This is a genomic window from Nocardia noduli (genome assembly GCF_019038455.1).
GTDB lineage: Bacteria > Actinomycetota > Actinomycetes > Mycobacteriales > Mycobacteriaceae > Nocardia > Nocardia noduli.
Map to the genome: position 1 here is coordinate 57,366 of NZ_JAFMPL010000013.1, position 56,231 is coordinate 113,596.

Consider the following 56,231-nt stretch of genomic DNA (forward strand, 5'->3'; position numbering starts at 1 on the left):
CGGCGCGGCACTCACCCAGGAGATGGGCGCGCCCGCCGCGCTCGCCAACGGCTTCCAGCTCAATCTCCTTGCCGGACATCTCGGTACCGCGATCGGCATCCTGGAGAACTTCTCCTTCGAGGAGCAGCGTGGCGCCACGCTGATCGCCAAGGAGCCGATCGGTGTCTGCGGGCTCATCACCCCGTGGAACTGGCCGCTGAGCCTGATCGCCGTCAAGGTGTTCCCGGCCCTCGCGGTCGGCTGCACCGTGGTGCTCAAGCCCTCCGAGCAGTCGCCGTTCTCCGCGCAGATCTTCGCCGAGATCCTGGACGCCGCGGGTGTTCCCGCCGGCGTGTTCAACCTGGTGCAGGGTGACGGACCGAGTGTCGGTGTGCCGCTGTCGTCGCATCCCGATGTCGACCTGATCTCGTTCACCGGTTCCACCCGCGGTGGCATCGAGGTCGCGAAGAACGCGGCGCCGAGCGTCAAGCGCGTCACCCAGGAACTGGGCGGCAAGAGCGCCAATATCGTGCTCGACGACGCGAACCTGGCGGCCAACGTCGGCGCCGCGATCGGCCCGCTCATGATGAACTCCGGCCAGACCTGTAGCGCGCTCACCCGCATGCTGGTCCCGGCGGCTCGGATGGACGAAGCCATCGCCGCGGCGAAGGAAGCGACCGAGCAGGTGACGGTCGGCGATCCGAACGGTGACGCGGTCATCGGCCCGGTCGTCTCGGGCCCGCAGTTCGAGAAGGTCCAGTCGCTGATCCAGAAGGGCATCGACGAGGGCGCGACCCTGGTCACCGGCGGCGTCGGCCGTCCGGACGGCCTCGACACCGGCTACTACGTCAAGCCGACCGTCTTCGCGAACGTCACCAACGATATGACGATCGCGCGCGAAGAGGTCTTCGGGCCGGTGCTGTCCATCCTCGGATACGACAGCGTCGACCAGGCCGTCGAGATCGCCAACGATTCCGAATACGGTCTCGCGGGCAATGTCGCGGGCGCCGATCTGGAGCAGGCACGCGCGGTGGCACGTCGTATCCGCGCCGGCTACGTCACGATCAACGACGCCTTCGACTTCGGTGCGCCCTTCGGCGGCTACCGCAAGAGCGGAAACGGCCGCGAGTGGGGCGAATTCGGATTCGACGACTACCTGGAGATCAAAGGCATCCTCGGGTACGCGCCGGATACTTCGGCATAGTTCGAGACAGAGATGAGTGTCGTGCCCGAAGAAGTGCAGGCGCTGCTCGACAAGCAGAGCATCCGCGAGCAGATCGTGCGTCTGGCCCGCGGCGAGGACCGCAGGGACGCGGTGGCCATCACCGCGTCCTTCTGGAAGGACGCCACGACCGATTTCGGTATTTTCTCCGGATCGTTCGACGATTATCTGAATTGGGTGGTGCCGGGATCGCCCGCGGTGATCCTCACCCAGCACATGCTCGGTCAGACCCTGGTCGAGCTCGATGGCGATATCGGACTGGCCGAAACCTACGTCGACGCGTACCACCGCGTCGACATGGGTGAGGGCGAGCGCGATATCTCTCTCGGCGGGCGCTATCTCGACCGTTTCGAACGGCGTGACGGTCAGTGGCGCATCGCCAAACGCACCATGCTCTACGACTGGGTTCGCGAAGGCGGCGACGCGGCGGACTGGTCGAAGGGCATCCTGGGTGCGGAACTGACCGGCCGTCGCTATATCGGCCGGACGTCGGGTGATCACAGCGTGACGTTCTTCGGCACGCGGGCTTCTTCGTGACCACGTTGTCCGGCAAGGTGGCTGTCGTCACCGGGGCCAGTCGCGGTATCGGTAAAGGTATCGCGCTGGCCCTGGCCGAACAGCACGCCACGGTCTACCTCACCGGCCGGACCGCCACGCAGGGATCGCATCCGCTCCCCGGCAGTCTGGCCGAGACGGCGAATGAATGTGATCGCCGGGGCGGCAAGGGAATCGCCGTCAAAGTCGATCACGCGAACGACGACGAGGTCGCTGCCCTGTTCGAACGCGTCGAGCGTGAACAGGGCAGTCTCGACATCCTGGTCAACAACGCGTTCGCGCTCCCGGAAGATCTCACGGCCCCCGAGCCGTTCTGGGAGAAGCCGCTGTCCAATTGGGAGATGGTCGACGTCGGGGTCCGCTCGAATTTCGTCGCCGCCCGGCACGCCGCCCGTCTCATGACACCGCGCGGCAGCGGCCTGATCGTCGCGATCTCCGGGTACACCGGCGTGGCCTACACCTACGGCGTCGTGTTCGGCACCGCGAAATCCGCGGTCGACCGGATGGCGCGGGATATGGCCGTGGAACTGAAACCGCATGGCGTGACCTCGATCTCGCTGTGGCAGGGGCTGACGCTCACCGAGCGCGCGCAACGCAATCTCGCCGCGCTGCCCGGATTGAGCGGACAGTCCGCGACGCGTCCGCAGGACAGTTGCACACCGGAATTCCCCGGCCGCGTCATCGCCGCCATGGCCTCCGATCCCGACGTGCTCGCCCGATCCGGCGGCACGTTCATCACCGCCGAACTCGCGCGGGAATACGACGTCACCGATATCGACGGGTCGGTGATCCCGTCGCTGCGCGCGACTCGCGGCGCACCGATCTGGTCGCCGGTATGACCGGGCCCGCATCCCGATTCACAGATCCACCAGGGAGAAGATCATGACCTCTACCGATACGGACCGTCAGGCCCGCCTCGAATCACTGCTCGACCGCCAGGATATCCTCGATGCCCTGACCCGATTCAGCCGCGGCATGGACCGTTTCGACAGGGAACTGTTCCTCTCCGCCTTCCACACCGACGCCACCATCGCCGCGGGCGACTACGTCGGCGGACCCACCGATCTGTACGACTGGGCCTCGGCCATGCACGAGACCGGCCAGGTCGCCACCCACCACAACCTGCTGAACCACACCTGCGACCTCGACGGCGACACCGCCCACACCGAGACCTACTACCTGTTCGTCGGACGCAATCGCGACGAGAGCAACTGGATCGCGGGCGGACGCTACATCGACCGTCTGGAGAAGCGCGACGGACAATGGCGTATCGCGCTGCGCACCAACGTGATCGAGTGGTCCGGCCTGGTGCCCACCATGCCGATCCCCTTCGCCGACGTTCCGGATATCCACCAGAACGGCGCCCCGTCGCGCAGCGGCGACGACCCGTCCTACCGCCGCCCGCTCACCAATACGCGCGCACCGCATATTCCCGCCTGAGCACACGGCGGGCATGACAGCGAGGATAACGGTAGGCATGTCCGACATCACATTCGAGAAACTGAGCGACAACGTCGGTATCGAAGTGCTCGACGTCGACGTGGACCGACTGCTGAACGACGACGAGATTCCCGCGTGGTGCCTCGACGCCCTCGACACCTACGGCGTGCTGCTGTTCCGTGAACTGAACGCCGACGACGACGCCCAGGTGGCGTTCGGCAGGCGACTGGGCGAACTGGTGAAGTTCCCGCAGTACGCCAACCCCGAAGTCATGGAGATCAGTTTCGATCCCGCCAACCCGAGCGCGAAATACTTCGGCGCCAACGATCATTGGCATCTGGACGGATCGCTGGACGAGATCCCGGCCAAGGCGTCGATCATGTCGGCGCGGGTGATCGCCGCCGTCGGCGGGGAGACCGAATTCGCCAGCACCTACGCGGCCTACGACGCGCTGACCGAAACCGAGAGGCAGCGGTTCGCCGAATTGCGGGTCGCGCACAGCATGTCGGGAGTGCAGAGCCGAGCGAACCCGAATCCGACGCCGAAACAGGCGGCGGACTGGGCGCGCTGGCCCGTGCGCGAGCATCCACTCGTGTGGAACCACGAAAACGGCCGACGCTCACTGGTTTTCGGCGCGACCGCGGCACATGTCGTGGATATGGACCTCGACGAGGGCAAGGCGCTCCTGCTCGATCTCGAGCAGCGGGCGACCGCCCCGGATCGGGTGTACCGGCACACCTGGACCGTCGGCGACATGGTCATGTGGGACAACAGGGGCCTGGTGCACCGCGCCTGCGAATTCGACCGTTCGGAACCGCGCCGCATGCATCGGACCACCCTCGCGGGCGAGGAGGCGATCGGATGAGTTCGCGCACCGCCATCGTCACCGGGGGCGCGTCGGGTATCGGCGCGGCCATCGCCTCGCGGCTGGCCGCCGACGGAAATATGGTGGCCGTCTTCGATCTCGACGGTGAGGCGGCCGCCACCATGGCCGCCGAACTCGAGCGGGCGGGCGGTAAATCCGTCGGCCTCGCCGTCGACGTCACCGATCGGGCCGCGATCGACGCGGGCATCGACGAGGTGCGCTCGCGACTCGGCAGGCCGACCATCCTGGTCACCAGCGCGGGACTGAGTCTGGAGAGCAATTTCCTCGACGTCACCGCGGAGATGTGGAACAAGTCGCTCGCGGTGAATCTCACCGGAACCTTCGACTGCTGCCAGGCTGTGCTGCCCGACATGATCGAGGAACGCTGGGGACGTATCGTCACCATCTCCTCGTCGAGCGTGCACAGCGGATCCGCCTGGCTGGCAAGCTATGTCGCGGCCAAATCCGGTGTCGTCGGCCTCACCAAATCCCTCGCCTTGGAATTCGCCAGGCACGGGATCACCGTGAACACCGTCCCACCGGGTTTCATCGACACCCCCATGTTGCAGCAGGCGGTGGAACGGGGCTTCTTCGACGTCGAGAGCCAGACCGAACGCACCCCGGTCGGTCGCATCGGCCGTCCCGAGGATATCGCTTCGGCCTGCGCCTACCTGGTCAGCGAGGAAGCCGGTTACATCACCGGCCAGATCATCGGTGTCAACGGCGGGCGCAACACCTAGAGAACGTCGTCCAGGGGGAACGTGGGCGACGCCGGTCGGGCCGGGCCCGATCCGAAACCGCTTGTACGCGCTGGGATTCGCGTGCAATGACGAACGGATCGAGCCCGCCCGATCGTCGATTCCCTGGACGAGATCGCGGCGGATTCCACGCCGCGATGCCCTGAGGGCCGGGACGCCGGCCTCGACAGCTGGGGCCGGTCCCGCCGGGCGGGCGGGACCGGCCCGAGCACGAAGGCGAAGCGCTCAAAACCCGCGCAGGCGCATCCATTTCGTCATGATCCACTTCTCCCCCGCGATCACCGGTTCGCCGCAATGGCGGGTGAGCGAATCGAGCTGGCCCACCCCGTTGCGGTATCGGAAGTAGAGCGCGTCACCCTTCTTCGGCGTGACCGACAGGCCCGCCTCCGGAAAGGCCGTCGCGCCACCGGCTTCGACCTCGTTGAGGTAGACGATCAGTGTCGAGACCCGTTGCCCGGCCGTCGCGACGTGTTGCCAACTGCCGGGATCCTCCGGCGGGAAGTAGTCGAAGTGCGGGCGATATTCGCCGCCGACGCCGTAGCGCAGAATCTGCAAACCCTCACCGTGCTCCAGCGGCGAGTTCATCAGTGCCGAGGTCCTGCGGTCCAGTCGATCGATGAACTCGTCCTCACCGCGCTGGAACACCGTGCCCTCGCTGGTGCGGTTCGCGATCGCCTCGTCCGCGCCGGTCGCGCCGTTGACGGTGGTCGAGCGCTTCAACCGGTGCCGCGACCGTTCGATCATTTGATCGCACTCCTGCGTCGAGAGCACGTCACCGAACAGAACCACCTGCGGTCGCCGGATACGCGTCAAGACCCGAACATCCCGGTCGTGCGCGTGAATGACGTTGTCGCTCGACACCGGGCACTCGTCGTACACGTATTCGGGATTCGGCTCCCGCGCGATCGGCTGCGCGGTCTCGCCTCCCAGGACCCGCTTCACGGCGGAATCCGCCGCGGCTTCCTCGAAGCCTGCCCCCACCATGGCGCTAACGATCGTCTCCACCCGGCAACCGCGATCCACGTTCTCGGCCAGCCAGTTCCGCCAGTCACTGTCTAGTTTGATTGCCATTTCTTTTGTGCCCCACAAAGTCAGACGAGCCAGCTCTCACGACGGTAGTACTGGGAGTCCGGGTCGTCCCATTCGTCGTCGTCGCTGGGAGCGACATAGCCGTGAGCCTGTCGAGACGCGGCCGAGCGAGCGATCGACTCACGTTGTTCGCGGGCCTCGGCCTCCAGCCGCTCTCGCTCGGCGCGAGCTGCGGCCTCGGCCTGCGCTGCTCCGCCCGTCTCGGCGGCGGCTTCTGCCAGCTCGCGTTCCTCCCGAGCTTGCCGTTCCTCGGCCAGGACCTGTTCGATCGCACCCTGATAGGCAGCCTCGATCTCGCGTTTGCCGTGCTCCAACTCATCCAGCTGCGATTGTGATCGGCGCCGGAAATCCTCATCGGCGTACTCGATTTCCCTCGCGTAATCCATCGTGTTCACACCTCGCCCGGTTCCAGCACTTCTTCACAGATCACAGCGGGCCTGCCTCAGCCAACACGGCACCCGATCGGCCCGGCTGCTGATCGGCGACCGGCGCCGTCTCGGGCGTATGCTCGCCATCCTGCGTACCCGTCTTGTTGCCGGTCGGCGGCACAGTCACGTTCGGAGTTCCCGCAGCCGGAGCCCCCTCGGACGGCGTCCCGGAGGTGGGGGTACCGGCAGCCGGTGTCCCCGAGGTCGGGGTACCGGTAGTCGGGGAACCAGTGGTTGGAGTTCCCGAGGTCGGGGTACCGGGGGTCGAGGGCGTCTCGGATTTCTTCTCCTCGTCGGAGATGATCGGGATGCCGTTGGAATCCAATTTCACGCTGTACTCATGAGTCTTGCCGTCCGGACCGGTCTCGACCAACTTCGGCTGCCCGTCGGCGCCGATCTCGAGTTTGTACTCCTTTCCGGCAAGGGTGAATTCGGCCAACGTGCCCTTCTTGTCGTCGTCTTTCTTGTCGTCGTCCTTCTTGTCGTCGTTCTCCGTATCCTTGGTCAGGTCCTCGATGGCTTCGGAGATCGTGCTGGTCAACGTGGTCAAACCGCTCGAGGCTGCCGCAGTCAGCGCGGTGGCCGCGGAAGACAGAGTCGTGGTGAGCGTGGAAGCCAGGCCACTGAGAGCGGTATTGGTCGCCGACGGCGTTCCAGTCGTCGGGGTTCCGGTGGTCGGTGTTCCCGTCGTCGGTGTCCCGGTGGTCGGCGTTCCCGTCGTCGGCGTTCCCGTCGTCGGTGTCCCGGTGGTCGGCACACCTGATGTCGGACTCGGCGACGGCCCGGACGACGGACTGGGAGGCGGCGTTGTGGCCGTCTCCTCAGCCGGTCGCGAGTACGAGTCTTGATCGAGTTGGTCGAGCGCTGCCTGAACCGTCTGATACTGCGCCTTGATGTGGTCGTCTACCGACTTGCACTTGTTGACGAATCCATCCAGTTTCGCCGTGAAGTCGGGTTTGAATTTCTTCTCCAACCAAGTGTCGACCGTCTTCTGAGCGAGCTCACCATTCGGGGTGACCCGTTCGAATCCGAGCGTGTGACTGCCATCGTCGACATAATTCTTCTTCGAGGTGTCATTCCCGTCCATCTCGCTTCGGACTTCAGGAAAATTGTCGTACACCCAGCAGACCTGGTCGTAACTGATCCAGTCCGTGGCAGTGTGGATATCGACCATCTTCGCCACATCATCCGGCGTCCGACCATCGATTTTCACCGGGAGCTCGCCGACCACCCCTCGAGCCGACTTACCATCGATCTCTACCGCGATATTTCCGACCGGCGTGAGGAGTGCGAGCGTATATTCCGCTTTGCTCTCGACAGCGCCCCGCGCGCTGTTGATGAATGCTTCGATCGCAACGATCGATGCCTTGAATTTCTTCCGATCGGTTTCCGCGGCACTGGTCTGCTCGCCGACCATTCTCAACGCCAGGCCGGCCGCGGTAGTCCCACTCCACACGTTCGGCAGCCGATTCGCGATGGCGCGCTGGTTCTCCGACTCCGTGTCGGCAACGCCGAGAATCGTATTCAGCGCGCCTGCGGTGGTCGCGAGCTTAGCCAGGTTCATTCCACGCTGCTCGTCATACTTCGCCTCGAGGTCTTTGACGCTGTACTTACAATCATCAGGCCACGCTTTGATAAAATGTGGATGAAACTGTTCCCAGTACTGCAAGCCCCAAGAACCGATGTCGAGAATTTCATCGACGTTGGCCGTGCCCATATTACCGCCCCTGCCGGTTATTGTTTATCGGTCTTATGGGCGTTGAGCGCGTCGGTGTTTCCATAGGCGATGGAACTCTTTCCGAACGCGGCGCCGGTTGCCTTCGTCGCCGTACTCCAGTGCAACAACCACATACCGACCTTCTCCAAAGCCGTGTTCATGGCAGCACCTTGTTGCTCATAATTCCGCCCGGCCTCGCACTCTCCGTTGTTGGTGCCACTGCCCCACAGGTTGTCGGTCGCCGTCTTGACCATGGCTTCCACAGCCCCACCCGACTGCTGCATCCCGGCACCGAGCGTCGCCAGGTTCGCTGTGTCGACGTTGAGCGTAGTCATTGGTCTCCTCCCTGCTGATCCCCGCCTGGTGACGAGCCCGCGCAGAACTTCGGTTACTCGTTTGGACGCGACCGGGGCCTGATCGGTTCCCTCGAATCCGAGGCCGCCGACTCGGGGCGCACGCTGGGAAATCTACTGGGCGGGATCGGAAGGTTCAATCGCGGCCGTGGCGGTCAGCGACGCGGGACTGTGACGAACGGGCGGCTCGGGCTCTGATTCAGCCGCCCGAGGTCGTCCCCGACTCGACAGGAGGCTGGCTACGATCGGCGTGTGTCGGAGAACCCCGCGCAGGCGGCGCGCAATCGATTCCTGATCTGTTCGACAGTGCTGGATCCCGTTGCCGGGCATCGGTTCTGGCTCGACTTCCACCTGCGGCAGGCCGAGTCGATCATGCTCTTTCTGGACGACCCGGGCAAGCGGGCGGAGTTCGAGGAGTTGGTCGGGGATCGGCCGGTGCTGGTGCTGGACGGGGCCGGGGATCGCACGGACAACACTCCGTCGGCGGTGGTTCGGCGAATCATCGCGAATACGCAGGCCGCGGTGACCCATGCGGTGGAGCACGGGTTCGATTGGGTGGCAGCGGTGGACAGCGATGAACTGCTCTACGACGAGAGCGGTGGGGCTTGGCGGGATCAGGAGCGGGTGGGGCAGGTGACGTTCGCGAACCACGAGGCAGTGCCGGTGGACCACCGGCCGGAGAACTGCTTCGCCGAGTGCACGCTGTTCCGGGTCAACGGGCGGACCGATTTCATGGCATACGGCAACGGCAAGAGCGCGGTGCGCGTATCGCCCGGGGTCCGCGCCGGTATTCACGAATTCCACGACTACGCGGGTGAGCATCACGTGGCGATCGGGCCGGTGATCCTGCACTATCCGAATCCGTCGTTCGAGAGCTGGGTGGCGAAATTCGGCAACCACGGGGAGTTCTCGAATTTCTGGTGGGACGATCCGAATTTGCCGATCCAGTTGCAGTTCATGTTGCGGTCGCGGGATCTGGTGCACCGAGCCTCGGCGAGCGCGGATTGGGTGGAGGCGCGCGCGTATTTCCGGTCATGGATTCCGGATGACGCGAGTCGGGAGCGGATGCTGGCGGCCGACGAGTTGCGGGTGTACAGCCCGGTGACGCAGTTGCTGCGGGCGGATCCGGAGCGTTTGAAGAACGCGTTGCTGGCGACGCTGGCTCAGCGTTCGGAGTGACGGGGCTGCGCGACACACCCTAATATCGACATGCTCGCGGGATGGGGAGGAGACGGAATTGACTGTCGGTGGACGGGTGCTCGGCGACCGGAAGGTCGCGTTGATCACCGGGGCGGGCGGAGTGCTGGGCAATGCGTTCTGCCAGGCGCTGTACACCGAGTACGACATCGTGGCCGTACATCGGACGCGGACACCGGCGGTACCGACGCAATACGAGTGGTTCGTCGACCCGTTCGACCCCGAAGCCGAACTGCCGGAGAACGATTCGCGCGTCTACCTGCTCGAGTCCGACCTGAACGAGCCGGGCGAGGTGGAGCGGGTCGTCGATCTGGCGCTGGCACGGTTCGGCACGGTGGATCTGCTGATCAACAATGCCGCGCACACGACGTTCCACGGGCGGGGCGTGGTCGACGGCGATACGGCGCTGGACGATTTCGACAACCACTTCCACACGAATGTCGCTGTGCCACTGCGCTTGGCGACGCGGCTGGCGCAGCGCCGCTGGCTGCACGATCGCGAGACGAACCTGGCGCGCAATCGCAATGTGGTCAACGTGTCGAGCATGTCCGGCACCGAGGTCCATGAAGGCGGGCAGGCGCTGTACGGCGCGTCCAAGGCGGCGCTCAACCATCTGGGCAGGCACCTGGCCGTCGAGTTCGAGGAATTCGGGGTTCGCGTGAATACCATCGCGCCCCGAGCGTTTCCGACATCGGTGCCCACCGAGAAGGTGCTGCTGTCGATCCTGGAATTGGACCGCGGCCGCATGACCGGCGGGGTGTACGCGATCGAAGGTCCGCTCGAAACCGAGGAACCGACCGGGCGACATACCCTGACCGCGACACCCGCACCGCTGACCACCACCGCCACACCGAACTGACGCGAGAGAAGCCGACCGGGTTCGATCGGACGTATTCCCCAGGTGCCCTGGTCGGTGCGGGCGGTCTCCCGGCCGCGTCATCGCGTTCTCGACGCCTCCAAGTCGAAGGTCCACGGCAGATCCAGCCACCGACGTGAAAGGTTCGACCATGGACACAGCACGCACGGAAATCATTGCCAGAGCGGTTGTCCGGCGAGACGGCGACATCCTTCTCGTCAAGCAACGAGCGAAGAACTGGTCGTTCCTGCCCGGAGGGCACGTCGAACCCGGCGAACGCGTAGAAGTGGCGCTGATTCGCGAAATCGCCGAAGAACTGGGCACGGACGCGAAGATCACCGGATTCGTCGGCGTGGTCGAACACGGCTACGTCGAGGACGGCACCCCGCATCACGAACTGAACCTCGTCTTCGAGGTCACCATCGCAGACCCGGAGCCGACGAGCCGGGAAGACCACATCGAATTCCATTGGCTCCCGATAACCCGACTCATCGACACCGATATCCGTCCCGCCGCACTGAAGAACGCGCTACTGGTCGCCGATCGCGACTCGGCGCAATGCTGGCACGCCTGGAACGGGTAACCACCCGACGAGGCTGCACACCTGCGGACATCGAAGGCGCCGAGTCGGGCGGGACTTCGACGATGACGGATTTCACCCCAATCCGCGACCCAGGCCGCACAGAATGTCAAGAGTTCGCCCGGTGTCTTGTCGCAGGCTGGTGGGCGCCGACGGGGCCATCGTCGGTCACCAGGAGAGAGGCAACGACATGACCGAGCACCGGATCGATGAGCGTGAGACATGGGAGGCCTACGTCGCGTCGTGGAAGGCGGGGACCGAGACGGAGAAGAAGGCGCTCTTCGCCGAGGCCCTGGCACCCGACTGCGTCTACACCGACCCGATATCCAGGACACAGGGGTGGGACGAGCTGATCGCCTACATGATCGACTTCGACCGGCAGGTTCCCGGCGGCCATTTCGTCACCCGACGCTTCCAGGTCCACCACCGAGCCTGCCTGGCACTGTGGGACATGGTCGCCGGCGACGGGACAGTACTCAGCGATGGGATCAGCCACGGGCAGTTCGGAGACGATGGCAGGCTGGTCGCCATGACCGGCTTCTTCGACACCCCCGAGCAGTGATCCGGTGAACTACCTCGACCGGCTTCAGCTCGGAGTCGACCACATCGAAGCCGAGCTGGACTTCGAGCTGTCGCCGGCCGAGGTGGCCCGGGCCGCGGGGGTGAGTCGCTGGCATTTCCAGCGGATCTTCTCAGCGGTCACCGGCGAGACGCTCAAGTCCTACATCCGCTCCCGTCGCCTTGCCCGATCGCTGGAGCGCTTGGCGTGCACCGACACGCGGATCATCGATATCGCCATCATGGCGGGTTTCGAGTCCCAGGAGACCTTCACCCGAGCCTTCCGCAAGGCGTTCGACATGACCCCCTACCAGTTCCGCAAACTCGGGCGACGCAACCTGTTCCTCCGCAAAGCCCGGTTCGACGCCGACTACCTCCACCACATCACCACCAACCTCACCATGGAACCGGAGATCATCGAGCAGAAGCCGATGACCCTGGTCGGGATGCGCACACATTTCTTCAGCGTCGACAGCGAGAAGAACAACATCGCCGACCAACTCCCACCCCTGTGGGCCGCCTTCCTCGCACGGCTGGACGAGGTGGAGCACCGCAGCGGCCCCGAGGCCTACGGCGTCGTCCGTTCGGAGAACCCCGACAGCGACCGCCTCGTGTACGACGCCGCCGTCGAGGTCTCGAGGATCGTCACGTTGCCCGAGCACATGCTCCGCTTCGACGTGCCCGCCGCCACCTACGCACGCTTCACCCACCGTGGTCCGGCCACCGACCTGAACCTCACGGTGAACTACGTCTACTCGACGTGGTTGACCAGCTCCGACCATCACCACACCTACGGCCCGGATTTGGAGATCTACGGCGCGGGATACCAGCCCGACAGCCCCGACTCGGTCATGGGCTACGCCATCCCCATCGGCTCGGGACCATAACTCGGCCGCCGATGTGGCAACCCACCTCGAGTCCACCGGCTCGATACCGTCCGATCTGCGGCGGTTCGCTTCCGAACAGGCGACAGAAAGCCGGGGCCGGTCCCTCCGCGTGGAGTGGACCGGCCCCGATCATCCGATTCTTCGAACCGACGATATATCAGGAAACCCCGAGATCGCGCGCGATGATCATCTTCATGACCTCACTGGTGCCCGCGTAGATCCGCGCCACCCTGGCGTCGGTGTAGAGCCGGGCGATCGGATATTCCATCATGTAGCCGTAGCCGCCGAACAGTTGCAGGCAGCGGTCGACCACCCTGGCCTGCACCTCGGTGCAGAACAGTTTGGTCCGGGCCGCGTCCGCACCGGACAGCTCGCCGTCGACCAGGTCGGCGACCGCCCGATCGATCATGGTCTGGGCGGCCTCGACCTCGGCCGACATGGCGGCCAACTCGAATTTGGTGTTCTGGAACGAGGACACCGGTGTGCCGAAAGCCTTACGCTCCCTGGTGTATTCGATGGTCGCGTTGATCGCGGCGCGGGCCTGGGCCACCGAGCCGACGGCGACCGTCATGCGCTCCTGCGGCAGGTTGTGCCCCAGGTAGCCGAAGGCCGCGCCTTCCTCGCCGAGCCGGTTCTCGACCGGAACACGCACATCCTCGAAGGACAGCTCCATGGTGTCCTGCACCTTGCAGCCCATCTTCTCCAGCATGCGGCCGCGGGTGAAACCGGGCATTCCGCCTTCGACGACGAGCAGGGTGAGCCCGGCGCGACGGTTGTCCGGATCGGTGGACGTGCGCGCGACCACGATCACCAGGTCCGCGAGCAAGCCGCCGGTGATGAAGGTCTTGGCGCCGTTGAGGATGTAGTGGTCGCCGTCGCGGACCGCGGTCGAGCGCATACCCGCCAGATCCGAGCCGGTGCCGGGTTCGGTCATGGCGACGGCGGTGAGCAGGTCACCGTTCACCATGCCGGGGAACCAGCGTTCGCGCTGCGCGGCGTCGGCGTACTCCAGGAAGTACGGCAGGATGACGTCGAGCTGGGTGCGCACGGTGCCGAGGGTGACCAGCGCACGCGCGGCCTCCTCCTGCAGGATCACGTTGTAGCGGTAGTCACGCGATCCCCCGCCGCCGTATTCCTCCGGCAGCGCGAAGCCGAGAATGCCGAGACCGCCCATCTCGCGGAAGATCTCGCGGGGCATCTGCCCGTCCTTCTCCCACTGGGCGTAGTTCGGGGCGATCTGCTTTTCGATGAAGCCCCGGACAAGTTGCCGGAACGCCTCGTGGTCTTCGGTGAAAAGGTCGCGGCGCACGCCGGTTCCTCCGTTCGGGAGAGAGGTTCAGGAAATCAGTTCGATCACGGTGGCGTTGGCGGTGCCGCCACCCTCGCACATGGTCTGCAACCCGTACCTGATCCCGTTGTCGCGCATGTGGTGGATCAATCTGGTCATCAGCACCGCGCCGGAACCACCGAGCGGGTGGCCGAGTGCGATGGCACCGCCGAGCGGATTGGTCAGCGCGGGGTCGGCGCCGGTTTCGGCCAGCCACGCCAGCGGGACGGGCGCGAACGCCTCGTTCACCTCGAAGGCGCCGATATCGCCGATCGACAGACCGGTTTTCGCCAGCACCTTCTCGGTCGCGGGGATGGGTCCGGTGAGCATGAGGACCGGATCCGAACCGGCCACCGCGCCACCGACATAACGCGCCAGCGGCGTCAGGCCGAGTTCGCGCGCCTTCTCCGGGGTGGTCAGCACCAGCGCGGCCGCGCCGTCGGAGATCTGCGAGGAGTTACCGGCGTGGATGACCCCGTCCTCCTGGAAGGCGGGCTTGAGATTGGCGAGTTTCTCCACGGTGGTGCCGCGGCGGATGCCCTCGTCCTGGTTCACCACACCGGCTTCGGTTTCCACCGCGACGATCTGGTCGGCGAAAGCGCCCGCGTCCTGCGCGGCGGCGGCCCGCTCGTGCGACAGCGCCGAGTACTCGTCGACCCGGGTGCGATCGAAACCCCACTTCTGGGCGATCAATTCGGCGCCGATGCCCTGGTTGAAGACGAAGCCGTCGTAGCGGGCCAACGCCTTCGGGCCGTACGGCGCGCCGTCACCCTTGGCCGCGCCCAGCGGCACCCGGCTCATCGATTCGACACCGCCCGCGACGACCACGTCCTGCTGACCCGACATCACGGCCTGGGCCGCGAAATCCAGGGCCTGCTGGCTCGATCCGCACGCGCGGTTCACGGTGGTGCCGGGAATGCTCTCCGGCCAGCCCGCGGCGAGTACGGAGTAGCGGCCGATATTGCTGGACTGGTCGCCGACCTGGGAGACGCAGCCCCAGATGACGTCGTCGACGACGGCCGGGTCCAGCCCGGTGCGCGCGGCGAGCGCCTGCAACACGTAGGCGGACAGATCCGCCGGATGCACGGCCGCCAGGCCGCCGTTACGTTTACCGACAGCGGTGCGAACCGCCCCGGCGATGACTACTTCACGCATCAGTTCTCCCGTTCTCGGATTTCATGGCGCCGTCGGCGGTCCGGATCGGCGGACGTTCGATCAGCCAGCGCCCGGTGTAACTGGGTTCACGCCGCCCGGCGAAGGCCGCGAAGGCCTCCTGGGCATCGGCGGTCGCGAAATTGAGTCCCTGCGCCCGTGCCTCGGCGGCGAGCGCGTCGCGATGAGTCGACGACGCGCCCTCGTTCAGTAATGCTTTGATCTGGGCGAGCGCGACCGGAGGTCCCGCGGCCAGACGTGCGCCGAGATCTGCGACGTGAGCGTCGATCTCGGTCGCGGGCACCACCCACGTCACCAGACCGAGTTCGCGCGCCTGCTCGGCGTCGATGTCCTCGGCGAGCAACGCCAGCCGCTTGGCCTGCTGCAAGCCGACCAGTTTCGGCAGCAGCCAGGATCCGCCGAGATCCATCGAAAGCCCACGCCGCGCGAAGATCTGCGAGAACTTCGCCTCGGGGGTGGCGACCACGAGGTCACATCCGAGGGCGAGGTTCCAGCCCGCGCCGACCGCGACGCCGGTGACCTTGGCGACGGTCGGCAGCGGCAGTTCGTAGAGCAGCGCCGCCACGTCGGTGAGCGCGCGCATCCGATAGATCGGATGCGCGTTGTCCGGCACCGAGATGTCAGCGCCGGAACAGAAGGCGTCGCCCGCGCCGGTGATGACCAGTGCCCGCACCGAACGGTCGGCGGCGACCGCGCGCAACGCGTCGGCCAGCGCCGTCCACAGCGCGGCGTCGATGGCGTTCTTGCGGTGCGGCCGGTTCAGGGTGAGGGTGCGGACACCCTCGTGATCGGCGCTCAGTAGGACGGGTTCGGCGGTCATCGCCGCTCCTCGGCAGAACCCAGCCCCTCGGCAGAACCCAGCCCCTCGGCAGAACTCGGCGCGTCGGCAGAACTCGGCGCATCGGCAGAGCCCCGCCCGTTGGCGGAACCCTGTACCTTCGCCGACTCCCGCACTCCGGCCGGGCCGATCGCGCCCGCATCCCGCAGTCCAGCGATATCGGCCGCACTGCAACCGATTTCGCCGAGCACCGTGTCGGTATGCGCACCGAGACCCGGCACCGCGCCCATCGGCGGTTCGAAACCGTCGATCACGGCGGGCGGCAACAGCGACGGGATGGGCCCGTTCGGGGTGTCGATGGTGCGCCAGCGATTCCGCTCGACCAACTGCGGGTGGTCGACGACCTCGCTCGGCTTGTTGTAGCAGGAGTTGCCGATGCCCGCGTCGTCGGCGATCTTCTGGATCTGGGCCAGGTCGTGGCGCAGACACCAGGCCCCGATGGCCTCGTCGAGTTCTTCGCGATGGCGCGTCCGGTCGGAATTGGTGCGGTATCGCTCGTCGGCGGCCAGATCCGGGCGGCCGATGATATCGGTCGCCAGTCGCCGCCACTCCCGGTCGTTGGTGGTGCCGAGGACGACGGTGCGGCCGTCGGCGGTCGCGAACGCGCCGTAGGGGGCGACCGCGGGCGAACTCATGCCGAGCGGCAGCAGGTCGATGCCCGAATGCCGCGCGTAGGTCAGGTGATAACCCATCATCTCGGCCATCGTGTCGAACAGGCTGACCGCGATGGTGTTGCCGGTCCCGGGGCCGGAACCCACCGCACCGCGGCCGCGACCGGCCAGCTGCGCCAGAATCGACAGTGCCGCATACAGTCCCGTGGTCACGTCGGCCACCGGCGGTCCCGGCTTGGCCGGAGCGTCGGCGGTGCCGGTCACCGCGCACACCCCGGATTCGGCCTGGACCAGCAGATCGTAGGCGCGTTTGTGCGACAGCGGTCCGCCCGCGCCGAATCCGTCGATCTCCACCGAGATCAGATCGGGATGCCGCTGCGCCAGGTCCGTCGGCGACAGGCCGAGCCTGGCCGTCGCGCCCGGCGCGAGGTTGGAGACCAGCACATCGGCGCGATCGAGCAGACGGTGCAGGATCTCCACGCCCGCTTCGGATTTCAGGTCGAGGGTGACCGATTCCTTACCCCGGTTGACCCAGACGAAATGCGCGGCCTGGCCGTTGACGACATCGTCGTAGTACCGCGCGAAATCACCGCCGTCCGGATTCTCCACCTTGATCACCCGCGCGCCGAAATCGGCGAGGGTGCGGGTACACATCGGCGCCGACACCGCCTGCTCCAGCGCGACGACGGTGATACCGGCCAGCGGGCCCGGATTACCGGACCCGCTCGGGGGGATGTCCTGCGGGGAGGCAGTCATCAGATGACCGTGCCGCCGTCCACCGGCAGCACCTGGCCGGTGATGAAGGACGCGGCGTCGGAGGCGAGGAATACGAACGCGCCCGCGACCTCTTCGGGTTCGGCCCAGCGGCGCAGCAGGATTCGGTTGAGCATCTGCTCGGAGAACTTCTCGTTGGTGCGGATGGTCTCGGTCATCGGCGTGGCCGCCAGCGGCGCGAGGGCGTTGACGAGAATCTGCTTGCGCGCCAATTCCTTGGCAAGCGATTTGGTGATGCCGATGATCGCGGCCTTGGCGGCCGAGTAGTTCACTTGACCGAGGGTGCCGACCAGGCCCGCGGCGGAGGTCACGTTGATGACGCGGCCGGTGCCGTCGGTCGGCAGGAATTCCAGCGCGGCCTGGGTGCAGTTGATGGTGCCCATCACGTGGATGTCGAACATCTTCTGCACCGATTCGGCGGTGGTGTCCTTGAACATCGCGGGCGCGGTGATGCCCGCGTTGTTCACCACGATATTCAGCGTGCCACCGGTCAGCGCGGCCGCGGCCGCCGCCGCGGCGCCCGCGGCCTCACGATCGGAGACGTTCAGGGCGAAGCTGGAGGCGGTCCCGCCGTTGGCGTTGATCTTCTCGGCGACGGCGGCGGCCGCGTCACCGTTCAGATCGCTGACGAGCACCGCGGCGCCCGCGTTGGCCAGCGCCTGGGCGACGGCCGAGCCGATACCGCCCGCGGCGCCGGTGACCAGGGCGGAACGCCCGGTGAGGTCGAACAACGTCTGCTGTGTCATCAGTAGCTCCTCGGCAATCCAAGAACGTGCGAACCCAGGAAGTTCAAGATCATTTCCTGGCTGACCGGGGCGATCTTCATGACCCGCGACTCCCGGAAGTAACGCGATACGTGGTACTCCTCCGAATACCCCATACCGCCGTGGGTCTGTAGCGCCCGGTCGGCGGCGGTGAAGCCGGCGTCGGCGCACAGGTACTTGGCCGTATTCGCCTCGCGCCCACAGGATTTCCCGTTGTCGTAGCGCCAGGTGGCCTTGCGCAGCATCAATTCGGCCGCGTCGAGCCTGGCCAGCGAATCGGCCAGCGGGAACTGGATGCCCTGGTTCATGCCGATCGGACGGTCGAACACGACGCGCTCGTTGGCGTAGCGCACCGCGCGATCGAGCGCGACGCGGCCGAGACCCAGCGCTTCGGCGGCGATGAGCATACGCTCCGGGTTCAGGCCGTCGAGCAGGTATTTGAAGCCCTGACCCTCTTCACCGACGCGGTCCTCCACCGGGACGCGCAGATCGTCGATGAACACCTCGTTGGAGCTGACGGCGTTGCGGCCCATCTTCTTGATCGGCCGGATGTCGACGTGCGCGCGGTCCAGATCGGTCAGGAACAGCGTCATGCCGTCGGTCTTCTTGGTCACCTCGTCGTACGGGGTGGTGCGCGTCAGCAGCAGAATCTTCTCCGATTCCAACGCCTTCGAGATCCACACCTTGCGCCCGTTGATGACATAGTGGTCGCCGTCGCGGCGCGCGAATGTCGTGATGCGGGGGGTGTCGAGTCCCGCGGTCGGCTCGGTGACGCCGAAACATACGTGCAGATCACCGGTCGCGATGCGCGGGAGGGTGCGCTTCTTCAGTTCTTCCGAGCCGTGCACGACCACCGGATGCATACCGAAGATCGACATGTGGATCGAACTCGCGGCGTTCATGCCGCCGCCGGATCGCGAAACTTCTTCGGCCAATATTGTCGCTTCGGTGATACCGAGGCCGTGGCCGCCGTATTCTTCTGGAATGGTGATCCCGAGCCAACCGCCGCTGGCGACCGTGTTGTAGAACTCCGTGGGGAATTCGTGCGCCAGGTCTTTTTCCATCCAGTACTGGTCGTCGAATTTGCGGCACAACTCCGCCACCGACTTGCGGATCAGCTCCTGATCCTCGGACAGTTCGAAATTCATGCCCTCGCTGTTGGTCTCACCGGACACATCCGCACCTCCACTTTCCTCTGATCGGGTTCCACGGGTCGGCTGATCCGGACCCGGCCTGCCACAGCGCACACGGGTGCGTGCGGTCGATGGACCGCACGCACCGTGTCCACCCGGCGTCTGTTCGGTATCCAGCACGTAGCTCACCCGTCTCCCCAGTCGAGACGAGTTTTCCCGAACGTCTGCCGCCACTGGTGCGGCACTGCACCGGGGGCTTGTGTCCGTATCCGGCGAACGGTGTTCGCCGGATACGACATTCACGACCCGCGCGATGGCGGGTGAGTCGACTACCTCGACCCGGCGCCGACGCCGTCGTAGCGGTTGTTGTCGGCTCCGACGACCCTGTTACCGAGCGCATCGAGGTCGAACGACTGACGCGCCAGCCAGAATCGCAGGAAGTTGGTCAGCGAATAGCGCAGGAACAGCGCCGATCCGACGATCGACGCCGCGACGCCGCCCAGGGCCAGAACGATGGCGTCGCGCTGCGACAGCGGGTTGGTGGTGCCGTGTGACATGAAGTATGCCAGCACCGCGACCACCAGGCCGCCGACCATCAGGATAACGCCGGTGCGCAACCACAATCCGGAGCGGCCTGCCGACGGATCGGGGATCTTGAGAGCGTTCAGTTCTTGGACGAACCGGTCGGCACGTGTTTCGGTCATGTGGAACTTCCTAAATAGAGGGCTGCCAATTCATTTCGGATTCCGTCTTCCGGATGACCCTGCCGCACGACCCTGCCGCGCACCAGCACGGCCGCGTGATGGCAGGTGTCGAGTACCGAGGCCGCGAACTGTTCGACCACGAGTACCGCGACACCCTGCGCGGCGATCTGGGCGACCTCGTCGTAGAGCCGCCCGACCACCAGGGGCGCCAGGCCCATGGAGAGTTCGTCGAGCAACAGCACAGCCGGATCGGTGGCCAGACCGCGTGCCAGCGCCAGCATCTGCTGCTCGCCGCCGGACATGGTGCCCGCGACCTGGTTCGCTCGCTTGCCCAGGATCGGGAAGCGACTGAACGCGATCTCCTCGATTTCGGCCTTCGACCGTCCGGTGAAGGTCATCATCAGCAGGTTGTCGCGCACGGTGAGGTTCGGGAAGACGCCGCGTCCCTCGGGGATGAGGCAGACGCCCGCCCGAGCCAGGTCGCGCGGATCGACGCCGGTGACATCGCGTCCGCCGAGCACGAGACGGCCGGAGGCCACGGGATGATTACCCGCGATCACCTGCAGTGTCGTGGTCTTGCCCGCGCCGTTGGGACCGAGCAGTGCGACGACCTGCCCCGGTGCGACCGCGAGGTCGACACCGTGCAATACCGAGATCGCGCCGTAGGCGGCACGAACCTCTTGCAGTTCCAGCAGGTTTCCTTCGGCGGCCGCGGTGCTCGTCGGTGCTTTCTCGAGGTCGGTGGCCGTCATGTTTCGGGCTGTCATACGTCCCCCAGATAGGCGGCGAGTACGGTTTCGTCGGCACGGATGACCTCGGGCGGACCCGAGGCGATCATCTTGCCCAGATCCAGCACGAACAGCTGATCACAGACGTTCATCACCAGACCCATGTCGTGTTCGACGAGCAGCACCGCGGCGCCGTCGTCGGCCAGCGAGCGGAGCAGTTCACCGAAACGCTCGGTCTCGGTGTGGTCCTGACCCGCCGCGGGCTCGTCGAGCAGGATCAGGCTCGGGCGCGCCGCGATGGCGCGTCCGACCTCGACCAGTCGGCCGGTGCCGGTCGGCAGCTCGTCCGCGGACGAATCCGCGATGTGGTGCAGGTCGAGCCGTTCGATGATCTCGTCGACGGCGCGGCTCGCGCGCCTGCGCTCGGGACCGAGTTCGGCGGCGACCAGCAGGTTGTCGCGGACACTGAGGCGTCCGAACAGTTCCAGTCGCTGGAATGTCCTGGCCAGTCCGTGCTTGGCGCGCTTGGCCGGACCGTGCTTGGTGACATCGACACCGCCGATGGACACCCGCCCGGTCGTCGGCTTGCGCAGACCGCCGATCACGTCGAACAGCGTGGACTTGCCCGCGCCGTTCGGCCCGATCAGACCGGTCACCTGACCGCGCTCGGCCCGCAGGCCCGCGCTGTCCAGAGCCTTGTTACCGCCGAATACGACGGTGACATCGTCAACTTCCAGCAGTGACACCACGTTCGAGCACCTCCTCGTCCTCCGATGTCCACGGTCGCTTGACGCCGACCCACTCCACCGGGATCTCCAGCGTCTCCGGATCGGGCTTGACCCGCTCCGAATGCCAGAAGCGTGCGGCGATCACCGCGGCGACGACACCGAAGAAGAAACCCCAGCCGTCGATCGCGTCGATCAGGCGCAGACCCCACAGGCCGAGGATCACCACGACCAGCAGCGGCGCGATGATCTTGTCGCGCAGCATCGGGAACCAGTCCCGGCGCAACGGACCGATGGCGCCTTCCTTGAGCGCACCGCCACCCGCGGCGATACCACCCAGAGCGGGCAATACCTGTGCGAGGTTGGACAGTCCCGGCCACAGCACCGGGATCACCTTCAGCGGACCCGCGAGAGCGAGACCGGTGAACATGCCCGCGCCGACAGCGCCGAGACCGGCGATGGTGACGACCAGGAAGATCGGCAGACCCGACACCAGACCGAACTGCTCCGGCGCGACGGCTTGGGACTGCATGCCGTACAGCGCGCCGCCCAGTCCGGCGATGGCCGCCGAGAAGGCGAACACCAGGACCCGGGCGATGAGCAGGCTGCCACCGAGGGTCGCGTAGGCCGCCTCGCTGTCACGCAGGGCGATGAGCCTGCGGCCGTACTTGCTGCGCCGCAGCACCGCGATGGCGAGTCCGACGATCGCGACGCAGACGGCCGCGAAGACGGTGATCTCCTCGATGCTCTCGAGTTTCCATCCGAACAGATCCGGCCCGACGAGCGAGATCGAACCCTGATCGAACAGCGAGATCTTGATGCCGAGGATCTCGAAGGACGGCAGGGTGAAGATCCACCGGTCCAGGATGACCGCGAACGCCGCCGTCGCCAATGCCATGTAGACACCGGACAAGCGCAGGGCAGGGATCGCGATCACCACCCCGACCACCGCGGCGATTCCCATCGCCGCCAGTATCGCCCACCACTGACCGTCCGGCCCGAGATGGGAGTAGGCGACCGCGCCGACACCGGCCAGACTCAACTGGCACAGCGATATCTGCCCGGCGAAACCCAGGAGCGGGACATACGACAACGCGATCATGGCCCAGGCGAACATCGCACCGTAGGTGATCAGATCCGACTCGGTCAGCATCGTCGCCAACATCAGGCCGAGCACGATCACCGTCGCCGCGAACGCCACCGAACCGGATCTGGTCGGCAACGGCACCGGATTGAGTTTGCGATCACGCCCGCGCAGCCTGCCGTGCGGGAACACCAGCAATGCCACGAAGAGCAGCAGTGCCGGGGCCGCCAGGCGCAGGCCGGGCAGGTACTCGTTCTGCGGAAGGTATCCGGTCAGATAACTTTCCATAAGCCCGACGACCACCGCGCCGAGGAATGTCATCGGCAGACTCTTGAGCCTGCCGAAGATGGCGGCGGTATAGGCGCTGACGATCAGCAGTGAGAGCTGAGCGGCATCCAGCGCCACGGTGGGCGCGATGAGGATGCCACCGATCGCGGCCAGTTCGATGCCGAGGATCCAGGCGACCCGGTTGGCCCGCTTGGGATCGGCGCCGGTGAGACCCACCAGCGCGCGATCATCGACGGTCGCCCGCATCTCGGCGCCGGTCCTGGTGCGGAACAACAGGATCCGGAGCGCGATGGCCACCACGATGGCAACCACCATGGTGAGTGCCTGGTGCCAGGTAATGGTCACCACGCCGAGGTCGATCGACTTCTTGTCAGCGAAGAACCGGGAAAGCGAACGGGATTCGTTCGGATTCCAGATCCACCGAGCGAGGACGATCAGGCCGCTGAGCAGCGCGATCGTCATCACGAGTTTTTCCGCGTCACCGAGCCCCTGGGTGGGCGCGAGCGCCCTTCCGAAGGCCAGGCCGAACAATGGCGCGAATACCAGTAGTACGGCGACGATCGCCGTCGGGGTCGGCCAGCCCCAGCCGATCGTGAGCTGCCAGTACACGAATGCCGAGATCATGCCCGCGGCACCGTGCGCGAAATTGAACACACCGGTGGTGGTGTAGGTCAGCACCAGGCCACTGCCGATGATTGCGTAGATCGCGGCGGTGCTGAGACCGACGATCCCGAAAGCGATGAATTGCTCCATCAGTGCGATTGCTCCGTCACTTCAGATCGTTCATGCTCAAACCCACGTCGGCGAGCGTCAGCGGCTTGCCGAAATCCTGGGTGTACTTGTAAGGGGTGAATCCACAACGGAACTGACCGTTGTTCGGCTTGAAATCGGCGGCCTTCCAGCCGTCGGGAGTGGCCTGCTGCACGTTGAAGCAGCGCGGCTGCTCCGAGAGCGGCTTGGACAGATCGATCGGCGCCTGCAAGCCACCGGCGGTCCAGGCGGTCTCCTTGATCGCGGCGTTGTAGACACACGAGCGCGTCAGGCTGTCGCCGCAGGTAGCGGCCGACTTGGCGAACAGCAGCCAGGTCTGGAAAGCCCGCAGTCCCTGGAAGGTGATCGCCGCACCGGGTGCGTACTTCGCGTACAGGTCCTTCAGCTCCGCGATGGCGGGAACCGAGCCCGCGGCATCCAGCGGAGCGGTGCCGCTGAGGTCGGAGACGTTGGTCTGCGCGGCCAGCGAACCCTTCGCCGCGCTCAGGAAGGACTGGTTGTAGGCGTTGGCGTTGGCGTCGATCCAGTCCAGCTTGTAGTTCATGCTGGTCAGGATGTCCTCGAGCTTGGCCAGGTAGCGGAACTCGCCGAGGAAGATCAGGCCCTTGACGTTGTTGGCCTTGATCGCCTGCGCGTAAGGGGTCCAGTCCGAGACGCCCGCGACCGGGTACAGATCGTTGTAGACGATCTTCGCGCCGACGGCGTTGAAGAACTCGGTCTGCTTGTCACCCATCGACTTGGTGATCGGCGAGTCGCCGTTGATCATGCCGATGGCGCCGAGCGAATCCGGGTAGGCCTCTTTGGTCAGCCACTCGTAAAGCCCGGTATACGGGTTGACGCTCTCCGACGCGGACGCGCCGAACGAGGGAACCTGCAGATCGGAGCCGGTATTGGGCACCTGGGTGACCTGCGCGGGGAATTCGGGGAGCGTGCACTTCAGTCGGTCCTTGACGCCGAGACCGTCGAGCGCGGCGCTACCGCCGACGAGAACGAAATCCTCACGGCAGGCTTCCAGCATCCGCTGGCGCACCTCCATCAGGTTGGTGTCGCGCAGGTTCACGTTGACCTTGCGGCCGTTGATACCACCCGCGGCGTTGCACCAGGACGTGAAGACTTTCGCGGCGTCGACGTAGTCGGGGTTCTTGGTGAACCCGACATCGGAGAACATGCCGACCTCGATGTCGGACGCCGTGACACCCTGCGCCGGAGCGCTTTTCGCGCTGCCGGGCTGACAGACGCCGTTGAGGCTACCGAAGTTCGCCGTGGCGGCGGGCCCCGACGAGCCACCACCTTCGACGGCCTCGGTGCCACCACCCTCACGAGCGCAACCAGCTGCCACCAGCGCGATCGCGATCAGGGCAACGACTATTCGCTGCGGTTTCACCGTTTTCCTCCTCTGTGGGCTCGGCGTCCCGTATGCGAAGCCGATACGTCCTCGACGTCTTGCCCGTGCTCGTCGATGAGCTGCGGGTGCCTGGCATGGCACCGTCCGCTCCAGGGAAACTATCTTCTCAGATTTGGATAATCAATATCTGTTTTTCGGAGAGTCACACCTGCACCCCTGGTCCGACCGCCCTCAGCCCGCCGGGAGCCCTCCCCCGGTGAAGTGACTTCTACCCCGCTGATTGACAGCAGCCCGGCGGCGTGAAAATCTGATGACAGATTTTGAGAATGCTATTCTCTTAACGGAGAGCAGCAATGTGCAGGACCACGGGGGGACAGCTCGGTTTCGGGCTGTCACCGCGTGGCCCGCCTCAGGTCTTGACCGGACCGCCCACCGGTCATGGCAGTCAACCCCTTCGGCGATCCGCCGGACCAGGAAAGGTAATCCCTTGGCAAAATTCAGCAAGCCGGCTGCGGGAAGCTGGACGCAGAACTATCCCGAGCTCGGCACGGGGCCGGTGGACTACACCGACTCGGTCGACCCCGCCTTCTACGAGGACGAGCGCCACGCGATCTTCCGCCGGAACTGGCTGAACGTCGGCCGGGTCGAGCAACTCCCCCGCGTCGGCAGCTACTTCACCAAGGAACTGCCCTGCATCGGCTCCTCGGTCGTGATCAACAAGGACCGCGACGGCGAGATCCACGCCTTCCACAACATCTGCCGTCACCGCGGTAACAAGCTGGTGTGGGACGACTTCCCGAACGAGGAGACCTCGGGCTCCTGCCGTCAGTTCACCTGCAAGTACCACGCGTGGCGCTACGAACTCAACGGCGATCTGGCCTTCGTCCAGCAGGAGAAGGAATTCTTCGACCTGGACAAGAGCAAGTACGGCCTCAAGACCATCCGTTGCGAGGTGTGGGAGGGGTTCATCTTCATCAACCTCGACGTCAACGCCAAGCCGCTGACCGAGTTCCTCGGCCCGCTGGTGAAGGGCACCGAGGGTTACCCGTTCCACGAGATGACCGAGGTCTACAGCTACAAGGCCGAGATCGGCAGCAACTGGAAGCTGTTCATCGACGCGTTCGCCGAGTTCTACCACGCGCCGATCCTGCACCAGAAGCAGGCGGTCAAGGACGAGGCCAGCAAGCTGCTCGACGTCGGCTTCGAGGCGCTGCACTACCAGATCGAGGCGCCGCATTCGATGGTCTCCTCGTGGGGCGGCATGGCCCCGCCGAAGGACCCGAGCATGGTCAAGCCGATCGAGCGCAAACTGCGCAGCGGCCTTTTCGGTCCGTGGGATCGCCCCGATATCGAGGGCCTGGACCCGCTGCCCGAGGGCATCAACCCGGCCCGCCACCGCGCGTGGGGCATCGACGAGTTCGAGATCTTCCCGAATATGTCGCTGCTGTTCTGGGCGCCGGGCTGGTACCTGACGTACCACTACTGGCCGACCGCGGTGAACAAGCACATCTTCGAGGCCAACCTGTACTTCGTTCCCGCCAAGACCGCGCGTGAGCGGCTGGCCCAGGAACTGGCCGCCGTGACCTTCAAGGAGTACGCGTTGCAGGACGCGAACACCCTCGAGGCCACCCAGACCATGCTCGCCACCCGCGAGATCAGCGACTTCCCGCTCAACGACCAGGAAGTGCTGCTGCGCCACCTGCACACCACCGTCCAGCGAATCGTGGAGGAATACCGCAATGACAACGTCAACAACTGAGGCCGCGACCGTGACCAAGCAGCTGCCCGAAGAGTTCGCCGCCCTCTCCCGGTTCTCCGCCTGGATCCTGCCGACCGAGCCCGAGCGCTACACCAAGCGCCTCGCCTCGTCGATGGAGGAGATGCAGGACCTCTACGACGTCGGCATGGAGCACCTCGACGCCGCGCTCGACTACTGCGACAAGTTCGACATCAACGATCTGCCCGACGAGGCTCGCAACCTGTTCCACCTGTTGCAGTCGGTCGTGATGGTGTCGTTCCCGATCGAATGCTGGAGCCAGGCCCGCGTGCCCGACTCCGGCGCGGCCTACGTGGCGTTGGTCCACGAGCCTGTGGTCTGACCCCATGACGGCGCTGACACTGAAAGCCGCCGGCCTGCTCGACGTCGACACCGGCACCATCGTCCGCCCCGGCATCGTCCGGATCGAGGACGATCGGATCGTCGGTGTCGGCGGTACCGACACAGCCGTGTCGGGTGAGGTCGAATCCGGTGAGGTCATCGATCTGGGCGACGTCGTCCTGATGCCGGGCCTGATGGACATGGAGGTCAACCTCCTGATGGGAGGCCGGGGCGAAACCGGCTTGGCCTCCAGTGTCAAGGACGACCCGGCACTGCGCATGCTGCGTGCGGTGGGCAATGCCCGTCGCACGCTGCGTGCGGGTTTCACCACCGTCCGCAACCTCGGCCTGTTCGTCAAGACCGGCGGTTATCTGCTCGACGTGGCGTTGGGCAAAGCGATCAATTCGGGCTGGATCGACGGCCCGCGGATCGTGCCCGCCGGACACGCGATCACCCCGACCGGCGGTCATCTCGATCCGACGATGTTCGCCGCCTTCGCGCCCGACGTGCTGCACCTGACCCTCGAAGAGGGAATCGCCAACGGTGTGGACGAGGTGCGCAAGGCGGTGCGGTACCAGATCAAGCACGGCGCGCAGCTGATCAAGATCTGCGTGTCAGGTGGCGTCATGTCCCTGACGGGAGAGCCCGGCGCACAGCATTATTCGGACGAGGAACTGCTCGCGATCGTCGACGAGGCGCATCGGCGCGGACTCAAGGTCGCGGCGCACACCCACGGCGCCGAAGCGGTCAAGCACGCGGTCGCCGCGGGTATCGACTGCATCGAGCACGGGTTCCTCATCGATGACGAGGCGATCGACCTGATGGTCGAGAACGGCACCTGGCTGGTGCCGACGACCCGCCTCGCCGACGCCATGGACGTGTCCAAGGCCGAGCCCGAATTGCAGGCCAAAGCCGCGTTGATGTTCCCCAAGGCCCGCACCTCGGTGCTGGCCGCCTACAAGGCGGGGGTCAAGATCGCGGTCGGCACCGACGCGCCCGCGATCCCGCACGGCCGCAACGCCGACGAACTGGTCGCGCTCGTCGAACGCGGTCTGCCCGCGATCGACGTGCTGCGGGCGGCGACGATCAACGGTGCCGAACTGATCGGGGTCACCGACCGCGGCAGGCTGGCCGAGGGACAACTGGCCGACATCATCGCCGTCCCCGGCGATCCCGTGCACGACATCACCGTCACCAGGGACGTGCGATTCGTGATGAAAGGCGGAAAGATCTATGTCCAGAAATGACGACCTGCTGGATATCCAGCAGTTGCTGGCCCGATACGCCGTGTACATCACGCAGGGCGATATCGACGGGGTGGTGAAGGTGTTCACCCCGGACGGCACCTACAGCGCGTTCGGCGACACCTACACCCTTGACCTGTTCCCGGAGTTGGTCGCCGCCGCGCCCAAGGGCCTGTTCCTCACGGGCACACCGGTTCTCGACATCGATGGTGACACCGCGGCGGGCACCCAGCCGCTGTGCTTCATCGACAACAGCACCCACGACATGCGGATCGGGTACTACACCGACCACATCGTCCGCACCGAGGACGGCTGGCGGATCAAGACGCGACGGATGACCTTCATCCGTCGCAACGGCGATCACGACTCCGGAATCCCGCACGCCTTCGAGCGTTCCAAGGCATGACGGCGGTAGACACCGACCCGCACGCGCAGATCGCCGCATTCCGCGACGGTCTGCGCGCGTGGCTCGAAGACAACGATCTGACCCCGGGCCCGGATCACTCGCTCGACGGACAGGTCGAGCAGTTGATGCGGGTCCGTCGCGCGCTCTACGACGCGGACTGGATGCGCTACGGCTGGCCCGCCGAAGTGACCGGCCTCGGTGGCCCTGCCGCGCTGCGCGCGATCCTCGGCGAGGAGGTCGCCACCCGCGATCTGGCCGAACCCGGCATCTATTCGATGATCGAGGTGCTCGCGCCGACGATGATCTCCTACGCGCGACCGGAACTGGCGGCGGAGATGGTGCCGCTGCTGCTCTCCGGCCGCGAACAGTGGTGCCAGGGCTTCTCCGAACCCGGCTCGGGCAGCGATCTGGCCTCCTTGTCCACCAAGGCGACCCAGCGCGGTGACGAATGGGTGGTGAGCGGTCAGAAGGTGTGGACCAGCCTGGCCCAGTACGCCGCCCGCTGTGTCCTGCTCACCCGCACCGGTCCCGGCCACGACGGCATCACCGCCTTCTTCGTCGACATGGACTCCCCCGGCATCACCGTCCGTCCGCTGCGCACCATGCACGGCGTCGACGAATTCGCCGAGGTGTTCTTCGACGACGTCGTCGTGCCCGCCGATCGCATGCTCGGCAAACCGGGCGACGGCTGGCGGGTGGCGATGGATCTGCTGCCCTACGAACGTTCGACGTGTTTCTGGCATCGGATCGCCTATCTGCTCACCCGGCTCGACCAGGTGATCGAGCAGACGACCAGCGCCGACGACGCCGAACTCGGCGCGGCCTACCTCGCCCTGCACACCGTGCGGTGCCGATCCCTGGGAACCCAGCGCCGATTGGCCGCGGGCGAACGGCTCGGCGCGGAGACCTCGATCGACAAGGTGCTGCTCGCGACCGCCGAACAGCGTCTGTTCGACACCGCGCGCGATCTGCTCCCCGGCGAGGTGGAATTCGGCGAATCGCCTTGGCGCACCGAATTTCTCTACTCGCGGGCGGCCACGATCTACGGCGGAACCGCCGAGATCCAGCGCAATATCATCGCCCGGCGATTGCTGGACCTGGGGAAGGAATGACCGTGGCCGATTCCGGTGCCGATCGGGCCGAACTCGAACTGCTCACCGACACACTGCGCAAAACCCTGACCTCGGCCAGCGGTCACGAGCTCGACACCGCGCTCGCCGAACTTGGCTGGCCGGATCTGCTCGACGACCTGCCGGATCTGGCCGTGCCGCTGGTGTTCCGGCTGCTCGGTGAGACGGGGGCGCACGCCTCGGTACTCAACGACGTGGTGCGCAGGGCCGCCGGCTGGACCGGAACCGATCCGGTGACACTGCCGTTCGCCGGCGGCACCTTCGTGATCTGGGACAGCACGGGCTCCACCGGTGGCGCGGTCGACGAGGAACTAGCGCTGCGCACGCTCACGGAAGGGACGGCGCTTCCCGCCGAGGCCCTGGCCGAGGGCAGGCGGGCGCTGGGCTGGTGGTTGCTCGGCACGGGCCACACCATGCTCGCCCTCGCCAGGCGCCATGCCGTCGAGCGCACCCAGTTCGGCCGTCCGCTGGCGTCCTTCCAAGCTGTGCGGCATCGGCTCGCCGAAACCCTCGTCGCGTTGGAAGGGGCCGAAGCCGCCCTGAACAACGCCGACGGCGAACTCGGCGCGCTGCTGGCGAAGGCCGCGGCGGGCCACGCCGCGCTCACCGCGTCCAGGCACTGCCAGCAGGTGCTCGGCGGTATCGGTTTCACCGCGGAACACGATCTGTCCCGGCATGTCCGCCGCACCCTGGTGCTGGACGGATTACTCGGCAGCGCAAGGGAACTCACCCGCGAGGCGGGTGCGCTCATCCGCGAGGCGGGTTCGGCGCCGCGACTGGCTCAGCTCTGAGCCGTCCGTTCGGCGTCCGACTCCGCGGCACCCCGACGTAGTACCTCGAAACAGCACTCCGAACGCCGAATGGCCCGGTCCCCGACTCTGTGTCGGGACCGGGCCATTCGGTGTTTCTACCGGCTCATCGGCAGGCTGCTGGAATCAGCAGGCGGCCGAAGTGCCACCCTGGAGGGCCATCAGCGCGCAGAAGGTGCTGGCGCCGACCTTCCACTTGCCGTCGATCTTCACGGCCTCGCCACCCTGGTTCGGCAGCACCGGGTTGCCGCCCATGAGCAGCGTGTAGGTGACCTTGGCGTTGGTCGCGTCGACCGTCTTGACGGCCGAAACGGTGGCGGTGGTGCCACCCTTGGCCGGGTCGGCCGCCTGCGCCTGCAGGACCGGCGCGAAGATATCGCCCTTCTCGACCGACGCGATGCGCTGATCGACCGGCGCGGCGGCGTTGAAGAACACGGTGTAGGCGTCGGTGATCGCCTTGGTGGTCTCGGCATCGGCGGCGCCGGGCGCGGCGGCGGCCGAGCTCGCGGCGCTGCCCGCCGAAGCGGACGTCGATGTCGAACTGGTCGACTCGTCATCGGAGCTGCAGCCGGTCAGGGCGACGGCCGCGACGAGCGCGAGACCACTACACACCGCGGCAGTGCGGGGGAACGAAATGCGCATGAGAAATCCTCGTCTCAGGAAAGGGAATTGCTGAACGGCCTCGGTGCCCCGATTTGCCGGACATTCATTTGTGCACGATCGCGTCGTATAGATGGGTGCGGCGAGATCTGTGCTTCATCACCGGTTACGCCTGCTCGGCGATACCGGCGGCCGACTCGATGTTGTCGATACCGGCGTACCGGTCGCTACGCGGGTCACCAGCGACTCGGAAAAACTGTAAGCGATGCCGTAAACATTGGGGCGAATTATTCGATATTCGCCTTCATGTCTTCCAGCTGCACCAGAATCGGTAAACCGTTCTCGCTGAGGGCATTTCCGTGACCCGTCTGGTGCACATCGAATACGGACTGGATGGCAGCGTAGAACCCCTGCACATCCAGGGTCTGATTGACCGCGCGTTTGGCCTGGCGCAGTCCGAACCGCGGCATGGCCGCGATCCTGGTGGCCAGCGCCCTGGTCTGCTCGTCGAGTTCGGCGCGCGGCACGACGGTGTTGACCATGCCGACCTGCGCGGCCTCCTCGGCGGTCACCGGTCGCCCGGTGAACAGGATCTCCTTGGCCTTGCGCGCCCCGAGTTCCCAGGTGTGGCCGTGGTATTCGACGCCGCCGATGCCCATGAGCACGACCGGGTCGGAGAACTGGGCGTCGTCGGCGGCGACGATGAGATCGCACGGCCAGACCAGCAGCAGCCCGCCCGCGATGCAGCGGCCCTGCACGGAGGCGATGGACGGTTTGGGGACGTTGCGCCAGCGCAGCGAGTACTCGAGATAGCGGCGGGCCTCGTTGGTGTAGATCCGCTCGAGGGTGATCTTGCCCCAATCCGCCTTCGAACCCGCCCGCAGATCGTGCCCCGCCGAGAAGTGCTTGCCCTCGGCACGCAGCACGATGACCGCGACATCGTCGTCGTCGGCGGCGCGTGTCCAGGCGGCATCGAGTTCGTCGAGCAGTTCACTGTTCTGCGCGTTGGCCGCGTCGGCCCGGTCGAGCGAAATGGTGGCGATCTTGTCCGCCACCTCGTAGCGAATGTACAAGACGACTCCTCAACTCCGTGGATGACCGGGCACACGCCCGGCCACGATGGTGCGCTGGATATCCGGCCCACGACCGGCGCCATGTGTGCGCCCCGGCGGTCGGTCGGAGCCGTACGCCACGAACATCCGGCTTGCCTCCTTGCCAGCGTCGATGCCTGATCAGATGCGAGAATAACATTCTCACTACCGGAAAGGATAGTCTCCAATAAGGAGGACCGTAATCGACGGAACCCGAAAATTTTGGCATTTCCGGTACAGTGCATCCATGTTCTCTTCAGACGACCCAGGGCCGAGGCGCCGGTGACAAGCCTGAGTGAGAAGCCCGCATGGAAACAGCGCGCGGTGGAGCGCTCCCTACGCAGTGCGAAATTACGTGCCGAGGAACGCGTTCAGCGCTTCCTCGACGCCGCGCAGGCGATCATCACCGAGAAGGGCACGACGGACTTCACGGTACAGGAGGTCGTCGATCGCTCCCGGCAATCGCTGCGCAGCTTCTACCTGCAATTCGACGGCAAACACGAACTGCTGCTCGCCCTCTTCGAGGACGCGCTGAGCCGCATCGCCGAACAGTTGCGCGCCGCCGCGGACGGCCCCACCGACCCGCTGGACAAGCTCCAGGTGACTGTCGAGCTGCTGTTCGAACTGTGCCGTCCCGATCCCGCCGCGCAGCGTCCGCTGTTCACCGATTTCGCGCCGCAGCTGCTGGTCACCCATCCCAGCCAGGTGAAGATCGCGCACGCGCCGATGCTCGCGCTGTTCTCCGAACTGATGGAACTCGCCAAAGAGGCGAAACAGGTTCCCCCCGACATCAACTCGCGCCGCATGGCCGCCATGGTCATGCAGACGGTCATGTTCACCGCGCAGTCGGCCGGGGTGTCCGAGGACGACACGCAGCACACGATCACCGCGTCCGAGGTCTGGAACTTCTGCGCTCACGGCTTCGCCCGCGGCTAGTTCTCCCGCGGGCGAGGCCGTGATCGCGCCGACTCACTCCCGCGAAGTCAGCAGTGCCGCGGCGGCGCCGTAGGCATCGCGATCGCCCGAGGCGACCGCCTCGGCCAGTCGATCCAGTTCCGGATGTGAACGCATCAACGACTGCGCCAGCGACAGGATCTGGGCACGGGCGCGCGCGGCACGCCGCGCGGGGGTATCGGCCCGATGGTGGGCATCGATCGCCTCGACCAGTTCCTCGATCCGCTCGTCGCGCGAGGCGATCAGGGTGAGGATCGGGACATCGGACTCCGCGCGCAGATCGCGCACGGTGCGCTCGGCGCCCTCCCGGTCGGCCTTGTTCACCACCAGCAGGTCGGCCACTTCCAGCAGACCGGCCTTGGCGGCCTGAACCGCGTCGCCCGCACCGGGATTCAGGATCACCAGGGTGGGATCGGCGACGGCCGCGATCTCGATCTCGGATTGCCCGACGCCGACCGTCTCCAGCATGACGACGTCGTATTTCAATTCCGCGAGCAGCCGCAGGGCCGCGGGCACCGCGGCGGACAGTCCACCGAGATGCCCGCGGGTGGCCAGCGAACGGATCAGCACGTCGGCGTCGTTGATATGCCTGGCCATCCGGATCCGGTCCCCCAGCAGCGCACCGCCGCTGTAGGGCGAGGACGGGTCGACGGCCAGTACCGCGACCCGCAGTCCGCGCGACCGGTACGCGGCGACCAGCGCCGCGATCGTCGTCGACTTACCCGCCCCGGGCGGACCGGTCACCCCGATGACCCGGATCGTGCCGGTACCGAGCGCCGCCTGCACTTCGTCGCGACGCTCGCCCTCGACCAGGCTGAGCAGCCTGCCCGTGGCCCGTGCCGAGCCCGACCTCGCCTGATCGAGCAGTTCGGCGATGGTCGCGGTCTCCGCGATCACCGCCTGCTCCGAACCGTCGTGTCCACGGTGTCCTGCCAGTGCGTGTCCGGCCCGATCACGGGGCGGGGACCTCGATCACGGTGGCCGAACCCATGCCGCCGCCCGCGCACAGCGCGGCGATGCCGAAACCGCCGCCGCGACGACGCAGTTCGTGCACCAGGGTGACGATCATCCGCGCACCGGTGGCGGCGACGGGGTGTCCGAGCGAGCAGCCGCTGCCGCTGAAGTTGACCGAGTCCGGGTCCAGGTCCAGCGCCCGGATGGCCGCGATCGGAACGGAGGCGAACGCCTCGTTGATCTCGATGAGCTTCACTTCCGACAGCGAGATCCCGGCCCGCTTGACGGCCTTGTTGATCGCCTCGATGGGCGCGAGGCCGGTGATGGCGGGATCGACGCCGACCGAGGCCCACGAGCGGATGTAGCCGAGGGCGGGCAGGCCGAGCGCGTCGCTGGCGATGGCCAGTGCGGCCGCGCCGTCGTTGGCGCCCGAGGAGTTGCCCGCGGTGATCGAGAAGCCCTCGATCTCCGGGTGCAGCACCTTCAGCGAGCCCAGCTTCTCCAGGCTGGTGTCGCGACGCGGGTGCTCGTCGGTGTCGAACAGGCCGAACGGGGTGTCGATCGGGACGATCTCTTCCTTGAAACGGCCCTCGTCGATGGCGGCGATGGCATTGCGGTGCGAGCGCAGCGCCCACGCGTCGAGGTCGTCACGGGTGAGCCCGGCCTTGACCGCGGCGTTCCAGCCGACGGTGATGGACATATCCATCGCCGGGGCATCCGGGCGATCAGGGTGGCTGGGCGAGACCCACGGGTCGATCCAGGAGTCCTCGCCGACCTGGAACCGGACCCGGGGCGCGGTGGAATCGGAGTTCACACCGCCCGCGATGATCAGTTCGTCCATTCCGGCCCGGATGCTGCCCGCCGCACTTTGCACCGCGGCCATTCCGGCCGCGCAGTGCCGGTTCTGCGCCACGCCCGGCGCGGAGGTGAGCCCGGCGGTCACGGCCGCGTGGCGGGCGAGCACGCCGCCGCCGTAGCGGCCCTCACCGAGGACCACGTCGTCGATGCGGTCGGCATCGAGACCTTCGGCGGCGGCACTGACGACATGCTTGGCGAGATCGAAGGCGTTGGTGGCGCGCAGGGTGCCCTTGCGCGCGGTGCCGATGGGGGTCCGCAGGGCGGACACGATGACGGCTTCAGGCATTGGTTGGCCTCCATTTACGAGCGGACGAGATTGCGATTCGAGAGCTTTTCGGCAATCATGCCGATAGTCGCGAGAATGCTATTTTCTCAGTACGAGAGTGACAGTTGCAAGATAGGATTATGACATGCAGATAAGTGGAAGCTCCGCGCTCGTCGTCGGTGGAACCGGTGGTCTCGGCGAGGCGACCGTCCGTCGACTGCACGCGGCAGGCGCGAAGGTCGTCGTCGCCGACGTGGCCGACGACAAGGGCAAAGAGCTCGCGAACGAGCTCGGCATCACCTACGTACACACCGACGCCACCGACGAGGATTCGGTGCTCGCGGCCATCGCCGAGGCCGAAGCCCTCGGCCCGCTGCGGATCTCGGTCGACACCCACGGCGGCCCCGCCTCGGGCGGCAGGCTGATCGGCAAGGACGGCTCCCCGCTGGCTCTCGATGGTTTCCGTACCACCATCGAGTTCTACCTCACCGCGGTGTTCAACATCCTGCGTCTGTCGGCGGCCGCGATCGCCAAGACCGAGCCGCTGGAGGAAGGCGCCCGCGGTGTGATCATCAACACCGCCTCGATCGCCGCGTTCGAGGGCCAGATCGGTCAGCTCCCCTACGCCGCCGCCAAGGGTGGCGTGGTCGGTATGACCCTGGTGGCCGCGCGCGACCTGTCCCCCGCGGGTATCCGCGTGGTGAGCATCGCCCCCGGCACCGTGAACACCCCCGCATACGGCAAGGCGGCTGACCAGCTCGAGGGCTACTGGGGTCCGCAGGTCCCCTTCCCCAAGCGTATGGGCCGTTCCGACGAGTACGCCAAGCTGGCGCTGTCGATCATCGACAACGACTACCTCAACGGCGAGGTCATCCGTCTCGACGGCGCGCTGCGTTTCCCGCCGAAATGAGTGACACAGTTCTACCCGCGACAGGCGACCTGACCGGCAAGGTCGCCTTCGTGGCGGGCGCGAGCCGCGGTATCGGCGCGGCCGTGGCCGAAGGGCTCGCCGCGGCGGGCGCCTCGGTCGCCGTCGCCGCGCGTTCCGAACAGGAAGGCGCGCTGCCCGGAACGATTCACGCTGTCGCGCAACGCATCACCGCGGCGGGCGGCCGAGCGCTACCCGTGCCGTGCGATGTCACGAACGAGGAATCCGTCGAATCCGCGATCGCCGCGACCGTCGCCGAGTTCGGCGGCATCGACATCCTCGTGGCCAACGCGGGTGTGATGTGGCTGGCGCCGATCGAGAAGACGCCGCTCAAACGCTGGCAGCTGTGCCTGGATGTGAATCTGACCGGAGTCTTCCTGGTGACCAAGGCGGCGATTCCGCATCTGCGGGCTCGCGGCGGCGGTTCACTCATCGCGATCACCACCACCGGCGTCGACATGATCGACCGGGGCTCGAACGCCTACTGGATCTCCAAAGCCGCGGTCGAGCGAATGTACCTCGGCTTGGCCTCGGACCTGCGTGGCGACAATATCGCCGTCAACTGCCTGAGCCCGACCAGGGTCGTACTGACCGAAGGCTGGCAGGCAGGCAGCGGCGGACGCGAGATTCCACCGGAAATGGTCGAGCCGCCCGAGGCGATGGCCGACGCGGCAGTCCTGCTCGCGGCCCAGAACGCCGACGGGATCACCGGAACCGTGCAGCGTTCCGAACATCTCATCGCGGCCCGCTGACAACGGCCTGAGCGGTCGAAATCCCCACAAAGCAGCGGCATCCCGCATCTCGCGAGCGAGAATGTCCGCTCGGGCCGAGCGCACGGCTCGCCGATCAGAACGTGAAAATCCCCCGGAAACTGTGGTTTCCGGGGGATTTTCGTTGTCGCGGCGTTCGTGGTGGTCGCCACGACCGGTCGGCGCGCCATACGGTGCGGCACGCCGACCGACAAATCAGCCGCGCTTGGTGAGACCCGCGATCACCGCGTGGAATTCCTCGGTCTGGAAGGAGGCTTCCTCCGCGGCGAGCGCGTAATCCAGCGTCGCCAGGACCGCGCGCTCCAGATGCACGTTCATCAGCCGCTTGGTGCTCTCGACGGCTTGACGCGGCAGTTCGAGGATGCGCTTGGCGCAGGCGAGGGCTTCGTTGAGCGGATCGGCGACAACATGATTCACCAGCCCCATCTCGCGCGCCCGCTCGGCCGGAATCTTCGCGCCGGTCAGCGCGTATTCCTTGGCGAGAAGCAGACTCGTGTGCAACGGCCAGGTCAGCGGACCGCCGTCGGCGGCGACCAGTCCCACCTGGACGTGCGGATCCTTCAGGTACGCGGTCTCGGCGATGTAGGCCACATCGCTGAGTGCGACCAGACTGCATCCCAGTCCCACGGCGGGGCCGTTCACCGCGGCCACCACCGGTACCCGGCAGCGCGTCATCCCGAGGACGATGTCGCGGCCGTCGGAGATGGTTTTGGCGCGCAGATCCGCGTCGCTGCCCAGTTCGGCGAGGTAGGCGAAATCGCCACCGGCCGAGAAGGCCTTGCCCGCACCGGTCAGCACCGCGACCCGCGCGTCACGGTCGCGGCTGAGCCGGGGCCAGAGCCTGGCCAGACCCGCGTGCAGGTCGTCGTTGACCGCGTTGAGCGCGTCGGGCCGATTCAGGGTGATGATCCGCAGCGGGCCGTCGGCCTCGACCTGGATCTCGTCGGGCATGTCGTACATGGTCAAACTCCTAGTCCGAGAATGCGCGAGGCGATGATGTTCTTCTGGATCTGCGAGGTGCCGCCCATGACGCTCTGGGCCCGGCTGTAGAAGTAGCTGCCCATCAGTTCGGTGTCGTCGGTGCCGCCGACGGCGAGCGCCGCGTGCCCCACCGCTTGATCGACCCAGGTCATCAGCAATTTGTCGAGCGAGCCGTCGGGTCCGTGGACCACACCGTCGAGCTGTTCGGACAGCCGACGGCGCACGTGCAGACGCAACATCTCCACCTCGACCGCGGCCCAGGCCAGTTCGTCGGGATTCCGGCCGTCGACGCGAGCCGACATCTGGCGCACCAGTTTTCCGTAGCGCGCCGCGAAACCGAGGGTCGAGGGTTCACGTTCGTGACCGACGACGGTCATCGCCATCTTCCAGCCGTCGCCCGGTTCGCCGACCATCTGGTCGGCGGGCACGACCGCGCCGTCGAAGAGGACCTGGCCGAATTCCTTGGTCACACCGCTGATCATCTTGAGCGGACGCTGTTCGATACCGGGCTGATGCATCGAGATGAGGAACGCCGAGATGCCTTTGTGGCGTGCCACGGTCGAATCGGTCCGCGCCAGCAGCAGACACCAGTCGGCGACATCGGAGTAGCTGGTCCAGATCTTGTGACCGTGGATGATGTAGTTGTCGCCGTCGCGGGTCGCGGTGGTCGACAACGACGCCAGGTCCGAACCGGCGCCCGGCTCGGAGAAGCCCTGGCACCAGCGTTCGGTGCCGTTGATCAGACCGGGCAGGAAGCGCTGCTGCAATTCCTTGCTGCCGTGCCTGCCGAGTCCCTGGACCAGATATCCGAGGCTGGGCCGCGGCGGCGCGCCCGCGACCGCGAGTTCCTCGTCGACGATGACGTCGAAGACGGGCGGCAGGTTCTGGCCGCCGAATTCCTCGGGCCACGAGGTCCCGAAGAATCCCGCCTCGTACAGCGCGCGGTGCCACTCACCCTGTTTGGCCCAGTATTCGTCACCCGAGGTCGGGAAGGTCCCGGCAATCTCGGCGAGCCAGTTCCGCAGTCGCGTGCGGAATTCGGCCTCCTGCGGTGAATCACGAAAGTCCAAGGTCGATCTCCTCCAGACGTACGGGGAACAGTTCGGTCGAGGTCAGCGCGCGACGCAGGTAGACGTGCGCGAGACATTCCCAGGTGTTGCCGATGCCGCCGTGCACCTGGATCGAGGTCTCACAGATGGTGCGCGCGGCACGAGCGGTGTAGAGCTTGGCGATCCGCGCGGCGCGCAACGCCTCGGCGGGGGTCAATTCGTCCACGGCCCATGCCGCGTGGCGCAGCACGCTGACCGAGCCCTCGATCAGGGCCTGGCTCTCGGCGAGCAGATGCGCGACGGCCTGGTAGGACCCGATGGTCTTGCCGTACTGCTCACGCATCTTGGCGTATTCGACCGCCAGATCCTGTGCGCCGCGGGCGACGCCGAGCAGGTCCGCCGTCGTCACGGTGACGGCGAGGGCCTGCCACTGGATGACCTGATCGGCCGACAGCTCGCCGATATGTTCGCGGTCACCGGTCAGGTGCGCCTTGTGCCGGGTGAGATCCGCGCCGGGGGCGGCGTCGCCGACCGAGATCGCGAAAAGGCTGTTGTCCTCGACGAACAGCGCCCGGCCGCGATCGCGCGCGTCGATCGCGCGCTCACCGACGGCGACGGTCCAGGTGTCGCCGTCCTCGGCGGGTTTGCCGTACAGATCGTCGGCCAGTACCGGGCCGAGGAACGCGACGTCGATCAGACGACGACCGAATTCCTCGGCCACGATGGCGACTTCGACGCCGGAGGCGCCGTCGGTGCGCAGGGCTCGCCAGCCGGCGACATCGACCGCCCGCTCGAGCCGCGCGCGGCGTTTCTCGTCATCGAGTTCGGCGACCGATCCAGGACCTAGATCATCGGCCAATTTGGCTGCGGCATCGCGCAGTTGCCGCTGTTCACTGGTCAGACGGACGTCCATAGCGCTCCTTCAGGACTCGACGCAACACCTTGCCGGACGGCAGGCGGGGAATTTCGGGGACGAAGACGACCCGGCGCGGCCGCTTGTAGGTGGCCAGTCGGGTACCGACCAGGGCGATCAGTTCGTCTTCGGTGAGGGTGTCCGCGTCCGCTATCGCGGCGGTGTCCACAACCGCTACCGCGGCGACGACGGATTCGCCGTCCTCGGCGGGGACGCCGAACACGGCACAGTCGCGCACGAGCGGATGGCCGTGCAGGACGGCCTCGATCTCGGCGGGGGCGACCTGGAATCCGCGGACCTTGATCATCTCCTTGGCCCGGTCGGTCAGCCGGATCCAGCCGTCGTCGTCGACGTGGCCGACGTCGCCGGTGCGGTACCAGCCGTCGTCGAACGCGCTCGCGGTCGCCTCGGCGGGCAGATACCCCGCCATCACCGAGTCCGCGCGGCACTGGATCTCGCCTGTCTGCCCGGCCGCGAGAACCTCGCCGGTGTCGAGTGACACCACGCGCACGCGAACTCCCGGCGCGGCCTTGCCGACGGTGTCCAGGCGTGCGCCGTCGAGCGGATTGCAGGCGATCACGGGTAATTCGCTCGCACCGTAGGCGGGTAGCCAGCGCACCCCGGTGCGCGCGGTGACCTGTTCGGCGACGGCGGCGGTGACCGGGGTGGCGCCCCACATGATGTAGCGCAGCGAACTCAAATCGAAAGTTTCGAGTTTCGGATGTGACGCGATGGCGAGGGCGATCGGCGCGACGGCCATCTCGATGGTGATCCGGTCGTCCCGGATACAGCCGAGCATGGTGTCCAGGTCGAAGCGGCGGTGCAGCCGCATCCACGCGCCCGCCTGGAGCGCGGTCACTATATTGAGCAGCCCGAGGATATGGGAGGGCGGGGTGGCGATCTGGATGCGGTCCGCGCCGGTGAGTCCGAGCACCTCGATCCACTGCCGCACCCCGAAGGCCAGCGAAGCGTGGGTGTGGCGGACCGCCTTCGGCAGGCCCGTGGTGCCGGAACTGAACACCAGCACCGCGTCGGCGGCGGGATCGGGCGACGTTGTGTCGGCGGCACGCGGGGATATCGGGCGGTCGAGATCGCGCATCGGCAGCAGCGCGCCGAGCACCGGGTTGTCGCCGACCGCGCGGGTCGGTCCGGTCACCGCGAGCGCGTGCGCGACCTCGTCGTGTTTCCAGGCCGGACTCAGCAGGACGACGGCCGCGCCGAGTCGCCAGATCGCCAGCACCGCGATCACGAATTCGGGACGGTTGGACGACATGAGCGCCACCCGATCACCGGTTCGCACACCCTCGGCGGCCAGTTCGTCCGCCAAACCTGCCGCGAGGTCGTCGAGGTCGTCCCGTGAGTAGGACCGCCCCTCGAAGTCGAGCGCACTCGACTTGCTTCCTGGCGACATTTGAGAGATCCCGTCTCGTGAGTGAGAATATAATTCTCTTACTACTAGAACCTTAATACCAGGAGGCTGCGGCTCATGGCGAGACCCTCTTTGTTCCAGCGCGCGACGGTGACCCGGATCGTGAAGGAGAGCGTCGACGCCCGGACGTTCGTGCTCGCGCCGCACGACGGGCCGATCTCCTACACAGCCGGGCAGTTCTGCACATTCAAGGTCACCGTCGACGGCACCGAGCTGTATCGCGCGTATTCGATGTCCAGCGCACCCGAAACCGATGGTGAGCTGATGACGACGGTCAAACGGGTGCCGGGCGGCGCGGTGTCGAACTGGATGCACGACAACCTCACCGAGGGTGACGAAGTCGAGGTGACCAGGGCGGCGGGCCGGTTCTGCCTGCGCGAGACCGATGTCCCGCTGCTGGGTTTCAGTGGCGGCAGCGGTATCACCCCGATCCTGTCGCTGGCCAAATCCGCACTGGCGACGACCGACCGATCGGTTCGGTTGTTGTGCGCCGATCGCGACGCGGATTCGGTGATCTTCGACACAGCTCTGAAGGAGCTGGCCCAGAAGTACCCCGGCAGGCTGGAAGTGATCAGGCACCTGGATTCCACGGCGGGTTTCCTCGACGCCGAGGCGATCAAGACCTTCGTCGGCGCCGACGGCCACGGCGACAGTTACATCTGCGGCCCCGAGGCGTTCATGGAGATGATCGAACTCGCGCTGCCGGGACCGGGTCTGGTGCACAGCGAGCGATTCGGCGCCGCCGCGCCGATTCCGGGCGAGACCGTGGAGGCGACGCCCGACACCGTCGCGACCGCGCCCGTGCAGAGCCCGTCGCCCACCGAGGCCGCGGTCGAACTGGGCAATGTCAATATCACCCTCAAGCGCAAGAAGAAGTCGGTACCGCGCAAGGAGGGCGAGACGCTGCTCGAGAGCGCCCGCCGTGCCGGTTTCACCCCGCCGTTCTCGTGCGAGGCGGGCAACTGCGCCACCTGCATGGCCAAGGTGACCGCGGGCCACGCGACGATGCGCGCCAACCAGGCCCTGACCGACGACGAGGTCGACGACGGCTACGTCCTGACCTGCCAGGCGGTGCCCGACAGCGAATCGATCACCGTCGACTACGACCAGTGAACCGAGGGGGCGGCCCGTGAATATCACGGGCCGCCCCAGGGTTTCGTCGCGCACGGACTCAGTCGTCGTGCTCACCGAGCCGAGGCGGCGGGCCGTACGCGGGCTCGTACCCGTCGATCCGGATCGGATTGCCGACCAGACGGAACTGTCCCGCCGTCACCACCGCGTCCGGACTGGTGTCCAACGCCTCCGGCAGATCCCGCACCGCGGCGGCGGGAATGCCCAACGGGCGCAGGCGCGCTTCCCAGCCGACCGCGGTATCGGCGGCCAACGCGGTGGTGACCGCGTCGAGCACCTCGGTGCGACGCGCGGCGCGATCCGCCATCAGCTCGAACCCGTCGACACCCGCCTCGGCGGCGAAGGTCTTCCAGAACCCGTCGTGGGTCACGAACAGCGCGAGGTAGCCCTGCGCCGTCGGGAAGATCTGGGCCGGAACGTAATACGAATGCGCGCCGTGGGGGCGGCGCTCCGGTCGCTTACCGTCGTTGAGGTAGGCGGCGGCGTGGTAGTTCAACTGCGACAGCATCGTCTCGTAGAGCGAGACATCCACCTGCCCGCCCCGACCGGACACGATCTGGGCCAGCAGGCCGAGCGCGGCGGTCAGGCCGGTCGAGTTGTCGGCCGACGAATAGCCGGGCAGGGTCGGCGGACCCGTCGGATCGCCGGTGAGCGCCGCGATACCCGCGGCGGCCTGGACGATGTAGTCGAACGCCGGATCGTCGCCGCCGTAGAGCCCGTATCCGGTGATCGCGACGCAGACGATCTTCTCGTTGTGCTGCCGCAGCGCCTCGTAGGTGAGGCCGAGTCGCCGAATAGCCGACGGCTTCAGATTCACCAGCAGCGCGTGCGACTGCCCGACCAGTTCACCGAGACGGGCGCGGCCCGCCTCGCTACCGATCTCGATACGGACGCTCCGCTTCCCACGGTTGAGGCTGGCGAAATAGCTGTCGCTGACCTGTCGTGAGATATCGCCGGTCGCGGGCTCCACCTTGGTGACCTCGGCCCCGAGATCGGCGAGCATCATCGTCGCGTACGGACCGGCGAGCATGGTGCCGACCTCGAGTATCCGAATTCCGGCCAGCGGGCCGGAATTCGGAACGCTCATCGCAGCTCCTGGGCAAGCGCCGCGATCATCTCCCTGGTGCGCTGCTTGGACGCCACCAGTTCGTCGCGGGTCTCACCGATCGGCAACAGCCGGATCGACATATCCGTCGCACCCGCGTCGGCGTAGCGCCGCAGACCGGCCTCGATCTGCTTCTCGTCACCGGCGATACACATATCGCCGACGTTCTGCGCCGACCCCTGATCCAGCAGACGCTGGTAGTTCGGCGAGACCTCGGCCTCGGCGAGAATGCGATTGGCGCGCGCCTTCGCCTCGTCGACCCGGTTGGGTTCGCACAGGCAGACCGGAAGTCCGGCGACCACGCGCGGCGCGGGCCTGCCCGCGTCCGCGGCGGCCTTGCTGATCTTGGGGACGATATGGCTCTCGATGGCGCGCTCGTCGGCCATCCACAGCACGGTGCCGTCGGCCTGCTCGCCCGCGATGCGCAGCATCACCGGTCCCAGCGCGGCGATCAGCACCGGCACCGGGGCGACCGGGCCGAGATCGAGGGGGTTGTGCACCGTGAACGTGTCGTTCTCCACGTCCACCGAACCCGAACCGACCAGGCCCGCGTTGAGCACCTCGAGGTAGTCGCGGGTGTAGGCGGCGGGCTTGTCGTAGGGCAGGCCGAGCATATCGCTGACGATCCAGTGGTGCGACGGGCCGACGCCGAGCGCCAACCTGCCCCCGGCAGCGGCCTGTGCCGACAACGCTTGGCGGGCCAGCGCGATGGGATGCTGCGCCTGCAACGGCACCACGGCGGTACCCAATTCGATACGCGAGGTTTTCAAACCCATCGCGGCGATCGTGATCAGGGCGTCGAAATCGGTGGGGATCTGCGGGATCCACGCGGTGTCCATCCCCGCCGATTCGGCCCACTCGATATCGCGGAGCATGCGCTCGAGCTTGCGCCCGGAGTCACCCTTCTCCGGCCCGATCATTACTCCGATGCGCACTGTTCCTCCAAGCTGTGTGTCGTCGGCATCCGTTGGATCACGGGGCCGGTGTTCCGGTCAGTGCGCGAATCTCGGTGACGAGCGTCTCGAGCGGGGTGCTGGTCGGGAACACTGCCTTCGCACCGGCCTCCAGCAGTTTCGGCACGTCGGCCTGCGGGATGGTCCCGCCGACGACCACCGCGATATCACCGGCGTCGGCCTCGCGCAGCGCGTTCACCACGCGGGCGGTGAGTGCGACGTGCGCGCCCGACAGGATGCTGAGGCCGACGACGGCGACGTCCTCCTGTAAGGCGATGGAGACGATGTCCTCCACACGCTGGCGAATCCCGGTGTAGACCACCTCGAATCCGGCGTCGCGCAGCGTACGGGCGACGATCTTCGCGCCGCGGTCGTGTCCGTCCAGACCTGGTTTGGCGACCATTACGCGAGCGGGCATCAGAACACCACCGGCTGCTGGAATTCGCCCCATACCGACTTCAGCGCGGCGGTCATCTCACCGACCGTGCAGTAGGCGTTGGCGCAATCGATCAGGCGATGCATCAGGTTGTCGTCTCCTTCGGCGCCGCGCGAGAGCGCGGCAAGGGTGTCGCGAACGGCGGCGGGATCACGTTCGGCTTTCACCCGCGCCAGTCGCTTGAGCTGTCGCTCGCGCCCCTCGGCGTCGAGTTCGTAGGTACCGATATCGGGGGCGGGTTCGTCGGAGACGAATTTGTTGACACCGACCACCGGGCGTTCGCCCTTCTCCACCTCGTGGTGGAGTTTGAACGCCTCGTCGGCGATGAGGCCCTGGAGGTAACCGTCTTCGATGCAGCGCACCATGCCGCCGTGATCGTCGAGGTCACGCATGATCTCGATGATCTTCTCCTCGGTGGCGTCGGTGAGCGCTTCCACGAAGTAGGAGCCGCCGAGCGGGTCGGCGACCCGGGTGACGCCGGTCTCGTAGGCCAGCACCTGCTGGGTGCGCAGCGCCAGGGTGGCCGAATCCTCGCTCGGCAGCGCGAACGGCTCGTCCCACGCGGCGGTGAACATCGACTGCACCCCGCCGAGCACCGAGGCCAGCGCCTCGTAGGCGACGCGGACCAGGTTGTTCTGGGCCTGCGGCGCGTACAGCGAGGCGCCGCCGGCCACACAGCCGAAGCGGAACATCGAGGCCTTGTCGGTGGTCGCGCCGTACCGCTCGCGCACCAGGGTCGCCCAGCGACGCCTGCCCGCGCGGTACTTCGCGATCTCCTCGAAGAAATCGCCGTGGGTGTAGAAGAAGAAGGAGATCTGCGGGGCGAACTGATCGATCGTCATCCGGCCGCGCTCGACGACGGTGTCACAGTAGGTGACGCCGTCGGCCAGCGTGAACGCCATCTCCTGCACGGCGGTCGCGCCCGCGTCGCGGAAATGCGCCCCGGCCACCGAGATCGCGTTGAACCGCGGTACCTCCGCGGCACAGAACTCGATGGTGTCGGCGATCAGGCGAAGCGAGGGCTCCGGCGGCCAGATCCAGGTGCCGCGCGAGGCGTATTCCTTGAGGATGTCGTTCTGGATCGTGCCGGTCAGCTTCTCCCTGGGCACACCCTTTTTCTCCGCGGCGGCCACGTAGAAGGCCAGCAGGATCGCGGCGGTGCCGTTGATCGTGAAGCTCGTGCTGATCTTGTCCAGCGGGATGCCGTCGAAGAGCACCTCGGCGTCGGCGAGGGTGTCGACCGCGACACCGACGCGGCCGACTTCCTCACTCACCTCGGGGTCGTCGGAGTCGTACCCGCATTGGGTGGGGAGGTCGAGCGCGACCGACAAGCCGGTACCGCCCTGCCCGAGCAGGTAGCGGTATCGCTCATTGGACTCTTCGGCGGTTCCGAAACCGGAGTACTGCCGGAAAGTCCACAGTCGCCCCCGGTAGCCGGTGGCGAAGTTTCCGCGCGTGAAGGGATAAGCGCCCGGGTCGGGCGGGTCACCGCGCCGGTCATCCGGTCCGTAGATCGGCTCCAGCGGGATTCCGGACGAGGTCTGCACTTGGTTGTTCATCATTGAATACGATACTTTCGCTTTAGGAGAATGCCAATACCGTTTGGTGTGAACGAGACCGCAAAATGTTCTCGGGACACTCTCGGGACTGAGGAGAACGATGTCCGATCAGGAACGACAACTGACCGACCGCACGCTGGTCGTCTCCGGCGCGAGCCGCGGAATCGGGCTGGCGATCGCCCTCGCCGCCGCCGAGCAGGGCGCGAACGTCGTGCTGCTCGCCAAGACCGGCGAACCGCATCCGCGACTGCCCGGAACGGTCCACACCGCGGCCGCCGATGTCGAGGCCGCGGGCGGACACGCCGCGGCGGTGGTCGGCGACGTGCGTAACGAAGAGGACGTCCAGCGGGCCGTCGACCTCGCCGTCGAACGGTTCGGCGGCGTCGACCTGGTCGTGAACAACGCCAGCGCCATCGCCACCGACCCGACCGAGCAGCTCTCGGCCAAGAAGTTCGACCTGATGCAGGACATCAATATCCGCGGCACCTTCCTGCTGACCAAGGCATGCCTGCCGCACCTGCGCAAATCGGCCAACGCCCACGTGCTGACCATCGCGCCCCCGATCAACATGAATCCGTACTGGCTCGGCGCGCACCCGGTCTACACCGTGTCGAAATACGGTATGAGCCTGCTGACCCTCGGCTGGGCCACCGAGTACGCCGACGCCGCGATCGGCTTCAACTGCCTGTGGCCGCAGACCTATATCGCCACCTCGGCGGTCGCCAATCTCGACAACGGCGAGGAGCGCCTGAACGCCGCCCGCAGCCCGCGCATCATGGCCGACGCCGCCGTCGCGATCATGACCCAGCCCTCGGGCAAGATCACCGGGAACACCTTCATCGACGAGGACGCGGTGAAACGCTTCACCGGCATCGACGATATGTCCCGCTACGGCGGCGGCGACAACCCCACTCTCGACCTCTTCCTCGACGCCTGATCCACGAGCGCGGTTCCCGGCGGTATCGGCCGGGAACCGCACCTCGAGCCCCTCGATGTTCACCCCGCGGCGAGTTGCTCGGCCGGTGTCACGCCGGACACGAGGCCACCCGGATGAATGGGGCGATCGGTCACCGACAGTGGCCGCGCCGAACCACCCCGTCGCACGGCGACGATCTCCGCGCCGATCGCGACGGCGGTCTCCTCCGGCGTCTGCCCGCCGAGTTCGAGGCCGATCGGCGAACGCAGCCGACGCAACTGCTCGTCGCCCAGTCCGGCCGCGCGCAATCGCAGCCTGCGTTCCCGGTCCGCGCGCCGCGACCCCATCGCGCCGACATAGGCCACCGGACGTCGCAGCGCCTCGACCAGTACGGGAATGTCGAATTTCGGATCGTGGGTCAGCACGCAGATCACGGTGCGCGCGTCGACGTGGGTGCGCGCGAGATAGGTGTTCGGCCATTCCCGCACGACCTCGTGCGCGTCGGGCATCCTGGCCGGATCGGCGAAAGCGGGACGCGCCTCGCACACGGTGACGTGATAGCCGAGCAACCGGCCGACCCGGCACAGCGCGGTGGTGAAATCCGTCGCGCCGAAGACCAGCATGCGCGGGGGCGACGCGAACGATTCTATGAAAACCGTTCTTTCCCGATCAGCGCAGCCGATCACCCGCACCGCGGTGCTCGCGGTGTCGAGCATGGCCCGCGCCCGAGCCACGAGCGTCGGGTCGGCGTCGGGCCCGACCACGCTGTCCGGGCGCAGCGCCAGCATCTCCCCCGACTCCAGATCGCGCACGAGTGCGACCGGTCCACCGTCGGCATCGAGTACGGCTTCGAGTACGGCTTCGATGATCGGATACCGGTCCGGGGTGATCCGATGGACCAGAATCTCCAACTCGCCGCCACAGGTCAGGCCGACGGCAAAGGCGTCGCTATCGCTGTATCCGAAAATCTCGCGGACTGGTTCACCGGTCTCGAGCACTCGACCGCACAATTCGAGGACCGCGCCCTCGACGCATCCTCCGGACAGACTCCCCCGAATATTGCCCTCGGCGTCGACGGCCATCGTCGCCCCGGGCGGGCGCGGCGCGCTTCCGGTCACGCCGACCACCGTGGCCAGCACATACGAGGCTCCCGCGGCATGCCATCGCAGCAGATGCGCACCGAGTTCACGCATGGGAGTCCTCTCGCAGTCATCGGCTCCGGCCCGCGAGAACGGCCCGCCGCCGATCGGATGGGAGCCTGCCAGGGACTCCGATCACGTCGCACTGTCAGCGAGAATACAATTCTCGTACGATTCTAGCGACATATCCGTTTACGGCATAGGCGGTTGACATCCCGCGAATCTCAATGCTAAACACATGTTCAGCATCCACGAACGGCACCCGTCGTCCCGCGAGCGGCCCGCAGCCCCGGCCCGCGCGCCCGACCCCGACCTCCGATCACGATGCCCCTCACGATGTCCGAACTCGCCGACGGCGCCGAAGCCCGCGCGGGGCGGCACCGGTCGGCATCCGAGGTGAACGGAGTACCAGCCGGATGACTTCTTCCAGGCAGCCCATCGGGGTGGACGGCGGATACGGCCGGAGACCCGCGAGATGACCCGCACGCACACCCCACCCAGCACCGGCGTCGTCGGCTCCCGGGTACCCCGGGTCGAGGACGCGCGCCTGGTCACCGGAGCGGGCACCTTCGTCGACGACGTCACGCGCCCCGGCATGGTGCACGCGTGCTTCGTTCGCAGCCCGCTGCCACGCGCGCGCATCGGCGACATCGACGTCTCCGGCGCGCTCGAACTCGACGGCGTACTGGCCGTCTACACCGCCGCCGACCTCAATCCCACCGCGCACCAGATCTCCTACGGACTCGACATGGTCGGCATGCCGCCGGTGCCGCGTCCGCCGCTGGCCGAGGAGGAGGTCCGCTTCGTCGGCGACCCGGTGGTCCTCGTGATCGCCGTCGATCGCTACATCGCCGAGGACGCCGTCGAACAGGTGATCATCGACTACGAACCGCTCGACCCGGTGGTCGACTACATCACCGCGGGCGAATCACCGAACCTCGTGCACGCCGGTTTCGCCGGTAATTCCGCGGGCGAGATCGGCGGCCGCCCGGCCTCGGACCTCGCGCCGATCTTCGACTCGGCCGCCCACGTGGTGCGCCAGCAGATCTTCCAGCAGGCCTATTCGCCGGTGCCGATGGAGACAAGGGGCATCGTCGCGGAATGGTCGATCCCCACCTCGGAGATGACGATCTGGGCCTCCACCCAATCCCCCTTCGAGGTCCGCGGTTTCACCGCGCGACTGCTCGGCATAGACGAGCACCAGGTGCGCGTCCTGGCCCGCGACACCGGCGGCGGCTTCGGCATGAAGGTCGCGCCGCTGCGCGAAGAGGCCTGCGTGCTGCTGGCGGCGCGCACACTCGGCTCGGCCGTGAAATGGATCGAGGACCGGCAGGAAAATCTCATGTCCGCCGGGATGTCGCGACACGAACACGCTTCTGTCGGAATGGCTTTCGACGACGATGGCAAGATCCTGGCCGCCTCCATCGAGCACACGCAGAACGTCGGCGCCTACCCGACGCCTTCACCGATCACCGGCGGCGTTCCGGTCGGCATGCTGTTCCCCGGCCCCTACCGGGTCACGAACGCCTCCTTCCACGCGAAATTCCTCTACTCCAACACCGTCGGCCGCATCGCCTACCGCGGACCGTGGCAGTTCGAGTCGGTGGCCCGCGAAGTGCTGCTCGATCACGCCGCACGCCGGATCGGTATCGACCCGATCGAATTGCGCAGACGAAATATCCTGCGCCGCGACGAATTCCCCTTCCCCAACCCCAACGGCATGGTCTACGACAACGCCTCCCCGATGGAGACGTTGGAGCAGGCGGTCCAGATGCTCGACTACGACGCGTTCCGCGCCCAGCAGCGCGCCGCCCGCGCCGAAGGCCGCTACCTCGGCGTCGGCACCTGCACCTATATCGAGCCGACGGCGGGCGCGAGTCCGTTCCTGAGCACCGAGGGCGCCACCATCCGGATCGCGCCCAGCGGCAAGGTCAACGTCTTCGTCGCGGGCGGTTCGGCGGGTAACAGCATCGAGACCACCGTCGTCCAGTTGACCGCCGACGCGCTCGGCGCCGATATCGCCGATGTGCGCACCGTGCAGGGCGATACCGCCGTCACCCCCTTCGGCGGCGGCACCCAGGGCAGTCGCTCCGGTTCGATGACCGCAGGCGCGATCGCCGCGACGGCCGCGCCCCTGCGCGAGCGCATCATCGCGATCGCCGCGCATCGTCTCGGCGTCGCCGTGGACGAGATCGAGTTCGCGGCCAGCAGGGCCACCGTGGTCGGCAACCCCGACAAGGTGCTCACACTGGCCGAGATCGCCGAGATCGCCTACCTCCAGGCCGACGCGCTGCCGCCGGGCATACCGCCCGGTCTCGAGGCCGTCGGACGGCACAAGACCACGCAGATGGCGATCTGGGCCAATGCCACCCACCTGTGCACCTGCGAGGTCGATATCGAGACCGGCGAGGTGACACTGTTGCGCTACATCGTCAGCGAGGACTGCGGCCCCATGATCAACCCGGCCGTGGTCGAGGGCCAGATCTACGGCGGCACCGTGCAGGGCATCGGCGGCGCGCTCTACGAGAATCTCGCCTACGACGAGAGCGGCAACCCGGTCGCCACCACCTTCCTCGACTACCTGATGCCGACGGCGTCGGAGGTGCCGCGCATCGAGGTCGGTCACGTCGAGACCCCGAGCCCGGGGCCGGGCAGTTTCAAGGGCGTCGGGGAGGGCGGGGCGATCGGTTCGACACCGGCGATCCTCAACGCCGTCGCCGACGCGCTGTCGCCGTTCGGTGTGGAGATCTCGAAACTGCCGCTGTCCCCCGCCACGATCGTGTCGATGCTCGACGAGGCGCGCGCCGCCGGAAAGGGTCCCGCATGAAACCGGCGGCCTTCGAATACCACGCCCCCGCCACCGCCGAGGAGGCCGTGACCCTGCTCGCCGACCTCGGCGAGGAGGCCAAGATCATCGCGGGCGGTCAGAGTCTGATGCCGATGCTGGCGTTGCGGCTGGCGGTCTTCGACCATTTGGTCGACCTGCGCAAGGTGACCGAATTGCGCGGCATCCGGACCAGCGGCGACACGGTGTGGATCGGGGCGGGGACGACCCATGCCGACGTCGGCCGGTCCGAGGAGGTGCGGCGCGCGGTGCCGCTGCTGGCGCGGGCAACCCCGCACATCGGGCATTTCCAGATCCGCAATCGCGGCACCATCGGCGGCGCGATCGCCCACGCCGACCCGGCGGGTGAATATCCGACGGTGGCACTGACGCTGGACGCCGAGATCGAGACGCTGTCGCCCCGTGGCCGCCGCGTCGTCCCGGCCGCCGAATTCTTCACCGGCATGTGGTCGACGGATCTGGAGGCCGACGAGATCGTCACCGCGATCGGATTCCAGGTCCGGCGTGGCCGCTGCGGCTACGCCATCGAGGAATTCACCCGCCGCAGTGGCGATTTCGCGATGGCGGGAGCGGCGATCGCGGTCCGCCTCGACGCGGATTCGCGGATCGAGAGCGCCGCGATCGGACTGATCGGACTGGCTCCGACACCGGTGCGGGCCAGAACCACCGAGGCCGGACTCGTCGGCCGTTCGATCGACGATATCGACGTCGAGGAAATCGGCCGGTCCGCCACGGCGGGACTGGATTCGGTGACATCGGATGTGCACGGCTCCGCCGACTATCGGCGCAGGGTCGGCGCGGCAATGGTGGTGCGCGCGTGGCGTCGTGCCGTAGAGGAGGCGAGCGATGACTGATATCGAGATCGAGGTCACGATCAACGGTGCGTCGCGCCGCGACATCGTGGCGCCGCGACTGACCCTGGCCGACTACCTGCGCGAGAAATGCGGGCTGACCGGAACCCACCTGGGCTGCGAACACGGTGTGTGCGGCGCGTGCACCGTCATGCTCGACGGCGACGCGGTCCGGGCCTGCCTGATCTTCGCCGTGCAGGCCGACGGCGCCGAACTCACCACGGTCGAGGGCATCGCGGCCCCCGACGGCACCCTGTCCCCCGTGCAGGCCGCGTTCCGTGCCGAACACGGGTTGCAATGCGGTTTCTGCACCCCCGGCTTCATCGTGTCGGCCACCGCCTTCCTGCGCGAGAACCCGGACCCGACCGAACCCGAGATCCGCGACGCGATCTCGGGCAACCTCTGCCGGTGCACCGGATACCAGGGCATCATCCGGGCCGTTCGCGCCGCGGCCGATTCCATCGCCGACGCGCACGGCGACCGGACGAACAATTCCGATGCGAACGATGCGGAGACGACCGACGCCGCGGCGCGGCAGTCGTGAACATCCGCGTGACCTCTGAAGGACACCAATGAAACTCGACAACACCTTCACGATTCCCGTCCCCGCAGCGCAGGCCTTCCCGGTGCTGCTCGATCTGGAACGCCTCGCCCCCTGTGTGCCCGGCGCGACCATCACCTCCAAGGAGGGCGACGACTACCACGGCAAGATCAAGGTCAAGCTCGGTCCCGTCGGCCTGAGCTACAGCGGTGTCATCAAGGTCGTGTTCCAGGACGAGGACGGCGGCATCGCCGTGCTGGAGGGTCGCGGCCGCGAGACCCGTGGCAACGGAACGGCCAAGGCGACCATCACCTGCCGCCTGGTCGAAACCGACGGCATCACCGAGGTTTTCGTCGACACGGATCTGGCGATCACCGGCAAACCCGCCCAGTTCGGGCGTGGCGCGCTCGCGGACGTGGCCGGAACGCTGATCGGCCAGTTCGCCGCCAACCTGGCCGAGGAGATCACCGCCTCGACACAGGGGGCGCCCGGCGGCGAACCCGCGCCGCCGACTCTGGCCGCCGTCCCGCCGTCGGAGCAGGTGAGCCCGGCCGCGTCCTCGGCGTCCACCGCCACGGCGCCGACCTCGTCGGCGCCCCGTAAACCGGCCGAGCCGATCGATCTGCTCGCCGCGGCGGGAGCGGGCAACGCGACCAAACTCGGCGGCCTCGCCTTCGCCGGGCTCGCGGCGCTGTTGCTCGCGGTGCTGCTCCGCAGGCGTTCGTCCAAGCCGACGGCCTGATCGGCGCGGTCTTCCGTACCGGCCTCGTCAGGGGCGAGGCCGGATACGCGCCCCACCGGGCCTGAGAACGTAGTTCTTGATTTTGGATAGTCTCGATCTTTCTAATAAGAATTGAGATATACGAATCAGTAGAATGTTCCTTCCCTTCCGGTACTATTCAATGATGTTCATCCTCCGGAGGGCTTCCGCCCATCGATGCACCGGCTCGAGGTCTCTATGAGCCGTACCGATGAAGGCAACGTGCCCGCGTGGAAGCAACGCGCGGTGGACCGCTCGCTCCGGACGGCCAAAATCCGTGCGAGTCAACGGGTTCAGCGCTTCCTCGACGCGGCGCAGGCGATCATCACCGAGAAGGGCAGCACCGACTTCACGGTGCAGGAGGTCGTCGACCGGTCGCGACAGTCGCTGCGCAGTTTCTACCTGCAATTCGACGGGAAACACGAACTGCTGCTCGCGCTCTACGAGGACGCGCTCGGCCGGACCGTCGAGCAGATCCGTGCCGCGACCAGCAACAGCGTCGAACCGCTGGAGAAGTTGCGCACCGCGGTCGAACTGCTCTTCCAGCTCTGCCGTCCCGACCCGGACGCCAAGCGGCCGCTGTTCACCGAATTCGCCCCGCAGCTGCTCAGCTCGCATCCCGCAGAGGTGCGCATGGCGCACGCGGCGCTGTTCACGCTGTTCACCGAGCTGATGACCGAGGCGAACAAGTCGACGCGGCTGCAACGCGACGCGAACCCGCGCAGGCTGGCCGCGATGACCATGCATACCGTCATGTTCATCTCCCAGCCCGCGAGCGTGGACGCCGACGCCCGACCGCTCAGCGCCGCCGAGGTGTGGAACTTCTGCGCCAACGGCATCACCGCCCGCTCCGACGAGGCGGAGGATCGCCTGCTCACCTGAGGTGCGCACGGTGGTTTGACTGGGGGACACGGTTTTGAAAATGTGTTAGTCAAGAATGCAAATCGCATTCTCGCTAGGTGATCAGGAGGACGCGATGAGATTGGGACCCCTTCCGGAGGAAGAGTGGGACGACGAAGTGATCAGCGCGTTGTCCCGCATGCTGCCCGCCGAGCGCCGCAACGCCGAGAAGGCGGGCAATGTGCTCACGACCATGGCGCGCCACCCCGCGCTGACCAAGGCGTTCCTGACGTTCAACGTGCACCTGCTGTTCCGGTCCACGCTCACCGAGCGCCTGCGTGAACTGGCAATCCTGCGTGTGGCCTACCGCCGCAACTGCGCTTACGAGTGGGACCATCACGCCAGGATGGGCATCGACGCCGGACTCACCGAGACCGAGGTCGAGGCGGCGCGCGGCAACGCCCAGATCACCGACGATTTCGATCTCGCCATCCTGCGGGCGGTCGACGAACTCGACGAGAAGTCGAATCTGTCCGACGAGACGTGGGCCGCGCTGAGCGAACGCTTCAGCGAGCGCCAGATCATGGATTTCGTCTTCACCGTCGGCGCGTACGCCATGCTGGCGTCGGCGATCAACACCTTCGGCATCGAGGTCGACACCCGGCACTGACCCCGCCGACGACTCGGGGGCGGTACGCGAATCGCGTACCGCCCCCGAACTGTCTATCCGCGCTCAGGCGCGCGGCAGGCCGAGCACCCGCTCGGCGATGATGGTGCGCTGGATCTCGGAGGTGCCGCCCGCGATGGTGCCGGCGAAACTACGCATGTAGCGCTCGAACCACCCCGACGAGAAGTGATCCAGCGACATCCGACTCGGCGGCGAGCTCAGGGTCGGATGCGCGAGCCCTTCCAGCCCGACCGAGTACAGAGCCTGTTCGGAGGCCGTCTGGATCGCCTCCGAACCGAGCACCTTCAGGATCGACAGCGCGGGCACGTCCTGCTCGTTGCGCGCTTCCCTGGCCAGGGCCGCCGAGCCGAGCAGCCGCAGCGCCTGGTTGTCCATGACCAGCTTCGCGAAGGCATCGTGATCCTGCACGCTGTGCGGACGGAAATCACCGAGCAGATCCTCGAGCCGATCGGCGAAACTCAGCCACAGCAGCGTGCGCTCGTGTCCGAGCGACCCGTTCGCCACCGACCAGCCGCCGTTGACCTCGCCGATGAGATTCTCGGCGGGCACCCGGACGCCCTCGAAGTAGACCTCGTTGAAGTCCAGATCGTCGGGCGAGCACACCGAGGGGAACGGCCGCCTGGTCACACCGGGCGAATCGGTCGGGATCAGCAGCACGCTGATGCCCTTGTGCTTGGGCGCGGTCGGATCGGTGCGCACGAAGGTGAGCAGTACATCGGCGTCGTGCGCGCCCGAGGTCCAGACCTTCTGGCCGTCGACGACGAATTCGTCGCCCTCGCGAACCGCGCGAGTGCGCAGCCCTGCCAGGTCCGAACCGGCGCCCGGCTCGCTCATGCCGAGCGCGGCGGTGATCTCCGCGCGCAGGATCGGCACGGCCCAGCGTCGCTTCTGCTCCTCGGTGCCGAACGACAGCAGCGAAGCCGCGATGATGCCGAGGCCCTGCGGGTTGAAGCTGTGGTAGATCCGCCGCTTGGACAGTTCTTCCAGGTGCACGTACTGCTGGATCAGCGTGGCGTTGCGCCCGCCGAACTCGGGCGGATTGGCGGGCAGCAGCCAACCGCTGTCGAACATCAGCCGCTGCCACTGCCGTGCCCACTCCGGAACGTCGGCGCTGGATCCGGACCGCTCGACGGCGACGTCCTCGCCGGGCAGGTTGGCGTCGAGGAAGGCGACGAATTCGGCCCGGAATTCCTCGACATCGGAATCAAACGTGAGCTGCACGGTACTCCTCGGAGATCA

Annotated in this window: 58 protein-coding genes (2 of these 58 cut by a window edge); 28 read left to right on the top strand and 30 right to left on the bottom strand. The window is 66.7% G+C overall.

Going from position 1 to position 56,231, the window contains the following annotated elements; genetic code table 11:
- The 6 genes in view from JZ792_RS10735 to JZ792_RS10760 are tightly spaced (at most 43 nt apart) and all read left to right on the top strand, a layout consistent with a single transcriptional unit that may run on beyond the window.
- Positions 1–1,183: the 3' portion of an aldehyde dehydrogenase family protein gene (locus JZ792_RS10735; protein WP_216909471.1), read on the top strand. Its footprint begins 251 nt before the window's first position; the window shows 1,183 of its 1,434 coding nt (coding positions 252–1,434); its start codon lies off the left edge, out of view; the stop codon is at positions 1,181–1,183.
- A 12-nt stretch (positions 1,184–1,195) separates the two neighbouring features.
- Entirely contained in the window at positions 1,196–1,738 is a 543-nt protein-coding gene (locus tag JZ792_RS10740; protein WP_216909473.1) for a nuclear transport factor 2 family protein, read from the top strand.
- Entirely contained in the window at positions 1,735–2,595 is an 861-nt protein-coding gene (locus tag JZ792_RS10745; RefSeq protein WP_216909475.1) for an SDR family NAD(P)-dependent oxidoreductase, read from the top strand. The genes JZ792_RS10740 and JZ792_RS10745 overlap by 4 nt, the downstream gene beginning before the upstream one ends.
- A 43-nt stretch (positions 2,596–2,638) precedes the next feature.
- Entirely contained in the window at positions 2,639–3,196 is a 558-nt protein-coding gene (locus JZ792_RS10750; protein WP_216909484.1) for a nuclear transport factor 2 family protein, read from the top strand.
- Positions 3,197–3,233: 37 nt separating this feature from the next.
- Entirely contained in the window at positions 3,234–4,061 is an 828-nt protein-coding gene (locus tag JZ792_RS10755) for a TauD/TfdA dioxygenase family protein (RefSeq protein WP_216909486.1), read from the top strand.
- Positions 4,058–4,801: an SDR family NAD(P)-dependent oxidoreductase gene (locus JZ792_RS10760; RefSeq protein WP_109530448.1), complete on the top strand. Its 744-nt coding sequence runs from the start codon at positions 4,058–4,060 to the stop codon at positions 4,799–4,801. The genes JZ792_RS10755 and JZ792_RS10760 overlap by 4 nt, the downstream gene beginning before the upstream one ends.
- Positions 4,802–5,044: 243 nt before the next feature.
- On the opposite strand, the gene JZ792_RS10765 is transcribed toward JZ792_RS10760, so the two are convergent.
- Genes JZ792_RS10765 through JZ792_RS10780 form a run of 4 tightly spaced genes read right to left on the bottom strand, consistent with a single transcriptional unit; the run spans position 5,045 to position 8,388 of the window.
- Positions 5,045–5,890 (bottom strand): 2OG-Fe(II) oxygenase, encoded by an 846-nt coding sequence (locus JZ792_RS10765; protein WP_216909488.1) that lies wholly within the window; start codon positions 5,888–5,890, stop codon positions 5,045–5,047.
- A 20-nt stretch (positions 5,891–5,910) separates the two neighbouring features.
- Positions 5,911–6,294 carry a hypothetical protein gene (locus JZ792_RS10770; RefSeq protein WP_216909490.1) on the bottom strand — a complete coding sequence of 128 codons (384 nt, stop codon included), beginning with the start codon at positions 6,292–6,294 and terminating at the stop codon, positions 5,911–5,913.
- Positions 6,295–6,334: 40 nt separating this feature from the next.
- Positions 6,335–8,053: a hypothetical protein gene (locus tag JZ792_RS10775; protein ID WP_216909492.1), complete on the bottom strand. Its 1,719-nt coding sequence runs from the start codon at positions 8,051–8,053 to the stop codon at positions 6,335–6,337.
- A 17-nt stretch (positions 8,054–8,070) separates the two neighbouring features.
- A complete protein-coding gene (locus JZ792_RS10780) occupies positions 8,071–8,388 on the bottom strand; it encodes a hypothetical protein (protein ID WP_216909493.1) in 318 nt (105 codons plus the stop codon).
- A 270-nt stretch (positions 8,389–8,658) separates the two neighbouring features.
- On the opposite strand from JZ792_RS10780, the gene JZ792_RS10785 reads away from it, so the two are divergent.
- From JZ792_RS10785 to JZ792_RS10805, 5 genes are all read left to right on the top strand, one after another.
- Positions 8,659–9,585: a hypothetical protein gene (locus JZ792_RS10785; RefSeq protein ID WP_216909495.1), complete on the top strand. Its 927-nt coding sequence runs from the start codon at positions 8,659–8,661 to the stop codon at positions 9,583–9,585.
- A gap of 58 nt (positions 9,586–9,643) precedes the next feature.
- The gene (locus tag JZ792_RS10790) at positions 9,644–10,462 is read left to right on the top strand and encodes an SDR family NAD(P)-dependent oxidoreductase (protein WP_254189625.1); all 819 of its coding nucleotides are present in this window, start codon (positions 9,644–9,646) and stop codon (positions 10,460–10,462) included.
- Between the two features lie 148 nt (positions 10,463–10,610).
- Positions 10,611–11,042: an NUDIX domain-containing protein gene (locus JZ792_RS10795; RefSeq protein ID WP_216909497.1), complete on the top strand. Its 432-nt coding sequence runs from the start codon at positions 10,611–10,613 to the stop codon at positions 11,040–11,042.
- 187 nt (positions 11,043–11,229) lie between these two features.
- Entirely contained in the window at positions 11,230–11,601 is a 372-nt protein-coding gene (locus JZ792_RS10800; RefSeq protein WP_216909499.1) for a nuclear transport factor 2 family protein, read from the top strand.
- 4 nt (positions 11,602–11,605) lie between these two features.
- Positions 11,606–12,484, top strand: coding sequence for an AraC family transcriptional regulator (locus JZ792_RS10805; RefSeq protein WP_216909501.1), 879 nt, complete (start codon positions 11,606–11,608; stop codon positions 12,482–12,484).
- 157 nt (positions 12,485–12,641) lie between these two features.
- Here the strand turns inward: JZ792_RS10805 and JZ792_RS10810 are convergent, their stop codons facing one another.
- From JZ792_RS10810 to JZ792_RS10860, 11 genes are all read right to left on the bottom strand, one after another.
- Complete coding sequence (locus tag JZ792_RS10810) at positions 12,642–13,793, bottom strand: acyl-CoA dehydrogenase family protein (protein WP_216909503.1); 1,152 nt, start codon at positions 13,791–13,793, stop codon at positions 12,642–12,644.
- A 27-nt stretch (positions 13,794–13,820) separates the two neighbouring features.
- A complete protein-coding gene (locus JZ792_RS10815; RefSeq protein ID WP_216909505.1) occupies positions 13,821–14,966 on the bottom strand; it encodes a thiolase family protein in 1,146 nt (381 codons plus the stop codon).
- A complete protein-coding gene (locus tag JZ792_RS10820) occupies positions 14,959–15,804 on the bottom strand; it encodes an enoyl-CoA hydratase/isomerase family protein (RefSeq protein WP_216909513.1) in 846 nt (281 codons plus the stop codon). Before JZ792_RS10820 ends, JZ792_RS10815 begins: the two co-directional genes overlap by 8 nt.
- The gene (locus JZ792_RS10825) at positions 15,801–17,189 is read right to left on the bottom strand and encodes a CaiB/BaiF CoA transferase family protein (RefSeq protein WP_216909515.1); all 1,389 of its coding nucleotides are present in this window, start codon (positions 17,187–17,189) and stop codon (positions 15,801–15,803) included. Before JZ792_RS10825 ends, JZ792_RS10820 begins: the two co-directional genes overlap by 4 nt.
- Positions 17,189–17,953, bottom strand: coding sequence for an SDR family NAD(P)-dependent oxidoreductase (locus tag JZ792_RS10830; protein ID WP_109530458.1), 765 nt, complete (start codon positions 17,951–17,953; stop codon positions 17,189–17,191). The genes JZ792_RS10825 and JZ792_RS10830 overlap by 1 nt, the downstream gene beginning before the upstream one ends.
- Positions 17,953–19,119 carry an acyl-CoA dehydrogenase family protein gene (locus JZ792_RS10835; RefSeq protein WP_216909606.1) on the bottom strand — a complete coding sequence of 389 codons (1,167 nt, stop codon included), beginning with the start codon at positions 19,117–19,119 and terminating at the stop codon, positions 17,953–17,955. Before JZ792_RS10835 ends, JZ792_RS10830 begins: the two co-directional genes overlap by 1 nt.
- A 314-nt stretch (positions 19,120–19,433) precedes the next feature.
- Positions 19,434–19,808, bottom strand: a complete 375-nt coding sequence (locus tag JZ792_RS10840; RefSeq protein WP_216909517.1) for a hypothetical protein — start codon at positions 19,806–19,808, stop codon at positions 19,434–19,436.
- Positions 19,805–20,560 carry an ABC transporter ATP-binding protein gene (locus JZ792_RS10845; protein WP_216909519.1) on the bottom strand — a complete coding sequence of 252 codons (756 nt, stop codon included), beginning with the start codon at positions 20,558–20,560 and terminating at the stop codon, positions 19,805–19,807. Before JZ792_RS10845 ends, JZ792_RS10840 begins: the two co-directional genes overlap by 4 nt.
- A gap of 11 nt (positions 20,561–20,571) precedes the next feature.
- Complete coding sequence (locus JZ792_RS10850) at positions 20,572–21,285, bottom strand: ABC transporter ATP-binding protein (RefSeq protein WP_216909521.1); 714 nt, start codon at positions 21,283–21,285, stop codon at positions 20,572–20,574.
- Entirely contained in the window at positions 21,263–23,386 is a 2,124-nt protein-coding gene (locus JZ792_RS10855; RefSeq protein WP_216909523.1) for a branched-chain amino acid ABC transporter permease, read from the bottom strand. The genes JZ792_RS10850 and JZ792_RS10855 overlap by 23 nt, the downstream gene beginning before the upstream one ends.
- Positions 23,387–23,402: 16 nt before the next feature.
- Positions 23,403–24,788: an ABC transporter substrate-binding protein gene (locus JZ792_RS10860; RefSeq protein ID WP_308165246.1), complete on the bottom strand. Its 1,386-nt coding sequence runs from the start codon at positions 24,786–24,788 to the stop codon at positions 23,403–23,405.
- Positions 24,789–25,236: 448 nt separating this feature from the next.
- On the opposite strand from JZ792_RS10860, the gene JZ792_RS10865 reads away from it, so the two are divergent.
- The 6 genes from JZ792_RS10865 to JZ792_RS10890 are packed head-to-tail and all read left to right on the top strand — an operon-like array spanning position 25,237 to position 30,418.
- On the top strand, positions 25,237–26,508 hold the full coding sequence (locus JZ792_RS10865) for an aromatic ring-hydroxylating oxygenase subunit alpha (RefSeq protein ID WP_216909525.1): 1,272 nt from the start codon (positions 25,237–25,239) through the stop codon (positions 26,506–26,508).
- Positions 26,489–26,848, top strand: coding sequence for a hypothetical protein (locus JZ792_RS10870; RefSeq protein WP_109530464.1), 360 nt, complete (start codon positions 26,489–26,491; stop codon positions 26,846–26,848). The genes JZ792_RS10865 and JZ792_RS10870 overlap by 20 nt, the downstream gene beginning before the upstream one ends.
- 4 nt (positions 26,849–26,852) lie before the next feature.
- Complete coding sequence (locus tag JZ792_RS10875) at positions 26,853–28,094, top strand: metal-dependent hydrolase family protein (RefSeq protein ID WP_216909527.1); 1,242 nt, start codon at positions 26,853–26,855, stop codon at positions 28,092–28,094.
- Entirely contained in the window at positions 28,081–28,497 is a 417-nt protein-coding gene (locus JZ792_RS10880; RefSeq protein ID WP_216909529.1) for a nuclear transport factor 2 family protein, read from the top strand. Before JZ792_RS10875 ends, JZ792_RS10880 begins: the two co-directional genes overlap by 14 nt.
- Positions 28,494–29,609: an acyl-CoA dehydrogenase family protein gene (locus JZ792_RS10885; protein ID WP_216909531.1), complete on the top strand. Its 1,116-nt coding sequence runs from the start codon at positions 28,494–28,496 to the stop codon at positions 29,607–29,609. Before JZ792_RS10880 ends, JZ792_RS10885 begins: the two co-directional genes overlap by 4 nt.
- Positions 29,606–30,418 carry an acyl-CoA dehydrogenase family protein gene (locus tag JZ792_RS10890; protein ID WP_216909533.1) on the top strand — a complete coding sequence of 271 codons (813 nt, stop codon included), beginning with the start codon at positions 29,606–29,608 and terminating at the stop codon, positions 30,416–30,418. Before JZ792_RS10885 ends, JZ792_RS10890 begins: the two co-directional genes overlap by 4 nt.
- A gap of 144 nt (positions 30,419–30,562) precedes the next feature.
- Here the strand turns inward: JZ792_RS10890 and JZ792_RS10895 are convergent, their stop codons facing one another.
- Both JZ792_RS10895 and JZ792_RS10900 read right to left on the bottom strand, forming a co-directional pair.
- Positions 30,563–31,078 (bottom strand): MTB12 C-terminal domain-containing protein, encoded by a 516-nt coding sequence (locus JZ792_RS10895; protein WP_216909535.1) that lies wholly within the window; start codon positions 31,076–31,078, stop codon positions 30,563–30,565.
- 245 nt (positions 31,079–31,323) lie between these two features.
- Positions 31,324–32,109: an enoyl-CoA hydratase gene (locus JZ792_RS10900; protein ID WP_109530470.1), complete on the bottom strand. Its 786-nt coding sequence runs from the start codon at positions 32,107–32,109 to the stop codon at positions 31,324–31,326.
- Between the two features lie 300 nt (positions 32,110–32,409).
- On the opposite strand from JZ792_RS10900, the gene JZ792_RS10905 reads away from it, so the two are divergent.
- Positions 32,410–33,063 (top strand): TetR/AcrR family transcriptional regulator, encoded by a 654-nt coding sequence (locus tag JZ792_RS10905; protein WP_109530623.1) that lies wholly within the window; start codon positions 32,410–32,412, stop codon positions 33,061–33,063.
- A 33-nt stretch (positions 33,064–33,096) separates the two neighbouring features.
- Here JZ792_RS10905 and JZ792_RS10910 read toward each other — a convergent pair whose 3' ends face one another.
- Entirely contained in the window at positions 33,097–33,978 is an 882-nt protein-coding gene (locus JZ792_RS10910; protein ID WP_438804323.1) for an ArgK/MeaB family GTPase, read from the bottom strand.
- Between the two features lie 55 nt (positions 33,979–34,033).
- Positions 34,034–35,179, bottom strand: coding sequence for a thiolase family protein (locus tag JZ792_RS10915; protein ID WP_109530471.1), 1,146 nt, complete (start codon positions 35,177–35,179; stop codon positions 34,034–34,036).
- A 124-nt stretch (positions 35,180–35,303) separates the two neighbouring features.
- Here JZ792_RS10915 and JZ792_RS10920 point away from each other — a divergent pair, with 124 nt between their 5' ends.
- Together JZ792_RS10920 and JZ792_RS10925 are read left to right on the top strand one after the other, a co-directional pair.
- A complete protein-coding gene (locus JZ792_RS10920) occupies positions 35,304–36,068 on the top strand; it encodes an SDR family NAD(P)-dependent oxidoreductase (protein WP_109530472.1) in 765 nt (254 codons plus the stop codon).
- Entirely contained in the window at positions 36,065–36,838 is a 774-nt protein-coding gene (locus tag JZ792_RS10925) for an SDR family NAD(P)-dependent oxidoreductase (protein WP_216909537.1), read from the top strand. Before JZ792_RS10920 ends, JZ792_RS10925 begins: the two co-directional genes overlap by 4 nt.
- 213 nt (positions 36,839–37,051) lie before the next feature.
- Here the strand turns inward: JZ792_RS10925 and JZ792_RS10930 are convergent, their stop codons facing one another.
- From JZ792_RS10930 to JZ792_RS10945, 4 genes are read right to left on the bottom strand one after another with little or no spacing between them, the layout of a single operon-like run.
- The gene (locus JZ792_RS10930) at positions 37,052–37,816 is read right to left on the bottom strand and encodes an enoyl-CoA hydratase/isomerase family protein (RefSeq protein ID WP_216909539.1); all 765 of its coding nucleotides are present in this window, start codon (positions 37,814–37,816) and stop codon (positions 37,052–37,054) included.
- A 2-nt stretch (positions 37,817–37,818) separates the two neighbouring features.
- Positions 37,819–38,907, bottom strand: a complete 1,089-nt coding sequence (locus tag JZ792_RS10935) for an acyl-CoA dehydrogenase family protein (RefSeq protein ID WP_216909541.1) — start codon at positions 38,905–38,907, stop codon at positions 37,819–37,821.
- The gene (locus JZ792_RS10940; RefSeq protein ID WP_216909543.1) at positions 38,894–39,799 is read right to left on the bottom strand and encodes an acyl-CoA dehydrogenase family protein; all 906 of its coding nucleotides are present in this window, start codon (positions 39,797–39,799) and stop codon (positions 38,894–38,896) included. Before JZ792_RS10940 ends, JZ792_RS10935 begins: the two co-directional genes overlap by 14 nt.
- Positions 39,777–41,210, bottom strand: coding sequence for a class I adenylate-forming enzyme family protein (locus tag JZ792_RS10945; RefSeq protein ID WP_216909545.1), 1,434 nt, complete (start codon positions 41,208–41,210; stop codon positions 39,777–39,779). Before JZ792_RS10945 ends, JZ792_RS10940 begins: the two co-directional genes overlap by 23 nt.
- 75 nt (positions 41,211–41,285) lie before the next feature.
- Between JZ792_RS10945 and JZ792_RS10950 the strand changes: the two genes are divergently transcribed.
- Positions 41,286–42,341: a ferredoxin--NADP reductase gene (locus JZ792_RS10950; protein ID WP_216909547.1), complete on the top strand. Its 1,056-nt coding sequence runs from the start codon at positions 41,286–41,288 to the stop codon at positions 42,339–42,341.
- Positions 42,342–42,399: 58 nt separating this feature from the next.
- On the opposite strand, the gene JZ792_RS10955 is transcribed toward JZ792_RS10950, so the two are convergent.
- Genes JZ792_RS10955 through JZ792_RS10970 form a run of 4 tightly spaced genes read right to left on the bottom strand, consistent with a single transcriptional unit; the run spans position 42,400 to position 46,412 of the window.
- Positions 42,400–43,446, bottom strand: a complete 1,047-nt coding sequence (locus tag JZ792_RS10955; protein ID WP_216909549.1) for a CaiB/BaiF CoA transferase family protein — start codon at positions 43,444–43,446, stop codon at positions 42,400–42,402.
- A complete protein-coding gene (locus JZ792_RS10960) occupies positions 43,443–44,399 on the bottom strand; it encodes an LLM class F420-dependent oxidoreductase (protein WP_216909551.1) in 957 nt (318 codons plus the stop codon). The genes JZ792_RS10955 and JZ792_RS10960 overlap by 4 nt, the downstream gene beginning before the upstream one ends.
- A 37-nt stretch (positions 44,400–44,436) precedes the next feature.
- A complete protein-coding gene (locus tag JZ792_RS10965) occupies positions 44,437–44,835 on the bottom strand; it encodes a cobalamin B12-binding domain-containing protein (protein WP_216909553.1) in 399 nt (132 codons plus the stop codon).
- Positions 44,835–46,412 carry a methylmalonyl-CoA mutase family protein gene (locus JZ792_RS10970; protein WP_109530625.1) on the bottom strand — a complete coding sequence of 526 codons (1,578 nt, stop codon included), beginning with the start codon at positions 46,410–46,412 and terminating at the stop codon, positions 44,835–44,837. Before JZ792_RS10970 ends, JZ792_RS10965 begins: the two co-directional genes overlap by 1 nt.
- Before the next feature lie 100 nt (positions 46,413–46,512).
- Here JZ792_RS10970 and JZ792_RS10975 point away from each other — a divergent pair, with 100 nt between their 5' ends.
- Positions 46,513–47,349, top strand: coding sequence for an SDR family oxidoreductase (locus tag JZ792_RS10975; RefSeq protein WP_216909555.1), 837 nt, complete (start codon positions 46,513–46,515; stop codon positions 47,347–47,349).
- A 59-nt stretch (positions 47,350–47,408) separates the two neighbouring features.
- Here the strand turns inward: JZ792_RS10975 and JZ792_RS10980 are convergent, their stop codons facing one another.
- A complete protein-coding gene (locus tag JZ792_RS10980; RefSeq protein ID WP_216909557.1) occupies positions 47,409–48,521 on the bottom strand; it encodes an XdhC family protein in 1,113 nt (370 codons plus the stop codon).
- Positions 48,522–48,942: 421 nt separating this feature from the next.
- Here JZ792_RS10980 and JZ792_RS10985 point away from each other — a divergent pair, with 421 nt between their 5' ends.
- From JZ792_RS10985 to JZ792_RS11010, 6 genes are all read left to right on the top strand, one after another.
- Positions 48,943–51,294: a xanthine dehydrogenase family protein molybdopterin-binding subunit gene (locus JZ792_RS10985; RefSeq protein WP_216909559.1), complete on the top strand. Its 2,352-nt coding sequence runs from the start codon at positions 48,943–48,945 to the stop codon at positions 51,292–51,294.
- Positions 51,291–52,166: an FAD binding domain-containing protein gene (locus JZ792_RS10990; protein ID WP_216909561.1), complete on the top strand. Its 876-nt coding sequence runs from the start codon at positions 51,291–51,293 to the stop codon at positions 52,164–52,166. The genes JZ792_RS10985 and JZ792_RS10990 overlap by 4 nt, the downstream gene beginning before the upstream one ends.
- Complete coding sequence (locus tag JZ792_RS10995) at positions 52,159–52,707, top strand: (2Fe-2S)-binding protein (RefSeq protein ID WP_216909563.1); 549 nt, start codon at positions 52,159–52,161, stop codon at positions 52,705–52,707. Before JZ792_RS10990 ends, JZ792_RS10995 begins: the two co-directional genes overlap by 8 nt.
- A gap of 28 nt (positions 52,708–52,735) precedes the next feature.
- Positions 52,736–53,446: an SRPBCC family protein gene (locus JZ792_RS11000; RefSeq protein ID WP_216909565.1), complete on the top strand. Its 711-nt coding sequence runs from the start codon at positions 52,736–52,738 to the stop codon at positions 53,444–53,446.
- Positions 53,447–53,662: 216 nt separating this feature from the next.
- Positions 53,663–54,346 carry a TetR/AcrR family transcriptional regulator gene (locus tag JZ792_RS11005; protein WP_216909567.1) on the top strand — a complete coding sequence of 228 codons (684 nt, stop codon included), beginning with the start codon at positions 53,663–53,665 and terminating at the stop codon, positions 54,344–54,346.
- A 94-nt stretch (positions 54,347–54,440) separates the two neighbouring features.
- A complete protein-coding gene (locus JZ792_RS11010; RefSeq protein ID WP_216909569.1) occupies positions 54,441–54,974 on the top strand; it encodes a carboxymuconolactone decarboxylase family protein in 534 nt (177 codons plus the stop codon).
- A gap of 63 nt (positions 54,975–55,037) precedes the next feature.
- On the opposite strand, the gene JZ792_RS11015 is transcribed toward JZ792_RS11010, so the two are convergent.
- Both JZ792_RS11015 and JZ792_RS11020 read right to left on the bottom strand, forming a co-directional pair.
- Entirely contained in the window at positions 55,038–56,213 is a 1,176-nt protein-coding gene (locus JZ792_RS11015; protein WP_216909571.1) for an acyl-CoA dehydrogenase family protein, read from the bottom strand.
- Positions 56,197–56,231, bottom strand: the 3' end of a protein-coding gene (locus JZ792_RS11020; RefSeq protein ID WP_216909573.1) for an acyl-CoA dehydrogenase family protein. 964 nt of this gene lie beyond the right edge of the window; only the last 35 of its 999 coding nucleotides appear in the window; the start codon falls outside the window, past its right edge; the stop codon is at positions 56,197–56,199. The genes JZ792_RS11015 and JZ792_RS11020 overlap by 17 nt, the downstream gene beginning before the upstream one ends.

Bases quoted from the DNA above. Each gene is read 5' to 3' on its own strand.
- JZ792_RS10740 (WP_216909473.1), top strand. From the start codon at position 1,196: ATGAGTGTCGTGCCCGAAGAAGTGCAGGCGCTGCTCGACAAGCAGAGC.
- JZ792_RS10750 (WP_216909484.1), top strand. From the start codon at position 2,639: ATGACCTCTACCGATACGGACCGTCAGGCCCGCCTCGAATCACTGCTC.
- JZ792_RS10755 (WP_216909486.1), top strand. From the start codon at position 3,234: ATGTCCGACATCACATTCGAGAAACTGAGCGACAACGTCGGTATCGAA.
- JZ792_RS10760 (WP_109530448.1), top strand. From the start codon at position 4,058: ATGAGTTCGCGCACCGCCATCGTCACCGGGGGCGCGTCGGGTATCGGC.
- JZ792_RS10765 (WP_216909488.1), bottom strand. From the start codon at position 5,890: ATGGCAATCAAACTAGACAGTGACTGGCGGAACTGGCTGGCCGAGAAC.
- JZ792_RS10770 (WP_216909490.1), bottom strand. From the start codon at position 6,294: ATGGATTACGCGAGGGAAATCGAGTACGCCGATGAGGATTTCCGGCGC.
- JZ792_RS10775 (WP_216909492.1), bottom strand. From the start codon at position 8,053: ATGGGCACGGCCAACGTCGATGAAATTCTCGACATCGGTTCTTGGGGC.
- JZ792_RS10780 (WP_216909493.1), bottom strand. From the start codon at position 8,388: ATGACTACGCTCAACGTCGACACAGCGAACCTGGCGACGCTCGGTGCC.
- JZ792_RS10795 (WP_216909497.1), top strand. From the start codon at position 10,611: ATGGACACAGCACGCACGGAAATCATTGCCAGAGCGGTTGTCCGGCGA.
- JZ792_RS10800 (WP_216909499.1), top strand. From the start codon at position 11,230: ATGACCGAGCACCGGATCGATGAGCGTGAGACATGGGAGGCCTACGTC.
- JZ792_RS10815 (WP_216909505.1), bottom strand. From the start codon at position 14,966: ATGCGTGAAGTAGTCATCGCCGGGGCGGTTCGCACCGCTGTCGGTAAA.
- JZ792_RS10820 (WP_216909513.1), bottom strand. From the start codon at position 15,804: ATGACCGCCGAACCCGTCCTACTGAGCGCCGATCACGAGGGTGTCCGC.
- JZ792_RS10825 (WP_216909515.1), bottom strand. From the start codon at position 17,189: ATGACTGCCTCCCCGCAGGACATCCCCCCGAGCGGGTCCGGTAATCCG.
- JZ792_RS10830 (WP_109530458.1), bottom strand. From the start codon at position 17,953: ATGACACAGCAGACGTTGTTCGACCTCACCGGGCGTTCCGCCCTGGTC.
- JZ792_RS10835 (WP_216909606.1), bottom strand. From the start codon at position 19,119: ATGAATTTCGAACTGTCCGAGGATCAGGAGCTGATCCGCAAGTCGGTG.
- JZ792_RS10840 (WP_216909517.1), bottom strand. From the start codon at position 19,808: ATGACCGAAACACGTGCCGACCGGTTCGTCCAAGAACTGAACGCTCTC.
- JZ792_RS10845 (WP_216909519.1), bottom strand. From the start codon at position 20,560: ATGACGGCCACCGACCTCGAGAAAGCACCGACGAGCACCGCGGCCGCC.
- JZ792_RS10855 (WP_216909523.1), bottom strand. From the start codon at position 23,386: ATGGAGCAATTCATCGCTTTCGGGATCGTCGGTCTCAGCACCGCCGCG.
- JZ792_RS10870 (WP_109530464.1), top strand. From the start codon at position 26,489: ATGACAACGTCAACAACTGAGGCCGCGACCGTGACCAAGCAGCTGCCC.
- JZ792_RS10875 (WP_216909527.1), top strand. From the start codon at position 26,853: ATGACGGCGCTGACACTGAAAGCCGCCGGCCTGCTCGACGTCGACACC.
- JZ792_RS10880 (WP_216909529.1), top strand. From the start codon at position 28,081: ATGTCCAGAAATGACGACCTGCTGGATATCCAGCAGTTGCTGGCCCGA.
- JZ792_RS10885 (WP_216909531.1), top strand. From the start codon at position 28,494: ATGACGGCGGTAGACACCGACCCGCACGCGCAGATCGCCGCATTCCGC.
- JZ792_RS10890 (WP_216909533.1), top strand. From the start codon at position 29,606: ATGACCGTGGCCGATTCCGGTGCCGATCGGGCCGAACTCGAACTGCTC.
- JZ792_RS10895 (WP_216909535.1), bottom strand. From the start codon at position 31,078: ATGCGCATTTCGTTCCCCCGCACTGCCGCGGTGTGTAGTGGTCTCGCG.
- JZ792_RS10915 (WP_109530471.1), bottom strand. From the start codon at position 35,179: ATGCCTGAAGCCGTCATCGTGTCCGCCCTGCGGACCCCCATCGGCACC.
- JZ792_RS10920 (WP_109530472.1), top strand. From the start codon at position 35,304: ATGCAGATAAGTGGAAGCTCCGCGCTCGTCGTCGGTGGAACCGGTGGT.
- JZ792_RS10925 (WP_216909537.1), top strand. From the start codon at position 36,065: ATGAGTGACACAGTTCTACCCGCGACAGGCGACCTGACCGGCAAGGTC.
- JZ792_RS10930 (WP_216909539.1), bottom strand. From the start codon at position 37,816: ATGTACGACATGCCCGACGAGATCCAGGTCGAGGCCGACGGCCCGCTG.
- JZ792_RS10940 (WP_216909543.1), bottom strand. From the start codon at position 39,799: ATGGACGTCCGTCTGACCAGTGAACAGCGGCAACTGCGCGATGCCGCA.
- JZ792_RS10945 (WP_216909545.1), bottom strand. From the start codon at position 41,210: ATGTCGCCAGGAAGCAAGTCGAGTGCGCTCGACTTCGAGGGGCGGTCC.
- JZ792_RS10950 (WP_216909547.1), top strand. From the start codon at position 41,286: ATGGCGAGACCCTCTTTGTTCCAGCGCGCGACGGTGACCCGGATCGTG.
- JZ792_RS10955 (WP_216909549.1), bottom strand. From the start codon at position 43,446: ATGAGCGTTCCGAATTCCGGCCCGCTGGCCGGAATTCGGATACTCGAG.
- JZ792_RS10965 (WP_216909553.1), bottom strand. From the start codon at position 44,835: ATGCCCGCTCGCGTAATGGTCGCCAAACCAGGTCTGGACGGACACGAC.
- JZ792_RS10970 (WP_109530625.1), bottom strand. From the start codon at position 46,412: ATGAACAACCAAGTGCAGACCTCGTCCGGAATCCCGCTGGAGCCGATC.
- JZ792_RS10975 (WP_216909555.1), top strand. From the start codon at position 46,513: ATGTCCGATCAGGAACGACAACTGACCGACCGCACGCTGGTCGTCTCC.
- JZ792_RS10980 (WP_216909557.1), bottom strand. From the start codon at position 48,521: ATGCGTGAACTCGGTGCGCATCTGCTGCGATGGCATGCCGCGGGAGCC.
- JZ792_RS10985 (WP_216909559.1), top strand. From the start codon at position 48,943: ATGACCCGCACGCACACCCCACCCAGCACCGGCGTCGTCGGCTCCCGG.
- JZ792_RS10990 (WP_216909561.1), top strand. From the start codon at position 51,291: ATGAAACCGGCGGCCTTCGAATACCACGCCCCCGCCACCGCCGAGGAG.
- JZ792_RS10995 (WP_216909563.1), top strand. From the start codon at position 52,159: ATGACTGATATCGAGATCGAGGTCACGATCAACGGTGCGTCGCGCCGC.
- JZ792_RS11000 (WP_216909565.1), top strand. From the start codon at position 52,736: ATGAAACTCGACAACACCTTCACGATTCCCGTCCCCGCAGCGCAGGCC.
- JZ792_RS11005 (WP_216909567.1), top strand. From the start codon at position 53,663: ATGAGCCGTACCGATGAAGGCAACGTGCCCGCGTGGAAGCAACGCGCG.
- JZ792_RS11010 (WP_216909569.1), top strand. From the start codon at position 54,441: ATGAGATTGGGACCCCTTCCGGAGGAAGAGTGGGACGACGAAGTGATC.